Source organism: Subsaxibacter sp. CAU 1640 (genome assembly GCF_023156585.1).
Lineage (GTDB): Bacteria > Bacteroidota > Bacteroidia > Flavobacteriales > Flavobacteriaceae > JBPOFM01.
Genome location: NZ_JALNMI010000004.1, coordinates 1 through 57,671 on the forward strand (window position 1 = coordinate 1; position 57,671 = coordinate 57,671).

At 36.9% G+C, this 57,671-nt stretch carries 49 protein-coding genes and 3 tRNA genes (1 of these 52 running past the window's edge); 35 read left to right on the top strand and 17 right to left on the bottom strand.

Annotated features, from left to right (window positions below; translation table 11 throughout):
* Positions 1-1,417 (top strand): T9SS type A sorting domain-containing protein (locus tag M0G43_RS09850; RefSeq protein WP_248025665.1); only part of this gene is annotated, 1,417 nt, incomplete at its 5' end.
* Between the two features lie 202 nt (positions 1,418-1,619).
* On the opposite strand, the gene M0G43_RS09855 is transcribed toward M0G43_RS09850, so the two are convergent.
* A complete protein-coding gene (locus tag M0G43_RS09855) occupies positions 1,620-1,985 on the bottom strand; it encodes a hypothetical protein (protein WP_248025667.1) in 366 nt (121 codons plus the stop codon).
* 89 nt (positions 1,986-2,074) lie between these two features.
* Positions 2,075-4,621, bottom strand: coding sequence for an ATP-dependent Clp protease ATP-binding subunit (locus tag M0G43_RS09860; RefSeq protein WP_248025669.1), 2,547 nt, complete (start codon positions 4,619-4,621; stop codon positions 2,075-2,077).
* A gap of 258 nt (positions 4,622-4,879) precedes the next feature.
* Between M0G43_RS09860 and gyrA the strand changes: the two genes are divergently transcribed.
* Together gyrA and M0G43_RS09870 are read left to right on the top strand one after the other, a co-directional pair.
* Positions 4,880-7,450 carry a DNA gyrase subunit A gene (gene gyrA, locus M0G43_RS09865; RefSeq protein WP_248025672.1) on the top strand — a complete coding sequence of 857 codons (2,571 nt, stop codon included), beginning with the start codon at positions 4,880-4,882 and terminating at the stop codon, positions 7,448-7,450.
* Between the two features lie 24 nt (positions 7,451-7,474).
* Positions 7,475-8,749, top strand: coding sequence for a tetratricopeptide repeat protein (locus M0G43_RS09870; protein WP_248025677.1), 1,275 nt, complete (start codon positions 7,475-7,477; stop codon positions 8,747-8,749).
* A 51-nt stretch (positions 8,750-8,800) separates the two neighbouring features.
* Here the strand turns inward: M0G43_RS09870 and M0G43_RS09875 are convergent, their stop codons facing one another.
* On the bottom strand, positions 8,801-9,550 hold the full coding sequence (locus M0G43_RS09875) for a C40 family peptidase (RefSeq protein WP_248025679.1): 750 nt from the start codon (positions 9,548-9,550) through the stop codon (positions 8,801-8,803).
* 9 nt (positions 9,551-9,559) lie between these two features.
* On the bottom strand, positions 9,560-10,738 hold the full coding sequence (locus M0G43_RS09880) for an acetyl-CoA C-acyltransferase (protein ID WP_248025682.1): 1,179 nt from the start codon (positions 10,736-10,738) through the stop codon (positions 9,560-9,562).
* Positions 10,739-10,867: 129 nt separating this feature from the next.
* Here M0G43_RS09880 and M0G43_RS09885 point away from each other — a divergent pair, with 129 nt between their 5' ends.
* The 4 genes from M0G43_RS09885 to M0G43_RS09900 all read left to right on the top strand — a co-directional run bounded on the left by M0G43_RS09885 (position 10,868) and on the right by M0G43_RS09900 (position 13,294).
* Positions 10,868-12,910 carry an HD family phosphohydrolase gene (locus M0G43_RS09885; protein ID WP_248025685.1) on the top strand — a complete coding sequence of 681 codons (2,043 nt, stop codon included), beginning with the start codon at positions 10,868-10,870 and terminating at the stop codon, positions 12,908-12,910.
* 101 nt (positions 12,911-13,011) lie between these two features.
* Positions 13,012-13,095: transfer RNA gene (locus M0G43_RS09890), tRNA-Ser, on the top strand.
* Positions 13,096-13,113: 18 nt separating this feature from the next.
* Positions 13,114-13,188: transfer RNA gene (locus M0G43_RS09895), tRNA-Pro, on the top strand.
* Between the two features lie 32 nt (positions 13,189-13,220).
* Positions 13,221-13,294, top strand: a tRNA-Arg gene (locus M0G43_RS09900).
* Positions 13,295-13,338: 44 nt separating this feature from the next.
* On the opposite strand, the gene M0G43_RS09905 is transcribed toward M0G43_RS09900, so the two are convergent.
* On the bottom strand, positions 13,339-13,893 hold the full coding sequence (locus M0G43_RS09905; RefSeq protein ID WP_248025686.1) for a ferritin: 555 nt from the start codon (positions 13,891-13,893) through the stop codon (positions 13,339-13,341).
* 93 nt (positions 13,894-13,986) lie between these two features.
* Positions 13,987-14,892 carry a diacylglycerol/lipid kinase family protein gene (locus M0G43_RS09910; RefSeq protein WP_248025688.1) on the bottom strand — a complete coding sequence of 302 codons (906 nt, stop codon included), beginning with the start codon at positions 14,890-14,892 and terminating at the stop codon, positions 13,987-13,989.
* Positions 14,893-14,927: 35 nt separating this feature from the next.
* On the opposite strand from M0G43_RS09910, the gene M0G43_RS09915 reads away from it, so the two are divergent.
* The 8 genes from M0G43_RS09915 to M0G43_RS09950 all read left to right on the top strand — a co-directional run bounded on the left by M0G43_RS09915 (position 14,928) and on the right by M0G43_RS09950 (position 23,081).
* Complete coding sequence (locus M0G43_RS09915) at positions 14,928-15,893, top strand: App1 family protein (protein ID WP_248025691.1); 966 nt, start codon at positions 14,928-14,930, stop codon at positions 15,891-15,893.
* 91 nt (positions 15,894-15,984) lie between these two features.
* Positions 15,985-16,485: a pyridoxamine 5'-phosphate oxidase family protein gene (locus M0G43_RS09920; RefSeq protein ID WP_248025693.1), complete on the top strand. Its 501-nt coding sequence runs from the start codon at positions 15,985-15,987 to the stop codon at positions 16,483-16,485.
* Positions 16,486-16,555: 70 nt separating this feature from the next.
* Positions 16,556-17,581, top strand: a complete 1,026-nt coding sequence (locus tag M0G43_RS09925) for a ligase-associated DNA damage response exonuclease (RefSeq protein ID WP_248025698.1) — start codon at positions 16,556-16,558, stop codon at positions 17,579-17,581.
* A complete protein-coding gene (locus M0G43_RS09930; RefSeq protein ID WP_248025706.1) occupies positions 17,578-19,170 on the top strand; it encodes an ATP-dependent DNA ligase in 1,593 nt (530 codons plus the stop codon). The genes M0G43_RS09925 and M0G43_RS09930 overlap by 4 nt, the downstream gene beginning before the upstream one ends.
* Positions 19,167-21,629, top strand: coding sequence for a ligase-associated DNA damage response DEXH box helicase (locus M0G43_RS09935; protein ID WP_262917172.1), 2,463 nt, complete (start codon positions 19,167-19,169; stop codon positions 21,627-21,629). Before M0G43_RS09930 ends, M0G43_RS09935 begins: the two co-directional genes overlap by 4 nt.
* Entirely contained in the window at positions 21,629-22,273 is a 645-nt protein-coding gene (gene pdeM, locus M0G43_RS09940; protein WP_248025709.1) for a ligase-associated DNA damage response endonuclease PdeM, read from the top strand. The genes M0G43_RS09935 and pdeM overlap by 1 nt, the downstream gene beginning before the upstream one ends.
* A 66-nt stretch (positions 22,274-22,339) precedes the next feature.
* A complete protein-coding gene (locus M0G43_RS09945; protein ID WP_248025711.1) occupies positions 22,340-22,477 on the top strand; it encodes a hypothetical protein in 138 nt (45 codons plus the stop codon).
* A gap of 187 nt (positions 22,478-22,664) precedes the next feature.
* Complete coding sequence (locus tag M0G43_RS09950; RefSeq protein WP_248025713.1) at positions 22,665-23,081, top strand: hypothetical protein; 417 nt, start codon at positions 22,665-22,667, stop codon at positions 23,079-23,081.
* Here the strand turns inward: M0G43_RS09950 and M0G43_RS09955 are convergent.
* The 7 genes from M0G43_RS09955 to tsaD form a co-directional block, all read right to left on the bottom strand.
* Positions 23,068-24,249: a THUMP-like domain-containing protein gene (locus M0G43_RS09955; protein ID WP_248025715.1), complete on the bottom strand. Its 1,182-nt coding sequence runs from the start codon at positions 24,247-24,249 to the stop codon at positions 23,068-23,070. The genes M0G43_RS09950 and M0G43_RS09955 overlap by 14 nt on opposite strands.
* A gap of 8 nt (positions 24,250-24,257) precedes the next feature.
* Complete coding sequence (locus M0G43_RS09960) at positions 24,258-25,346, bottom strand: AI-2E family transporter (RefSeq protein WP_248025717.1); 1,089 nt, start codon at positions 25,344-25,346, stop codon at positions 24,258-24,260.
* Positions 25,347-25,393: 47 nt separating this feature from the next.
* On the bottom strand, positions 25,394-25,897 hold the full coding sequence (locus M0G43_RS09965) for a TrmH family RNA methyltransferase (protein ID WP_248025721.1): 504 nt from the start codon (positions 25,895-25,897) through the stop codon (positions 25,394-25,396).
* Between the two features lie 5 nt (positions 25,898-25,902).
* Positions 25,903-26,544, bottom strand: a complete 642-nt coding sequence (locus M0G43_RS09970) for a DUF4159 domain-containing protein (protein ID WP_411039864.1) — start codon at positions 26,542-26,544, stop codon at positions 25,903-25,905.
* Between the two features lies 1 nt (position 26,545).
* The gene (locus M0G43_RS09975; protein WP_248025724.1) at positions 26,546-27,250 is read right to left on the bottom strand and encodes a 16S rRNA (uracil(1498)-N(3))-methyltransferase; all 705 of its coding nucleotides are present in this window, start codon (positions 27,248-27,250) and stop codon (positions 26,546-26,548) included.
* The gene (locus M0G43_RS09980) at positions 27,250-27,891 is read right to left on the bottom strand and encodes a peptidylprolyl isomerase (protein ID WP_248025739.1); all 642 of its coding nucleotides are present in this window, start codon (positions 27,889-27,891) and stop codon (positions 27,250-27,252) included. The genes M0G43_RS09975 and M0G43_RS09980 overlap by 1 nt, the downstream gene beginning before the upstream one ends.
* Positions 27,892-28,129: 238 nt before the next feature.
* Entirely contained in the window at positions 28,130-29,152 is a 1,023-nt protein-coding gene (tsaD, locus tag M0G43_RS09985; RefSeq protein WP_248025742.1) for a tRNA (adenosine(37)-N6)-threonylcarbamoyltransferase complex transferase subunit TsaD, read from the bottom strand.
* Between the two features lie 105 nt (positions 29,153-29,257).
* Between tsaD and M0G43_RS09990 the strand changes: the two genes are divergently transcribed.
* Positions 29,258-33,673, top strand: coding sequence for a translocation/assembly module TamB (locus M0G43_RS09990; RefSeq protein ID WP_248025745.1), 4,416 nt, complete (start codon positions 29,258-29,260; stop codon positions 33,671-33,673).
* A gap of 6 nt (positions 33,674-33,679) precedes the next feature.
* On the opposite strand, the gene M0G43_RS09995 is transcribed toward M0G43_RS09990, so the two are convergent.
* A complete protein-coding gene (locus M0G43_RS09995) occupies positions 33,680-35,176 on the bottom strand; it encodes a SulP family inorganic anion transporter (protein WP_248025748.1) in 1,497 nt (498 codons plus the stop codon).
* 169 nt (positions 35,177-35,345) lie between these two features.
* Here M0G43_RS09995 and M0G43_RS10000 point away from each other — a divergent pair, with 169 nt between their 5' ends.
* From M0G43_RS10000 to M0G43_RS10030, 7 genes are all read left to right on the top strand, one after another.
* A complete protein-coding gene (locus M0G43_RS10000; RefSeq protein WP_248025754.1) occupies positions 35,346-36,182 on the top strand; it encodes a hypothetical protein in 837 nt (278 codons plus the stop codon).
* Positions 36,183-36,195: 13 nt separating this feature from the next.
* On the top strand, positions 36,196-36,639 hold the full coding sequence (locus M0G43_RS10005; protein ID WP_248025755.1) for a hypothetical protein: 444 nt from the start codon (positions 36,196-36,198) through the stop codon (positions 36,637-36,639).
* Positions 36,640-36,836: 197 nt separating this feature from the next.
* On the top strand, positions 36,837-37,115 hold the full coding sequence (locus M0G43_RS10010) for a hypothetical protein (protein WP_248025758.1): 279 nt from the start codon (positions 36,837-36,839) through the stop codon (positions 37,113-37,115).
* A gap of 110 nt (positions 37,116-37,225) precedes the next feature.
* Complete coding sequence (gene pfkA, locus M0G43_RS10015; RefSeq protein ID WP_248025763.1) at positions 37,226-38,212, top strand: 6-phosphofructokinase; 987 nt, start codon at positions 37,226-37,228, stop codon at positions 38,210-38,212.
* A 39-nt stretch (positions 38,213-38,251) separates the two neighbouring features.
* Positions 38,252-39,253 carry a type I glyceraldehyde-3-phosphate dehydrogenase gene (gene gap / locus M0G43_RS10020; protein ID WP_248025773.1) on the top strand — a complete coding sequence of 334 codons (1,002 nt, stop codon included), beginning with the start codon at positions 38,252-38,254 and terminating at the stop codon, positions 39,251-39,253.
* Between the two features lie 78 nt (positions 39,254-39,331).
* Complete coding sequence (locus M0G43_RS10025; RefSeq protein WP_248025780.1) at positions 39,332-40,192, top strand: N-acetylglucosamine kinase; 861 nt, start codon at positions 39,332-39,334, stop codon at positions 40,190-40,192.
* Complete coding sequence (locus tag M0G43_RS10030) at positions 40,192-40,554, top strand: methylglyoxal synthase (RefSeq protein WP_248025784.1); 363 nt, start codon at positions 40,192-40,194, stop codon at positions 40,552-40,554. Before M0G43_RS10025 ends, M0G43_RS10030 begins: the two co-directional genes overlap by 1 nt.
* Here M0G43_RS10030 and M0G43_RS10035 read toward each other — a convergent pair whose 3' ends face one another.
* From M0G43_RS10035 to M0G43_RS10045, 3 genes are all read right to left on the bottom strand, one after another.
* On the bottom strand, positions 40,555-41,601 hold the full coding sequence (locus M0G43_RS10035; protein ID WP_248025786.1) for a GMP reductase: 1,047 nt from the start codon (positions 41,599-41,601) through the stop codon (positions 40,555-40,557).
* Positions 41,602-41,688: 87 nt separating this feature from the next.
* On the bottom strand, positions 41,689-42,069 hold the full coding sequence (locus M0G43_RS10040) for a RidA family protein (RefSeq protein WP_248025790.1): 381 nt from the start codon (positions 42,067-42,069) through the stop codon (positions 41,689-41,691).
* A gap of 32 nt (positions 42,070-42,101) precedes the next feature.
* Positions 42,102-44,804, bottom strand: a complete 2,703-nt coding sequence (locus M0G43_RS10045) for a putative LPS assembly protein LptD (RefSeq protein ID WP_248025793.1) — start codon at positions 44,802-44,804, stop codon at positions 42,102-42,104.
* 130 nt (positions 44,805-44,934) lie between these two features.
* On the opposite strand from M0G43_RS10045, the gene M0G43_RS10050 reads away from it, so the two are divergent.
* The 12 genes from M0G43_RS10050 to M0G43_RS10105 form a co-directional block, all read left to right on the top strand.
* Positions 44,935-46,080: an N-acetylmuramoyl-L-alanine amidase gene (locus M0G43_RS10050; protein WP_248025796.1), complete on the top strand. Its 1,146-nt coding sequence runs from the start codon at positions 44,935-44,937 to the stop codon at positions 46,078-46,080.
* A 55-nt stretch (positions 46,081-46,135) separates the two neighbouring features.
* On the top strand, positions 46,136-47,107 hold the full coding sequence (locus M0G43_RS10055) for an MlaD family protein (RefSeq protein WP_248025799.1): 972 nt from the start codon (positions 46,136-46,138) through the stop codon (positions 47,105-47,107).
* A 9-nt stretch (positions 47,108-47,116) separates the two neighbouring features.
* On the top strand, positions 47,117-48,424 hold the full coding sequence (locus M0G43_RS10060; RefSeq protein WP_248025802.1) for a (Fe-S)-binding protein: 1,308 nt from the start codon (positions 47,117-47,119) through the stop codon (positions 48,422-48,424).
* Positions 48,417-48,605 (top strand): hypothetical protein, encoded by a 189-nt coding sequence (locus M0G43_RS10065; RefSeq protein ID WP_248025803.1) that lies wholly within the window; start codon positions 48,417-48,419, stop codon positions 48,603-48,605. Before M0G43_RS10060 ends, M0G43_RS10065 begins: the two co-directional genes overlap by 8 nt.
* Positions 48,606-49,394, top strand: a complete 789-nt coding sequence (locus M0G43_RS10070; RefSeq protein ID WP_248025807.1) for a (Fe-S)-binding protein — start codon at positions 48,606-48,608, stop codon at positions 49,392-49,394. It abuts the gene before it with no gap.
* Positions 49,394-50,617, top strand: coding sequence for a phosphoserine phosphatase SerB (gene serB / locus M0G43_RS10075; protein ID WP_248025810.1), 1,224 nt, complete (start codon positions 49,394-49,396; stop codon positions 50,615-50,617). The genes M0G43_RS10070 and serB overlap by 1 nt, the downstream gene beginning before the upstream one ends.
* 45 nt (positions 50,618-50,662) lie before the next feature.
* A complete protein-coding gene (locus M0G43_RS10080) occupies positions 50,663-51,328 on the top strand; it encodes a hypothetical protein (protein ID WP_248025815.1) in 666 nt (221 codons plus the stop codon).
* Between the two features lie 41 nt (positions 51,329-51,369).
* Complete coding sequence (locus M0G43_RS10085) at positions 51,370-51,888, top strand: PH domain-containing protein (protein WP_248025819.1); 519 nt, start codon at positions 51,370-51,372, stop codon at positions 51,886-51,888.
* Positions 51,875-53,374, top strand: coding sequence for a PH domain-containing protein (locus tag M0G43_RS10090; RefSeq protein WP_248025822.1), 1,500 nt, complete (start codon positions 51,875-51,877; stop codon positions 53,372-53,374). Before M0G43_RS10085 ends, M0G43_RS10090 begins: the two co-directional genes overlap by 14 nt.
* Positions 53,375-53,432: 58 nt before the next feature.
* A complete protein-coding gene (locus M0G43_RS10095; RefSeq protein ID WP_248025825.1) occupies positions 53,433-54,206 on the top strand; it encodes a phosphatase PAP2 family protein in 774 nt (257 codons plus the stop codon).
* Positions 54,207-54,210: 4 nt separating this feature from the next.
* The gene (locus M0G43_RS10100; protein WP_248025829.1) at positions 54,211-54,693 is read left to right on the top strand and encodes an ABC transporter ATPase; all 483 of its coding nucleotides are present in this window, start codon (positions 54,211-54,213) and stop codon (positions 54,691-54,693) included.
* 190 nt (positions 54,694-54,883) lie between these two features.
* Positions 54,884-57,671: the 5' portion of a glycoside hydrolase family 3 N-terminal domain-containing protein gene (locus tag M0G43_RS10105; RefSeq protein ID WP_248025832.1), read on the top strand. 128 nt of this gene lie beyond the right edge of the window; only the first 2,788 of its 2,916 coding nucleotides appear in the window; its start codon is at positions 54,884-54,886; its stop codon lies off the right edge, out of view.

Consider the following 57,671-nt stretch of genomic DNA (forward strand, 5'->3'; position numbering starts at 1 on the left):
CGTCTTGGTGCCTGGAGAATGTGAAGGTTCGTACACGGTTACCAGAACATGGACAGCTACTGATGACTGCGGCAACAGTTCGACTGCCTCACAGGTGATCGAGGTCGAGGACAACACAGCGCCGGTATTAGTAGGTAGTTTACCACAAGGTGAATCTAATGTAAATGCATGTTACGCACAAATACCTGAAGGACCATCAGTAGATGAAATAGCTGCTCTATTTGAGGATAGTTGTAGCGACGTTATCATTGAAAAATCTGAACAGACTTTTGGTGATGATTGTGGTTGGATTAAATTATACGTATATCAAATTCAAGATAGTTGTGGAAACATGGCTGAAGAAGTTAAAGTATACTATAATGGTAGCGACCAAACAGGTCCAGATATTGAATTACCTGAAGTAGATACACTTTGCGGAACGTCATTCCCGAAAAGTTTAACTGCGAATTGGACAGATAATTGTTCTGGTAGTGGAACTGTAACAGCTCAATTTACCGAATCGGTAAGAGATGGCTGTATGGACTATGCTGATTATGTTTTTGAAGCCACAGATGCATGTGGAAATAAAACTATAGAAGTATTGAAAGTGATAAGAGAATTCAATACATATGGAGAATGTGAGACTGCATTCGCAAAAGATCCAAATGATGATATAAGTACATGTTTTATACCTCAATTTAATAGATGGGGTTGGACTAATCATTATGATTCTGAAGGATTATATACGCTGGATCTATATGCCGGAGCAGATCATTGTGATGTTGATGATAGAACACCTGTTGGTAATGTAGTAGTAGATTATTCTAATGGATATGTTACATTAACATATAACATATTTGCGGGATATACTATGACTGAAGCTCAAGTTTATATTGGATGTGGTCCATATCCATTCAATAATAATACTCCAACAGTAGCTCCAGGTCAGTATCCATTCAATCTAGGATCTTTAGATCATGTAACCAACTACACTTTAGGTCCAATTCCTGCAAGTGGAAGTATTGATGTTATAGCTCATGCTGTTACATGTACTGTTGAATGTGAATGTTCTAATAATCCTGTAAGTGGAGGTACTTATACTCCTACAATTAATACACCAGTGGGATGTGGTGAAGTACCTAGCAGAGAAGTTGCGGATAATATTAAATTAGATTTCACAGCTTATCCAGTACCATTTGACAATGAAGTGAATATCAAATACAACTTCAAGTTTGATACTGAAGTTAGTATAGATGTTCATGATACTAAAGGATTACTTATCTTAAGTGAAACGAATCAAAATTACAGAAGAAACAAAGATCATGTCGTTAAACTAGATCTGTCTAGAGGCGGTGATCAAATATTCTATGTAACTGTAACCACGAATAGAGGTGCAGTAACTAAAAAGATTGTGTCTTCTGGAGTGAAGAGATTCTGATAATTTAGAAGTTAATCAATAACAAAAAAGGCAGCTACATAGCTGCCTTTTTTATTTGGAGGTTACATTATAAAATTTCGACGATAGATTGAAATTTAATTAATTTAATCAATCTGAAAACTTTTAAAGAAAATACGAGATCTAGAATTTTGAAATACAATTAAAATACGAGAGCACTGGTAGGTTGTCCTATTTAAGAAAATCAAACTATAATCGTCTTTGCCCAAGTTACGGCCTCTTCCAGAGTATCAAAAACTTCAAATGGTTTGTTTAAGAACAATTTCTCAATTTCGGCATTGCTCTTTGCTTTAAAATCTTTAGAGACAACGGCAAAGCCTTCAAGATTTTCGATTTTTGAAGTTTCAAAATATACAGCTGGATCTACGGAATATGAGTTAATCCGATGTGTAATATAGACAAATCTTTTGTTTTTGAAATAGGTGTCTACAACATTCAGTAGAACTTGGTTGTGTGATGGCATAATAGTCACACCTTCCTTCATGACTACTATCAAATAATTGTCATAAATATACATATTACAAAAATCAAATATTAATTCATCCACCATACTTTAAAGTTACAAAAAAAATAAGAAAATGAAATAATAGAAAAGGCCCCATAAATTAGTATGGAGCCTTTTTTCAATAGTCTAAAATATCAAGATTCAGTATGCTCTTCAGATTTTTCTATTTTTATAGTTAATTCATCATTATTCGAATCAAGATCCATTAGTATTTTGTCTCCTTCGTGGATATTTGCTGTAATTATTTCTTCGGCCAACGCATCTTCAATATACTTCTGAATCGCACGTTTTAAAGGTCTGGCACCATAGTCTTTATCAAATCCCTTTTCAGCAATGTAATCTTTTGCTTTAGGAGTTAACTCCAAAGTATAACCTAGATCTTTTATCCGAACAATTAATTGAGCTAACTCGATATCGATGATCTTATTGATATCTTCTTTCTCAAGAGCATTAAATACCATTACATCATCAATTCTGTTCAGAAATTCTGGTGCAAACGCTTTTTTCAACGCATTTTCAATGACACTTCTAGCATTATCATTGGCTTGAGCTTCTTTTGCAGCTGTACCAAAACCAACACCTTGTCCAAAATCTTTAAGCTTACGAGCTCCAATATTTGAAGTCATAATAATGATTGTATTCCTGAAATCAATTTTACGTCCTAGACTATCTGTCAGATAACCATCATCTAGAACCTGAAGGAGCATATTAAATACATCGGGATGTGCTTTTTCAATTTCATCCAATAATATCACCGCGTAAGGTTTACGTCTTACTTTTTCAGTCAGTTGACCACCTTCTTCATATCCAACATAGCCTGGAGGAGCACCAACCAATCGTGAAATTGAGAATTTCTCCATATACTCGCTCATATCTATTCTGACAAGCGCATCCTCGCTATCGAAAAGTTCTCTTGCCAAAACTTTAGCAAGCTGTGTTTTACCAACACCTGTTTGACCTAAAAAGATAAATGAGCCAATTGGTTTATTTGGATCTTTTAATCCAGCACGATTACGCTGAATAGCCTTAACTACCTTGGCTACGGCATCATCCTGACCAATAACTTTTCCTTTGATGAGCTCTGGTAATTTTGCCAATTTATTGCTCTCTGTTTGAGCTATTCTGTTGACTGGGATACCTGTCATCATGGAAACTACATCGGCAACATTATCTTCAGTCACGATTTCTCGATGCATTTTGTTTTCTTCCTCCCATTTTTCTTGAGCCAGAGCCAACTCTTTTTCTAGACGTTTTTCGTCATCACGTAGTTTAGCCGCTTCTTCATATTTTTGTTTCTTAACTACTGTGTTTTTGGTTTCTTTGACATCTTCTAGCTGTTTTTCAAGTTCTAAAATCTGTTTTGGAACCTCAATATTGGTTATATGAACTCTAGAACCAGCTTCATCCAACGCATCAATGGCTTTGTCCGGTAAAAAACGTTCGGTCATGTACCTATTTGTCAATTTAACACAAGCTTCAATTGCTTCAGGTGTATAATCAACATTATGATGCTCTTCATATTTTTCTTTGATATTATTCAAAATCTGAATTGTTTCCTCAACCGAAGTCGGTTCAACAATTACCTTTTGAAAACGTCGTTCAAGGGCACCATCTTTTTCGATATACTGTCTGTACTCATCTAACGTTGTAGCGCCTATACACTGAATTTCACCTCTCGCTAGAGCCGGTTTGAACATATTTGAAGCATCCAAGCTTCCTGTCGCACCTCCAGCACCAACAATGGTGTGTATTTCGTCAATGAACAAGATGATGTCGTCATTCTTTTCCAATTCATTCATAACGGCCTTCATACGCTCTTCAAACTGTCCACGATATTTAGTGCCAGCTACCAAACTTGCTAAATCTAAAGTGACGACTCTCTTATTAAAAAGAATTCGAGAAACTTTACGTTTTACAATCCGCAGTGCTAGACCTTCAGCAATAGCAGATTTACCAACACCAGGCTCACCAATAAGTAGCGGATTATTTTTCTTGCGACGACTTAAGATTTGAGAAACACGCTGTATTTCTTTTTCTCTACCAACCACTGGGTCTAATTTGCCCTCTTCAGCAAGAATTGTTAAATCTCTACCGAAATTATCCAAAACAGGTGTTTTAGATTTTTTAGTTGATTTTGAAGTAGATTGGCTAAAAGGGTTCTGTTTATCGTCATCATCATTGGTGTCATCGTCAGAAAACGATTCTGCCTTTGGTGATTCTATATAATCGTCATCGTTTGTAATCATAGATTTGAATTGTTCTTTTACATTATCATAATCCACCTTCAACTTGTTCAAAAGCTTTGTGGTAGGATCATTTTCATTTCTTAAAATACATAACAATAAATGAGCAGTGTTGATTGAAGTGCTCTGAAACAATTTTGCTTCCAAAAATGTGGTTTTCAATGCACGTTCCGCCTGTCTGGTTAAGTGTAAGTTCTTTTTTTCGTTAGATGTTGTTAATGTAGTAGGGTTTGCTGGGCTTAAAATTTCAACTTTTCTTCTCAAATGGTTCAAGTCGATCTCTAAGGCGCTCAAAATATCTATTGCTTTGCCGTTGCCATCACGCAACAAACCAAGCATTAAATGTTCTGTGCCTATAAAGTCATGACCCAAACGCAAAGCTTCTTCCTTACTGTACGCTATAACATCTTTGACTCTTGGGGAAAAATTATCATCCATAGTTATATCCTTTCTGTATAAAAATAATAAAAACAAGTGTATAAAGGCAAAAACTGTACCTTAAATGTTTTCATCTGTGCTAATAGACATAAAAACTTTCTCAATTCAAAGTAAATTATGGCTTACTTATTAAACAAATAAATTGAAATATTGTTAATAAAAAAAGCCAAAAAAATACTTTTTAAACTCGCATAAACTCTATATATGACGTATCTTAGCACGGTTTGAAAATATTCAAAAATTTAATTAAATTTATATATGGCAGAAGGAGAAAAACTGATCCCAATTAATATTGAAGATGAAATGAAATCGGCCTACATCGATTACTCGATGTCGGTCATTGTGTCACGTGCATTACCAGATGTAAGAGATGGTTTAAAGCCTGTTCATAGAAGAGTACTCTATGGGATGCATGAATTGGGAGTAAGATCTAATACAGCACATAAAAAATCAGCGAGAATTGTTGGTGAAGTTTTGGGTAAATACCATCCACATGGAGATACATCTGTATATGATGCTATGGTGCGTATGGCTCAAGATTGGAGTTTGAGATACATGCTGGTCGATGGTCAAGGAAACTTTGGTTCTATTGATGGTGATAGTCCTGCAGCGATGCGTTATACAGAAGCACGTATGCGCAAGATTTCTGAAGATATGTTGGCAGATATTGACAAAGAAACTGTAGACCACCAATTGAATTTTGATGATACGCTCCAAGAACCAACAGTATTGCCTACTAGAATTCCTGGGTTGTTGGTGAATGGTGCCTCTGGTATAGCTGTAGGTATGGCGACCAATATGCCTCCTCATAATTTAAGTGAAGTTGTTGACGGAACCGTTGCCTACATTGACAATCCTGACATCGAAGTTGATGAGTTGATCACGCACGTAAAAGCCCCAGATTTCCCAACGGGAGGAGTTGTTTATGGATATGATGGTGTTATTGAAGCCTTTAAGACTGGCCGTGGACGAATTGTTTTAAGGGGAAAAGCTTCATTTGAGGAAGTTCATGGTAGAGAGTCTATCATTGTGACTGAAATCCCTTATCAAGTAAACAAGGCAGATATGATCAAGAAAACTGCCGACTTGATCAATGAGAAAAAGATTGATGGGATTTCGATGATTCGTGACGAATCGGACAGAAATGGAATGCGTATCGTTTATGTATTAAAGCGTGATGCCATTCCTAACATCGTTTTAAACACCTTATATAAATATACTGCGCTTCAATCGTCTTTTAGTGTGAATAATATTGCACTCGTCAATGGAAGACCTCAATTATTGAATCTGAAAGATCTGATTCATTATTTCGTTGAGCACAGGCACGAAGTGGTAGTTCGCAGAACAACTTATGAATTGCGCAAGGCGGAAGAGCGTGCGCATATATTAGAAGGTCTTATCATTGCTTCAGATAATATTGATGAAGTTATCGCTATTATTAGAGCTTCTGCAAATGCAGATGAAGCACGCGAAAAGTTGATGACCCGTTTTGAATTGACTGAAATTCAAGCAAAAGCCATCGTTGAGATGCGTTTGCGTCAATTGACTGGACTGGAGCAAGACAAATTGCGTTCAGAGTATGAAGAATTGATGAAGACCATCGAAGACTTGAAAGATATTCTTGATAAGAAAGAGCGTAGAATGCAGATCATCAAAGATGAATTGCTTACCGTGAAGGATAAATATGGTGACGAGCGTCGTTCTGCCATAGAATATTCTGGAGGTGATTTGAGTATTGAAGATATGATTGCTGACGAGCAAGTTGTCATTACAATTTCTCATGCAGGTTATATCAAACGTACATCGCTTACCGAATACAAGACACAAAATAGAGGTGGAGTAGGGCAAAAAGCTTCAACAACGCGTAACGAAGATTTCTTGGAGCATTTGTTCGTAGGAACAAATCATCAATATATGTTGTTCTTTACTCAAAAAGGTAAATGTTTCTGGATGCGTGTTTATGAAATTCCCGAAGGAAGCAAAACTTCCAAAGGACGGGCGATTCAAAACCTTATCAATATTGAACAAGATGACAAAGTAAAGGCCTTTATCTGTACGCAAGATTTAAAGGATGAAGACTATATTAATAGCCACTATGTCATTATGGCTACTAAAAAAGGTCAAGTCAAGAAGACATCTCTGGAACAGTATTCAAGACCAAGAACCAATGGTATCAACGCCATCACTATTAAGGAGGATGATGAATTGCTAGAGGCAAAACTAACAACTGGTAACAGCCAAGTGATGTTGGCATTAAAATCTGGTAAAGCTATCCGTTTTGAAGAAGCCAAAACCCGCCCGATGGGTCGAAATGCTTCAGGTGTAAGAGGTATCACGCTTGCAAACAGTAAAGATGAAGTCATAGGAATGGTGGCCGTTGAAAATCCGTTGGAAGAATCGGTTTTGGTAGTTTCTGAAAATGGTTACGGAAAACGTAGCTATATTGATGATCCTGAAGATGGTGAAGCGGTTTACAGAATCACCAATCGAGGTGGAAAAGGTGTCAAAACTATTTCAATTACTGAAAAAACAGGTAGTCTGGTAGCAATTAAGACTGTTAGTGATGATGATGATTTGATGATTATCAATAAATCTGGGATTGCCATTCGCATGGAGGTCAAAAACTTAAGGGTTATGGGCAGAGCAACACAAGGTGTGAAACTCATCAATCTAAAAGGTAATGACTCAATTGCTGCAGTTGCCAAGGTTATGAAAGAAGATGAAGAGGAGATTGAAGCCATTGAAAACGAATCTACATCTGCCGAAAATACTGGTGGAACAGAAGATGGCACAACTCTTGATAATTCTGATGCAGAAAACAATAATTAACACTAATAATTAAAATAACTAAAAATGAAAAAACAAATAATTGTTGCTTTGGCGCTTTTGGTTTCATCGTTTTCTTTTTCTCAAAAAGATGAATTAAAAGATGCTGAAAAAGCTATAAAAAGTGGAAACTACGCTGATGCCAAGTCTGCTATAAAGTCAGCTGAAGCATTAATAGGAAGCGCTGACGAAAAAACAAAAGCAAAATTCTATTTTTTAAAAGGACAGGCTTTCTACGCAAACGGAACTGCCACCAATGACGATGTAAATGTTGCTATTGAAAGTTTTGATAAAGTTGTAGAGATTGAAAAGAAAGATGGAAAATCAAAATATACTGATGAAGTAAATGAGACAAAGCAATTAATGTTGAATTCTATCTTGACAAAAGCTAATAAAGCTCTGGAAGACAAAAATTATTCGGCTTCAGCTATAGGCTTTGAAAAGGCCTATCGTATGTCACCTAAAGATACTCTATATCTTTATGTAGCTGCATCGGCTGCTATCAATGCTCAAGATTATAAAACTTCATTGAAACATTATGAAGAGTTGAGAAGTTTAGGTTTCACCGGGCAAGAAATGGAATACGTAGCAACTAACAAAGAAACTAATGAAGTAGATGTTTTTGACAACAAAACGATGAGAGATTTATCCATTAAATCAGGAACTCACGTGGCTCCAAAAGATAAAAAATCTGATTCTAAAGCGGCGGAAATTATAAAGAATATAGCACTGATTTATATTAATAATGGCGAGAATGAGAAGGGACTTTTGGCCATTAAAGAGGCTAGGGAGTCTAATCCTGACGATTTGAGTCTTCTCTTGTCGGAAGCAAATGTTCATTTGCAAATGGGTAATAGGGATGAATTTAAGAAATTAATTGAGGTGGCTACTCTCAAAGATCCAAAAAACCCAGAACTTCAATACAATTTAGGAGTTGTTGCTGCGGAAGCTGGCGACGTAGAATCAGCTAAAAAGTATTATGAAAAAGCTATTGCATTAGATCCTGAATATGCAGATGCATATAACAATATGGCAGTATTGAGTTTGCAAGGAGAACAAGCAATAATAGAGGAAATGAATAAACTTGGAACATCAGCTGCAGACAATAAAAAATACGATGAATTAAGAGAAAAGCGCTCTCAGATTTATAGAGATGCCATACCATATCTTGAAACAACCTTGAAATTCAGGCCCAAAAATATTGAGGCTGCCAAAACACTTATGAATATCTACAGTGCTTTGGGAGAAACAGCTAAATTCAAAGAAATGAAAGCAAAAGTTGATGCTCTTCAAGGTGAATAGAGGTACTTTTACATTTTAAATAAAAAAGCAACTCAATTGAGTTGCTTTTTTTTATATAATCTTTTTTATAACCCTTAACTTGTGGGTATGTTGCCGTTTATCATTGTTATATATTCCTGTATGATCAAGGCGGTCGATACGCACTTTTCCGTGTGCATGTATGATATGATTATCCTCCATAATTATTCCAACATGCACTATTTTTCCCTCATCATTGTCAAAAAAAGCCAAATCTCCAGGCTCGCTTTCCTCAATAAAGCTCAAAGCACTACCTTGAGTTGCTTGTTGTGAAGCATCTCTTAAAAGCTTATATCCATTAAGTTTGTAAACCATTTGTGTTAAACCAGAACAATCAATTCCAAACGGGGTTTTTCCTCCCCATAAATATGGCGCGTTTAAATAGTTGAAGGCAGTTTCTAGTAAGTTGTATTTTGGTTTTGTACCTTCAACAAAATTTCCATCATGTTGGTGTTTCAGAATATCTAAACCGTTCAATGTTGAGCCTAATGGAATTGTGTGCAATCGATCGTTCTCGTCTTGTACAAACTCAACCAAATCTGTAGATAATTTTAAAATTGAATCATCTAGAGTGCAATAATCTTCTTCGGAAATAATAACGTATTGCTTATTGTCAATCCAGCCTTCATATTTATCATATGCAAGTCGAATTTTACTCCAAGATTTGCGTTGCTCCAATACTTTAAAAAATTCACCATACAATACTTGAGAAACCATCTCTGAAGTATCGGCAGGATCTAATCTTAAAGGAACAATGCTTAAGCTACAGATTCCGTATTGCATCAAGAGTGTTTAATTGCGTTCAATGACAATTGCAGATGCACCACCACCACCATTGCATATGGCGGCTGCACCCAGTTTTCCATTGTTTTGTTCTAATACATAGATAAGTGTAATGATGATTCTAACACCAGAACAACCCAGTGGATGGCCTAGAGAAACTGCTCCACCATTAACATTAACGTTTTTATCGGTAAGACCCAACAACTTCATATTGGCGAGTCCAACAACAGAAAATGCCTCATTGAATTCGAAGAAGTCAATATCATCCAAAGAAACACCAGCTTTGGCCAAAGCTTTTGGGAGTGCCTTTGCAGGAGCTGTGGTAAACCATTTTGGTTCTTGCGCTGCATCAGCATAACTTTTTATGGTGACAAGAGGTTTTAATCCTAACTCATCTGCTTTCTCTTTGCTCATTAATACAACTGCACCAGCACCATCGTTGATAGTGGATGCATTTGCAGCAGTAACGGTACCTTCTTTTGTAAAAGCAGGTCGAAGTGATGGAATCTTATCTAAAAATACATTGGTGTACTCTTCATCTTTTGATACAATCTTTGGGTCACCCTTCCTTTGCGGAACTTCAACAGGAACTATTTCGTTATTGAATTTTCCTGAATCCCATGCCTCGGCTGAACGCTTGTAAGACTGAATGGCAAAAGCATCCTGGTCTTCACGAGAAAAATTGTATTCGGTAGCACATGCATCTGCACATACACCCATGGCATTTTGATCATAGGCATCTACCAAGCCATCTTTCTGCATACCATCTTCCAATGTACCTGGACCAAACTTTGTTCCAGTTCTTGCATGAAAATAATGTGGAATCAAACTCATGTTTTCCATTCCTCCAGCCACAATTATATCGGCATCACCAAGAGCAATTGCTTGGGCAGCTTGCATCACAGCTTTCATACCAGATGCACACACTTTGTTCACTGTAGTACAAGGAACAGTATTTGGTATACCAGCATAAAGAGCGGCTTGCCTTGCAGGCGCTTGTCCTTCACCAGCTTGAACAACATTACCCATTAAAACCTCCTGAACCATCTCTGGTTTTAGATTGATTTTTTCCAATGCTCCTTTGATAGCGATTGCTCCTAATCGTGGCGCAGGAATGGTTGATAATGCTCCTAAAAAACTACCTATTGGTGTTCTTGCTGCTGATACAATGACGACCTCTTTACTCATTTTTTTACTGTTTATTTTTAGTGACAGCAAAATTAATCAATTTTTGACAGAATTTGGAATGAAAACAAGATTATAACCTGACAGAAACCGTTATATTTATTACATTTGAAAGCCTATTCAACGTTTTTTATGAAGGAATTAATCAATAAATGGTATAGAAATCATGCACTTGTATATAAGGTGCTATTATTCATATCTACAACATTTTTGATTGTCTACTTATTTCCAAAAAGCGGAAAGTTTAAATACAGTTTTGATAGAGGTAAACCTTGGCAGTCGGAAAATTTATTGGCACCATTTGATTTTGCGATTAAAAAGTCTGATGATGAGCTTAAGAAAGAAAGAGATGAAATTACCAAAAATAGTGCAGTCTATTTTTCTATCAAACCCGAAGTTGCCAATGATGCATTAGACAAGTATGACCAAAAATTTAAGGATGTATTTGAGGAAGTTGATGAAAACAAACTGAAGCTTTACAACGCAGGCAAATCAATTTTAAATTCAATCTATGAATATGGTGTAATTGAAGAAACCTTTAATTATCCACCTAGTAAAAAGGTAATTATACTTGAAGATCAAAAGCAGAAGGAAATAACATCGTACGAAAATTTGGTAAAAATTGAAAACCTTCGGATAGACTTAGAAAAGGCTATTGATAATAAGGGCTTCACACAATATAAAAACATATTTCTTTCTTTGTTTTTTGATGTTATCAATCCTAGTTTGACACTCAATAAATCAATTACCGAAAATGCGCTGCAAGAAGAATTGGGTAACATTTCTCCCACGCGCGGAAGTATTGAAAGTGGTACATTGATTATTTCTAAAGGTGAGTTGGTTGAGGGTAATAAATTTGATATTCTCAAATCTTTAGAATCCGAATACGAATCACAAGTTTGGAGTCAAAAGAACTATATTTGGGTAACAGTGGCTTATGTGATTTTAGTAGCATTATGTCTTTTAATGCTTTTATTATTCTTAAGAAAATATAGAAAGGAGGTATTTCTCGATAATACCAAAGTAACTTTTATATTTTTCAACGTTTTTTTGATGGTTTTACTGACCACTCTAATAATCAGTTATAATTCAAAGTATGTTTATGTTGTTCCTTTGTGCGTTTTACCCTTGGTTTTAAAAGCTTTTTTTGATGCACGTTTGGGACTTTTTACATTGGTATTGACCGTATTGCTACTTGGCTTTATTGTTCCCAATAGTTATGAATACATGTTCTTGCAAATCATAGCTGGTATTGTAACCATTTTGACAGTCTCCGAACTTTATAAACGTGCAAATTTATTTATATCTGTTGGGCAAATCACTTTGGTTTATATCATCGCATATTTTGCCTTTTTCGTAATTCATGAAGGAAATATTTTTGAAATAAAAGTTGAAACATTTGGCTTGTTTATTCTATGTGGTTTGGCAACCTTGTTCGTACAGCCTTTAATATATGTTTATGAGAAATTGTTCGGATTAGTTTCAGATGTTTCTCTATTAGAGCTTTCTGATACCAATACCAAATTGCTCAAGGAGTTGTCCAATAAAGCGCCAGGAACATTTCACCATTCATTAAATGTCGCGAATCTGGCTGAAGCTTCTGCCAATGAAATTGGAGCAAATGCTATGTTGGTTAGGGTAGGAGCGTTATACCACGACATTGGTAAAATGAAGAACCCAACATACTTCACCGAAAATCAATCTACAGGCATAAATCCTCATGAGGAATTATCTGCCAAGGAAAGTGCGGCAATTATTATCAATCACGTCATCGATGGAATCGAAATTGCAAAAAAGAATAATCTTCCTGATAGAGTTATTGATTTTATAAGAACACATCATGGTACAAGTTTAGTTTATTACTTCTATATGAAGGAAAAAGAATTTCATGCTTTAGCTACTGAAGACGATTATCAATATCCAGGACCAAAACCATTCAGTAAAGAAACAGCAATATTGATGATGTGTGATAGTGTAGAAGCTGCTTCGAAAAGTTTAAAAGATCCTTCTTCAACTAAAATTAATCAGTTTGTAGAATCGATTATTAATAAACAAATGGAAACAGGCCAGTTTTTAAATGCCAATATTACTTTCAAAGAAATAGAATCCATTAAAAAAGTATTAAAAAATAAATTGGCTAACATATTCCATTTGAGGATAGAATATCCGGAATGATTATATCTCCATAAAAAATTCGAAAAAATTGTTGTGTTCTTTATAATGATAACTTACATTTGCATCCGCATTTGCGGCAACGTTCTTTATAATAAAATTTAGGAGAGGTGCCAGAGTGGTAATGGAGCAGATTGCTAATCTGTCGACGGGAAACTGTCGCCGGGGTTCGAGTCCCCGTCTCTCCGCAATTTTTTATAATGTTTCGGGGTGTAGCGTAGCCCGGTTATCGCGCCACGTTTGGGACGTGGAGGCCGCAGGTTCGAATCCTGCCACCCCGACAATTATTCAGAGTTGTATACAATTCTTGAAGGGTCGCATAGCTCAGCTGGATAGAGCACCTGCCTTCTAAGCAGGCGGTCGAAGGTTCGAATCCTTCTGCGATCACAAAAAAAGCAAGACAATTAGTCTTGCTTTTTTTTTAATATGTCTTATTCTGGATTGTCTTCAGTTGCTTCCCGAGCAAGAGGTACTTCATCAGGCATTTCTGCCAATTCTTTATCCAAATTAAATAGTGATTCATTTGAAGCTTTAGGCCCACCTGCAATTTTCAGTTTGTCCAGTAAATCCATCACTAATTTTTCTTCTTCGATCTGTTCTTTTACAAACCATTGTGCAAAATTATAAGTTGCCCAGTCTTTTTCTTCATTGGCCAAATTCACAATCTCATAAATTGAGTTTGAGTTGTCAACTTCGTGTTTAAATGTCTTTTCGAAACAATCCTGAAGGTTCTTTGGATTTGATGGAGGTGCTTTAATTGCTTCAATTTTTACAGATCCACCACGATCCATAATATATCTCATAACTTTCATCATATGATTGCGTTCCTCGTTAGCGTGTCGAAACAAAAAGTTCGCAACCCCTCCATATCCTTCACCATCCGCCCAACATCCATAAGACAAATATATCTGTGCAGCTTCAGCCTCCTTGGTAACTTGACGGTTCAATATTGCTTCAATTTTTTTTGATAATCTGTTGGTATCCATATATAAACGTTTAGTCCATCTAAATAAGTTATAATAACTGTTTCTATTAGACTGTTTTCGGTCAAGTTTTAACTCATTCAAAAAGATAATGATTTAAGGAATGGCTACTCTTAATTGATGATCATAAATTGAGGCTTCCACCTTTAGAACTTTGTCCATTGGTTCTCCATCTATCTGTAGGGGAATTGGTGTATGAGACGATATAACCACATTTTCTGTAGAATAGCACTCCGCAAATTCGGGATTTAAATTCGCTTCATCATATAAAGTCTTTAGTATTTCTAATGTGTCAAAAGTTTTAAAAATCAAAACTTCAAACTTTCCATCATCAATTCTACCTTGGGGATTTATGGTGGCTCCTGTACCATATCGCTTTGCATTGGCAATTGCCAGTAAAATTCCAGTTTGCTGAATCGTTTTTCCGCTAATCTCAATTGTAAACTCAAATGGAGAATCACTCTTAATGAGGGTAGGGATGCTTTGAAGTAAATAGCCAAATTTTCCACGAATATTGGAATTTTCGAAATTCTCAATCAATTCAGCATTCAAACCTAAATCTGAAATATGAAGACAGGTATGGCCATTGACTTTTAAATGGTCAATTTTTATGAAATTTGATCCAAGGGCAACATCTACTTGAGCTTCAAGTTCATCAGGAAGTTCTAAATTGTGCGCCAAGCCATTAGCTGATCCTGCTGGAATGATACCAATAGGGATGTCATAATCCTTTAAAATGTGAGCCACGAGATTAATGGTGCCATCTCCACCAGCAACCAAAATTCTGTCAGGAGTGATTGCCTTAATTTGATCTTCAATTTTCCAAGCATCATTCTCTCCAGAAGTTTCAAAAGTATCTAATATCCAATCCTTTTCCTGAATTTTTTGACGAACCATATCAATCAAATCAGATTTATCATTTGATCCAGATTTCGGATTGACCACTAGTAAAATATGTTGCTTTGTATCCACTTGAAAAATATTCTTACTAAATTTAATCATTAATAGCATTTGAATTATTAAAGCATTCACAAATTTTGAAGATTGACTTAAAATTATATCGTGGTTATATGAATGATGAGGAACTCATCGTTTTTGGGCACGTTTTCAAATCTTGGGCTCCAGATAGTTATCGTATTGATAGACGAGGATTTAGGCACGCGGTTTCAGTCTTTAGAATGTTCACGATTTCTCCTTTGAGTAATGCAAATATCACTCTTACTTTCAGAAACACTATTGTAAAAACCAAGACCTTGGATGATGGGTATTTTAGATTTACCATCCCATTTAATGATGAAGTTGAAAGTGGTTGGCACGAATACTCTGTCAGTTGCGAGTTTAATGGCTTCGGAATTATTGAACGTGGCGAATTATTAAAACCTTTTCAAAGTAAATATGGTATCATTTCTGATATTGACGACACATTTTTGATATCGCATAGCAACAATTTTTTTATGAAATTGTATGTGTTGCTTTCCAAAAACATAAACAAGCGGAAAATTTTTAATGACGTCGCCGATCATTATCGTGCATTGAGTACTTATGGACACACCAATAAAGTTGCATCAAATTCATTTTTTTATGTGTCGAGCAGTGAATGGAATCTGTATGGATTTATCGATGAATTTGCACGGCTTCATAATCTACCAAAAGCAGTCATTAAACTAAAGAAAATCAAAACAGGAATTTCAGATTTCCTGTTTACAGGTCGTGGCAGCCACGATCATAAATTTGAGAAAATCAAGGACATAATTTCGTTTTATCCAACACTTACATATGTTTTATTCGGCGATGATACGCAGCAAGACCCATTTCTTTATGAGAGAGTCTGCAAAGTGTTTCCAAAGAATATTCGTGTAGTTTATATTAGGCAAACATCAAAAAATAAAAAATCTGAAGTATCTAAAGTCCTTAATAATATTGAAGAGCTATCTGTTAAGACTCTTTATTATCGCGATAGTGGAGAAGCTATCAAACATTCCAAAGAAATAGGTTTGCTATAACTGCAATGTAAATGCATCATTTATTTTTCTGATAACAGCAATGTCATTTTTTATTGTTGATTAGTTTTATTAAAACAAAAAAGCATAAACTATGAGCAATAAAGATTTATATAACGCAGAGGCCAAAAAGAAAATTAAGGAAATGGCCGAGAATATTGATTTTGCTATGATGGCAACGAACCTTAAAGAGACACCTCTCCATATGATTCCAATGAGCACCAAAAAAGTGGATGAGCAAGGAAATATCTGGTTTTTGAGCAACAAGAATAGCAATCATAATGAAAACCTTTTGAGTAATCCAAATTTGCATTTGATTTACTCAAACAAAGGCGATATGCAATTTTTGAATGTCTATGGAATGGCCACAATCACCACAGATCAAAAAATTATTGATGAGCTTTATGGAAAGGCTGATGATACTTGGTTTGAGGGCAAAGATGATCCAAATATTACTGCAATTTCAGTAAAGCCTACGGAGGCCTATTATTGGGACCCAAAAGACAATAAATTGGTGACATTGGTCAAAATGGGTGTTGGAGCCATCACTGGCAATGAACCAGATTTAATGGATCAAGGCAAAATAAAGCTTTAAGAAAATAAGACTCGAATCTCATTTTCGAGTCTTATTTTTTTCACTTATCTTATTTCAAAAATCATTCTGTTTGAAACTGGTCAAGTTCACAAAAAAGGGTATCTATTGTATTCCAGGGAAATTCTATTTGGACCCTTGGCTACCTGTAGATTATGCGGTCATTTCTCACGGACACGCCGACCACGCACGTTGGGGAATGAAGCATTATTTGTGTCAAACGGATTCAAAAGCCATCTTAAAGCATCGTATAGGGCCTGACATATCGATAGAAAGTTTGCCTTACAATGTTCAGAAGTCCATTAACGGAGTTTCGGTAAGTTTTCATCCTGCCGGTCACGTCATTGGTTCGGCACAAATTCGATTGGAGTATAAAGGTTTTGTTGTGGTTTTTACTGGCGATTATAAGGTGAAAGATGACCATTTAACAATTCCTTTTGAACCCATCAAATGTCACGAATTCATCACAGAAAGCACCTTTGGATTGCCCATTTATAATTGGTTGAGTGAAGCTGAAATCCAACAACAAATGCACGATTGGGTCAAGCTCAATAAGGCTCACAATCGTACAAGCGTCTTTATAGGCTATTCTTTAGGAAAAGCGCAACGCATTATGAAATTGATGGAAGGTGTAGACCAACTGTTCGTTCATAGTGCTATTCATAATTTGAACAATGCCATTGAACGTTCGGGGATTCAACTGCCTGAATCTACATTATTGGAGTACGATTTCAAGAAAGAGGTGCTTCAGAATAAAATCGTGATTTTGCCTCCAGCGCTGTTGGGTTCAAGATTATTGAAAAAAATACCAAACGCAGCCACAGCCATTTGTTCTGGCTGGATGCAAATTCGAGGAAACAGACGGTGGAAAGCTGTGGATGCTGGTTTTGCAGTAAGTGACCACGCTGATTGGAATGGTTTGCTTTCTGCCGTAAAAGCTACGGAAGCTGAAAAAGTCTACGTCACACATGGAAGTCAGGCAACATTTTCCAAATATTTGAACGAAATAGGCATAGAGTCCTACGAAGTCAAAACCGAATACGGCATCGAAGAGGAAGAAAAAGAAGATTCAAAAACCATCAAAACTGAAACAGAATGAAGCATTTTTCAGATTTGATAAGTTCCATAGAAATCACCAATAAAACCAATGCAAAGATTGATGCGTTGGTAGACTATTTCAGTACAGCTTCTGATAAGGATAAACTTTGGGTGATTACGCTTTTTACAGGGAAACGTCCGCCACGACCGGTCAAAACCGCATTGATGCGACAATGGTGTATGGAGATTACTGGTTATCCTGAATGGTTGTTTTTGGAAAGTTATAGCAATGTTGGCGATTTGGCTGAAACGATTGCATTGATGTTGCCAGACCCAACACATCATATAGAGAAATCATTGGATGAGTGGATGAAAGAGCTCAAAAAATTGACTTCAAAAGCGGACGAAGAAAAAAAACAGTATGTCCTGAATGCTTGGTCGGGTTTGCAAATGCAGGAACGCTTTATATTCAATAAATTGATTGGAGGAAGCTTCAGGATTGGAGTTTCAAAGAAAACACTGGTTAATGCTTTGGCTAAATATTCTGGGATTGATGCCAATCAATTGATGCATAGCATTATCGGTAATTGGGATATGGGTTCCATTTCTTTTGATGAGTTGTTGCAGGGCGAACATATCAATTATGACAATTCTAAACCCTATCCATTCTGTTTGGCGTATGCTTTAGAAAAAGAATTGCAGGATTTGGGACATCCGAAGGATTGGCAAGTGGAGTACAAATGGGATGGCATTCGTGGACAAATCGTTAAGCGTAATGATGAAATTTTCATCTGGTCTCGTGGCGAGGAATTGGTGACGTCTCAATTTCCGGAATTGGTGGAGGCAATGGAAGTTTTTGATGATGATTTCGTCATTGATGGCGAAATTTTGGCACTAAAAGACAATGCTGTGCTCCTGTTCAATGATTTGCAAAAACGTTTGAATCGAAAAACCATCAGTAAAAAGCTATTGGAAGAAGTGCCTATCGGATTTTATGTCTATGATTTGATGGAATGGAATGGCGAAGATATTCGGGAAAAACCAATGAGTTTTCGACGTGATTTACTCGAAAGATTATTTTCCTTGGAAAAAAGAGCGCCACACACAGTTTTGTCAGAAATTATAGAATTTGACGAATGGAACGACTTAAACGACATCAGAGAAAAAGCTCGTGAATTCAATAGTGAAGGTTTGATGCTCAAGCAGAAAAATTCACCGTATCACACCGGTAGAAAAAAAGGGGACTGGTGGAAATGGAAAGTCGAACCATTGACGATTGATGCCGTAATGATTTACGCTCAAAAGGGTAGTGGTAGGCGAAGTTCAAAATACACAGATTACACCTTTGCAGTCAAAACAGATGATGGCTTGGTAACAGTTGCAAAAGCTTATTCTGGACTGACCGATAAGGAAATATCGGAAATTACACGTTTTGTCAATAAAAATGCCATTGAAAAATTTGGACCTGTACGAACAGTGAAGCCAGAATTGGTATTCGAAATTGCTTTTGAAGGCATCGCATTCAGCAATCGGCATAAATCTGGTGTAGCATTACGATTTCCACGGATTTCAAGATGGCGAAAAGATAAACCTGTGGATGAAATTGACACGATTGAAGATGTCAAAAAACTAATAACCGACCCAAGTTGAAACAATTTCAAGAATCAGAAGGCTATAAAATTATTGATGCGTGGATGTCCGAAAAAGGACAAAAACCATTCGATTTTCAGATGCAAACTTGGGAATATTATGGAAAAGGTTACAGCGGAATGGTGGTGGCACCTACAGGCTTTGGCAAAACCTTTTCAGTGTTTTTGGCGGTTGTCATAGATTATTTAAATCATCCTGAAACTTACAAAAAGGGCTTGAAATTGCTTTGGATAAGCCCGTTGCGCTCCTTGGCTAAAGACTTGGCAAAAGCGATGAACACTGCTGTTGAAGAGATTGGTTTGGATTGGACAGTCGAAGTGAGAAATGGCGATACACCGCAAAAAGACCGTCGAAGGCAAGAACGCTTGATGCCTGATGTTTTATTGACAACTCCTGAAACGCTCCACATTTTATATTCGCAAAAAAACAATTCCAGATTTTTTAAATCGGTGAGATGTATCGCTGTAGATGAATGGCACGAACTGTTGGGCAGCAAACGAGGTGTACTGACGGAATTAGCGTTGTCGCGCATTTTAGCAATTTCAAAATCATTGCAGATTTTTGGAATTACAGCCACAATTGGCAATCTGGAAGAAGCCTTAAAAGTCTTGATTCCTTATGTTGGTTTCAAAACGAAAATGATAGTTGCCAAAGAGAAAAAAAAATTGAACATTATTTCAGTGTTGCCAGACGAAATTGAAGTCTTGCCATGGGCTGGTCATATGGGCGTCAAAATGACATCAAAAATCGTCCCGATTATCTATGAAAACAACACGACACTCATCTTCACAAATACTCGAAATCAATCAGAAGTTTGGTATCAACACATTCTTAAGCAGGCTCCAGATTTGGCTGGACAAATAGCCATTCATCACGGCTCCATCGATTTTGAATTGCGCAATTGGATAGAAGATTCTATTTCTGACGGCCATTTAAAAGCAGTGGTGTGTACGTCATCCTTGGATTTGGGTGTCGATTTCAAGCCTGTAGATTGTGTTATTCAAATCGGTTCACCTAAAGGTATCGCAAGATTTATGCAGCGTGCTGGACGTAGTGGACATTCGCCTTATGAAACCTCCAAAATCTATTTCGTACCAACACATTCGTTGGAATTGATTGAAGCATCGGCGTTGAAACAAGCGGTAAAAGACCGACGAATTGAAAACAGAGAACCAATGGTTTTAACGTTCGATGTGTTGATTCAATATATGGTGACCTTGGCGGTTGGCGAAGGATTTGACCAAAAAGAATTATTTCACAGTATCAGTAAAGTTCACGCCTTTCATTATATGACGGAAGAAGATTGGCAATGGGCTTTGAAATTCATTACAGAAGGCGGAAACACCCTAAAATCTTACGAAGAATATCATAAAGTAGTTAAGGATGACGATGGTTTATATAAAGTAAAGAGTCGGCGTATCAGTATGTTGCATCGAATGAATATTGGTGCCATCGTCGGTGATGCCATGCTAAAAGTGAAATTTTTTTCTGGAGGTTATGTGGGAATGGTGGAAGAATATTTCGTTTCAAAATTAAATCCGGGAGACCATTTTATTTTGGCTGGACGTGTGTTGGAAATCGTGACGATTAAGGATATGACAGTTCTTGTAAAACGCAGCAAGAGAAAATCTGCCATTACACCCAGTTGGATGGGAGGAAGGCTGCCATTGTCTTCGTATTTGAGCCAATATCTTCGGGAAAAATTATCAGAATCTCTGCATCCTAAAACCACTGAAAAAGAGTTACGTTTTTTGCATCCTTTGGTGAGTCGTCAAGAAGCACATTCACATATTCCAAAAAAAGATGAGTTTTTGGTCGAAATGATTGAAACCAAAGATGGTCACCATTTGTTTATGTATCCATTTGAGGGCAGGTTGATTCACGAAGTGATGGCTGCACTCATCGCGTATCGCTTGAGTTTGTTGAAACCGCTCACGTTTACCATTGCTATGAATGATTACGGATTTGAACTATTGAGTGACCAGGAAATTCCGTTAAATGAGAAAAGTATTGAAGCTATTTTGTCAAAAGACAATTTGATGGATGATGTCATCGGAAGTATCAATGCTTCGGAAATGGCTTCGAGAAAATTCCGGGATATTGCCGTAATTTCTGGATTGGTGGTGCAAAGTCAGCCAGGAAATCGAAAGAACAATAAAAGTCTTCAGTCATCATCTGGACTCATTTTTCGTGTTTTGGAAGATTATGAACCTCAAAATTTATTGTTACGACAAGCTTACACCGAAGTTTTTAATCAGCAGTTGGAAGAAGTTCGATTGAAGGAGGCTTTCGAGCGCATTTCAAAAAGTAAAATAATCATTAAATTCGCAAAATCATTCACACCTTTAAGCTTTCCGATAAAAGTTGATAGTTTGCGCGAATCCGTGACCAGCGAAGATTTGGACCAACGTATCAAACGCATTCGAGATGAAGTTTTGAGACAGACCCAAATTGATTAATGGTTACCAAAGAGATTCTTTGCCGCGACGAGATTTTGACTTTGACCAATCAACGTGCCTTATTCTGGAAACGTGAAAATATGTTGGTTTTATCAGATTTGCATATTGGTAAGACGGCTCATTTCAGAAAAGCTGGCATTGCTATTCCTTCGCAAATTCTTCAGAACGATTTAAAACGATTGGAATCATTGATTGGAAATTTTGATGTAGAAACGGTGTTGTTCGTCGGCGATTTGTTTCACGCAGAAATCAACAAGGATATGGATGAATTCATCAATTGGAAACAAAAATTCAGCAACATTAAATTCGAATTGATTAAAGGCAATCACGACCGATTAAAAGATTCCTTCTATCAAAATTTGGAAATTTCAACCTTCAAAACCCATAAAGATGTGTTGCCTTTCCGTTTCGTACATGATGCAAACCATTGCAATGACGACACATTTTGCATTTCTGGGCATACTCATCCCGGAGTAGTTATTTATGGTCGTGGGAAAACGCGAATTAAGTTGCCATGTTTTGAACTATCAGAAAATCAATTGGTTTTGCCCGCCTTTAGTGAATTTACAGGATTGAATACCATACGGTCCTTTGAAACTTCTGTATGTTATGGTTTCACGGAATCTTCATTATTTGAGTTATAAAAACTTCGGATAGAAGCAACTATAATCTATGATAAGGAAGTATCTTTAAAGTCTAAATTTTAAATTATGAAAAATCTATTGAGAGCTATTTTGGCTGGTTGGGGTGCAAAAAAAATAGGTGGAGGTGGATGCGGATGTATCGGTACAATCGTTGTTTTCTTAATCCTATATTGGCTTCTTGGTTATGTATTCAATGTGCTTTAATCTAATATAGATCAATTCGTTTGATAACTGGTTGATATTATGTGGTCTGCAAACAAAATGTAGTGTATTTCATCGATGATTATGTATTTTATCGAAATTATTTTACATTTTATCGAATTTTTTAGTTGTCAATAATTGATTTTGACATATATTTGCTCCATAATAATTTCATTTAACCCCAAATCGAATGAAAACCAACCTACTTAAAGCTGTTGCTTTTGCAATGGTTATGACTCCACTTTACAACTGTTCTGTAGAACCAGTTGAACAAGAACTACAACTTGCAGAAATTGCAAATGAGCAAACACTTGACGATACACCATGTAGTGGTGAAGATCCAAAAGCAAGGGTAACCAACGACAGCGATAACGTCGTGAATTTTGAAATTTTTGACGGCAATGGTGCACTGGTCAACTATGTTTATGGATTAAATCCTGGTGAAACGTCTGATTGGAGAACGTTCCCTGTTGGAATAACCACATTTTCCATTAGTACATCAGAATCATCCAAACCTGTAAGAATTGATATGGGACTTTGCATGGCATATGATGTGACTATCAATGAGAACAATCAACTAGATACTGACGTTCCTATTCAACTTTAGTACATACAATTACAATCTTTTCATTTTTTAAGTTAGTTGTGAAAAACAAATAGGTATCACCTCCATCCTTAATTTTAGTGGTGTTCCTGATTTTTTGAACGCTTTCAGGAAAGTTACGTGTGGTAATATTAGCTTTTTTAATCGCCATGCTTTTGATTTCTTTTTTGTTGTAAGGGATTAAGGTGACTATGATAAAGCTTCTTCCTGGAAAAGACATAAATTCATTGCTCGTATAGAGATGCGAATGTTTATGAAGTTTATGAATTCCTAATTGTGAAGCTAGCGACTTAAAGCCTCCAGCCTTTAGAATAGATGCGTTAGGTTCGTATAGGTAGGATAGAGGCTCATGGTAGTTAATTGCTAATTGCAATTCATCTTCAAAATTGAATTGAAATTGTTGAGTTTCCGAGGTTTTAATATTTGCAGTATGAACAGTAATATTGCCAATGAATTCTTTTTCAAGAATCCAAAGTAGCTCTTTCACTTCATTGTCAACAGCCACGACATGAACGTACTTAACAAACTTAAGTTCTATGATTCCTGCAGATATATCAAGTAAAGGAGACGTTTTTATTAAGATATTATTAGAAAACTCAAATAAGGAATCAAGTTCAGAAGGAACATCAGGCAAACAGTCATTCAAGAAGAATACTTTGCCTTTATTTTCATGCCTTCTCGATGGATCTATGTAAATCCAATCATAAAAGTCATCAGATTTTTTAAGATATTCTATTCCGTCAACTGCATGTGTAAAAACATTGGTAATTCCTAGTTCTTGATAATTGTGTTTGACAATTTCGGATAATTCTTCATTTATTTCACAATGATATACAGCGTCAAATTTTTTTGAAAAATAAAAACTATCGATTCCAAAACCTCCAGTAATATCAATTATGGATTTTCCATCTATAATTGAAGCCTTGTATTGAGCAGTGACCTCCGAAGATGTCTGTTCAATATTTAATTTGTTGGGATAATATACGTTTTCACTTTGAAACCATGTTGGAAGCTTCTTTTCAGATTTTTTTTTAGATTCAATCTGTTCTATCAATTCTTTGGTATCAACATTCTGAAAAGAAGTACCTTTGAAAGCAAGTGTTGAAATATCAGAGTTTAAATTATTATTTATAAAGACCTGTATTTCATTATTTAATATAGATTTATTCAAACTAAAACTTAAAGATCTTTAGTCAAGTGTTTAACAATTTTGTATTCGGATAAAAACTCTTTTGAAATGACCTTTAGAGTCGTATAAACAGGAACAGCAAGTATCATTCCTCCAATGTTGAACAGTAGTCCTCCTATGACAATAGCAATGAAAATCTCTAAAGGATGAGAGCGTACACTTCTTCCGAATATGATAGGTTGAGAAAGCAAATTATCAATTAATTGAACAATAGCGACACCAATCAAAACTTTTACTAAAAGGGGCAATAATTCACTTGAAAAGTCTGCACCAAGGTTATTGGAAACAACCACAAGCATGATAAGAGCAGCTCCTATGAGTGGACCTAAATAAGGAACGATGTTGAGAAAAGCACAAATAATTGCAATAGCTAATGCATTTTTCACGTCCAAGTATAGTAAAAGAAAAAGGTAAAGAACAACTGCTATCATTGTTTGCAACATAAGTCCTAGAAAGTAGCGCGACAGCAATAACTTTATTTTCGTAAAGACTACAACTGACCGACGTTCATTACCTCTATCGGCAAATGATGTAACGGCAGTAGTAATTAACCTATCATCTTTGAGTAAAAAGAAAGATATAAAAAGTACCGAAAACAGTCCGGCCACAATATCTCCAACATTTTGAAAGAAAACCTGAATAACACTTGAGACGAACTCAGAATTAAAATTTTTGGCAAATTCAGTTCTTTTTAATGTTTCAACAATATTAATTTTATCCACTCCCAAATATTCACTGGCCTGAATGTTTAATTCATTCAAATCTGTTTTGACCACATCAAAATTAATCTCCGAAATGTTCTTGCTTTGTTCCAACACGATTGGCAGGAATATGCGGAAAATCATGAAGAAAAATACTCCAATAAAGATCAATGTTGTAAATGAAGCCAATGTATTTCCAAATTTTAACTTAACCTTTAAAAAAGTTACCAAAGGCCTGCAGATCAAAGAAATAACACCAGCGATAAATATAAAAAGAACTAACGATTTTATCTTGTAAAGAATAAAAAGTAGAAGCGCAACACCTGCCACAACAGCCAGGGTTTTCAAGTTTCCTTTTGCAATCGTTCTTGAATTCATTTCGTAAATATAGTGTAATTTACAGTTCGAAAATAACCCAATTGCAACTATTCGTTGTTCAATTGTTTGGTGATTTCATATAAAGCTATAGTTGCAGCTTGCACCACATTCATACTGCTATTGTATCCAAACATATCAATGTGAAGTATATCATCACTTTGTATCAAAACATCTGCAGAAATACCATGATTTTCGTCACCAATGATCAACGCCAAAGGTGCTTGATGAAAATTATAAGCGTGAATTGGTTTGCTGTCTGTGGTGATTTCTAAAGATACAATTTTATAGCCTTCAGATTTCAATTTGGTAACTAATGGCACGATATCGTCGTGAGTTTCATAGTTCACGAATTTTTCTGTGGACCTTGAAGTCTTGGTCATTCGTCTTCCTATTGGAATGTATTGTCCACAAAAAATTAATTTCTCGACACCGAAAGCATCTGCCGTTCGAAATAAACTACCGATGTTTGGAGCCTTGGTGATGTTGTCGCAAACAAGAATTATTGGGAATTGTTTTGATGAAAATGAAGTGCTGTAATGGTCTTTTTGCATTGGTATCAATGTTCAAAAACGTACTTTACGATATTAGCACCCATTTTTAATGCTTTTTCTCGCAACTCGATAGGGTCGTTGTGCACTTCGGCATCTTCCCAACCATTGCCAAGATCGCTTTCATAGGTAAACAATACCAATAATCGTCCTTCGTGAAAAAGACCAAAGGCTTGCGGACGCTTATTATCGTGCTCGTGAATTTTCGGTAAACCTTCAGGAAATTTATAAACAGCGCTGAAAATCTCGTGCGTCTTTGGAAGCTCAATAAGTTCTTTGTCCGGAAATACTTTTTTGAGTTCTTTGGTGATGTAAGGCTGCAATCCATAGTTATCATCAATATGCAGAAAACCTCCTGAAATCAAGTAATTCCTCAAATTTTCAGCATCTTCATCACTGAAAAACACATTTCCGTGACCTGTCATATGAAGCATTGGATATTGAAAGATATCAATGCTACCAGCTTCGACCACTTCTGGTTTTGAATTGATTTTGGTATTGATATTGGCGTTGCAATACGTTATCAAATTGGGCAACGAAGTAGGATTGCTATACCAATCGCCACCACCTTTGTACTTTAAAACCGCGATCTGCTGCGCCGATAAGTTCATCGAAACAATCAAAAAAGCTATGGCAATTACTATTCTCATTTTATTCATTCACAAATGCAACACTATGGCAGGCCACAATGGCAGCAGTTTCAGTGCGTAATCTGGTTTCTCCCAAAGTTACTGGAATAAACTTATGTTTTAAGGCAATTTCAATTTCTTTAACACTAAAATCTCCTTCCGGACCAATCAAAATCGTAATGTCTTGAGTCGCTTTTAACTCGTTTTTTAAGGATTTTCGCTGGGTTTCTTCACAATGCCCAATGAAAAGTGCTCCCTCAAAATCCTGTTTGATGAAATCCTTAAACGAAACGGCATCATTCAATGTTGGTAGATAAAGCTGATTGGATTGCTTCATTGCAGACTGTATAATCTTCTCAAAACGGTCTGGCTTGATGACTTTTCGTTCGCTATGGTCACAAATGATAGGAGTAATGGTATCAATGCCTATTTCAGTGGCTTTTTCCAAAAACCATTCGTATCGATCGTTCATTTTGGTTGGAGCAACAGCCAAATGCAATCGATAATTTCGCCTATCCTGAAAAGTTTTAGAACTAATGGTCGCAATGCAATTCCTGATGTCGGCAAGTGTTATTTGTGCCTTAAATAGCCACCCTTTCCCGTTGGTAATGTCTAATTCATCACCAACCGACTTTCGCAACACCTTCACAATATGCTTGCTTTCTTCATTGGAAAACGTCAATTGCGGCGTGTGCTCATCAATATCAGGATTAAAGAAAAGTTGCATTAATTCAGGGTTTCAGTCACTTCAAGCACCTTGATTTCCTCTATCAATTTGGTCGGATGTGTTTTAACAGCAACGTAAAACGAATTTTTCTCTGGCAAATCAAAAGCAAAAATCTCTTCAACATTATGATTGTCATTGGCAAGTATGGCTTCCAACTCTGAAGACTCATTTCCTGTTGTAATCCAGCCCAAATCGCCACCTCTATTGGCATTGGCATCCATAGAATACATTTTTGCCAAGTCTCCAAACCGAAATCCTTGTTGGTATTTGGAAATTATTCTGTTCTGTAAATCCTTGATTTCTTCCTTGCTTTTTTTGGAGCCATCGAAGTAAACGTAACTGTATCTGTAATAAGGGATTTCGTATTTATCGATGATTTTATAATGCGTTTTTTGAATATCAGAAGCAATGACTTTACTGCTACCTTTTCCCATTTTAAAGAGGTCTTTAGCAAGTTGGGTTTTGTGTTTTTCTTTGTTGAAAACGTACAATTTCCCTTTATTGGACTTGTTTGTTTCAATAAATTTAGTGGCTTGTGTTTCATTTTGTATGGAATCCAATTGCGATTGGATACCCTTTTTTTGAGCAGTTGCAGAAACAGTAAACACTAGGAAAGCGGTGTAGAGTAGGTGTCTAAACATAGTTGGTTTTTTTAGATTTTGATTCAAATTTAAAATGAAAGGCTTTACCTCGAACAGATTTGTCCGTAAGTTTTTAAGAATCGATTGTTTATAACCTTAATTTTCAATTCAAGGTGCAGGGTTCAAGATTCAAAGTTCAGGATTTAGGATTCAAGAATTAAGAACCAAATTCCAAAATAAAGTCCAGTGAACTGTCATCCGTCATCGGTCATCTATCCTTCAAGTTAAAAAGCCATCATTAAATCTTCAATCGAGAGGAAGCCACAACATCATTCTTCGAAAAATCGCCTTCCAAATATTTCAAATACCCAACAATCGCAATCATCGCAGCATTATCTGTAGTAAATTCAAATTTAGGCACATAAGTGGTCCATCCAAACTTCTTCTCACCATCTTTCAAGGCTTGACGAATACCCGAATTTGCCGAAACACCACCACCTATGGCAATATGCTTAATGCAAGTTTGTTTGCTTGCCAGTTTAAGTTTGTCTATCAAAATTCCAATAATTGTATACTGAATAGAGGCACAAATGTCGTTCAGGTGTTCTTCGATAAACTTCGGATTATTTTCTGTTTCTTTTTGAATGAAATATAAAATGGCTGTTTTCAAACCTGAAAAACTGAAGTTGAGACCATCCACTTTTGGCTTTGTAAATTTGAAAGCTTTCGGGTTGCCCAGTTTGGCTCTTTTGTCTATTTCTGGTCCAGCAGGATAGCCTAAACCAAGCAACTTTCCACTTTTATCAAAGGCTTCACCTACAGCATCATCAATGGTTTCACCTATCACTTTCATATCAAAATAATTGTTGACTTTAACTATCTGTGTGTGGCCACCAGAAATGGTCATTGCCAAAAAAGGAAAAGGTGGTTTGTTGAAGCCTTCTTCATCAATAAAATGTGCCAAAATATGTGCCGACATATGATTGACATCTATCAAAGGAATGTCTAATCCGTAGGCCAAGGATTTTGCAAAGGATGTACCTACCAATAATGAACCCATCAATCCTGGTCCTCTGGTGAACGCGATGGCGCTCAATTGCGATTTGTCCACATTGGCCCTTTTCAACGCTTCGTGCACAACCGGAACGATGTTTTGTTGATGTGCCCGAGAGGCCAATTCTGGCACCACACCTCCATAAGCTTCGTGAATCGATTGGTTGGCGACAATATTGCTCAATATTTTTCCGTTGAGCATCACAGAAGCTGCTGTGTCATCGCAAGAGGATTCAATCCCTAATATATAAACATTTAGTGGCGACATTAGTGAAATTTAGGCACAATAATTGTTAATTTTGGTGCAAAGTTATAACTTTAAAAACGTATCAAAAAATTCTTCAAAATACTATCAAAATTAGCAGCAATCTTTTTGCTGCTTTTCATCATTTTGATGTTGGTGGTATCTATTCCCGCTGTTCAAACTTATCTTGGAAAAAAGGCCACACAGCGCATCAACAGCGACTTCGGAACAAATATCAATATTGAAAGAATCGGGTTAAAGTTTAACGGTGATGTTGAGTTGAAAAGTGTTTATATTGAGGATTATAGAAAGGATACACTCATCAATATCAACGAACTCAACACGTCAATTTTAAGTTTCAGAAACATTTATAACGGCAAACTCACGTTTGGCGATATCAATATCAATGGCTTAACGTTCAACATCAAAACGTATAAAGATGAGCCTCAAACCAATTTGGATGTTTTTATTCAAAAGTTTGAAGAAGACAATCCTCAAGAAGAAGTAAAAACGTTCCTGTTGTCTTCGAGTGATATCTCGATTTATGACGGAACGCTTCGGATGATCAACGAAAACAAAGAAAATCCGAAGATGCTAGAGTTCAAAAAATTGTATCTCAACGCCACCAACTTCGTCATTCACGATAGCGACATCAGCGCAAGGATCAACACTTTTGCGTTTTATGACACGCGCGGTTTGGTTATCAAAAATATGGTCGCCGATTTTGAATACACACCAGAGCATCTGTATTTTGATGATTTAAGTATCAACACCACACATTCCATTTTAAAAGGGGATGTCAGGTTTACTTATGGTCCGGGCGATATGCAGGATTTCACCAATAAAGTTCAGGTAAAGGCAAACTTCAAGGATTCAGAAGTGCTTTTAGACGAACTGAACACGTTTTATAACGAATTCGGAATCGACCAAAAAGCAACATTGAACGTCAATCTTTCGGGTACTTTGAATGATTTGGATGCAGAAAATTTAAGATTGACCACCAATTCCAGAACACGAATTTTTGGTGACATTAACTTTAAAAATCTCTTCAACACCAAGGAAAATAATTTCGAATTAGATGGCAGGTTTGATAATCTATCCTCAAATTACTATGATTTAAGAGCCCTTCTGCCAAATCTTCTAGGTGAATCCATTCCTTCGGTGTTTTCTAAAGTGGGCAATTTCTACATCACAGGAACGACGAAGATCACACCAAGTTACATCGATTCCAATCTCGACATCCGCACAGACATTGGTCACATAGACACCAATATGTTGCTATCGGAAATTGAAAACATTGATAACGCTAGTTATAAAGGGAAGGTAGTTTTTGACCAATTTGACATCGGCAAACTCCTGAACGACCCGAAGGTAAAGGAAACATCCTTTGATTTGGATGTAGATGGCAAAGGTTTCACAATTGATAATCTAAAAACAGACGTCGTTGGAAAAGTATATTCCTTGAATTACAATGGTTACACTTATATGGACGTAGATGTCAGTGGGCAAATAGGAAATAACATTTTTAATGGTGAATTGATTTCTGAAGATGAAAACTTTAAGTTTCAATTTGATGGTTTGGCCGATTTGTCAAAAAATATCAAAACGATGGACTTTACGGCCAACGTCGAATATGCCAACTTAAATGCGCTCAACTTTGTAAAAAAAGATAGCATTTCTGTGTTCAAAGGCAAAGTCATTATGTCTATGAAAGGTACCAATATCAATGATGCTTATGGTACGCTCAACTTTAGAAACACCACTTACATCAATCAAAATGAAGAGTACTTTTTTGAGGATTTTGACATTACTTCAAAGTTTAACGATCAGGTTCGCACCATTGATATCAATTCTACAGATATCATCAAAGGAAAAGTAAGCGGTATTTTTAAGTTTGAAGACATTAGTAAATTGGTAGAAAATTCTGTAGGGAGTATTTATACCAATTATAGACCTCACACAATCAAAGATGAACAATATCTGGATTTTGATTTCACTATTTACAACAAAATTATTGAGGTATTTGTGCACGATTTGGAACTTGGACCGAACACATCCATTAAAGGTAGGATTGAAAGTAACGAACGTGGTTTTAAGCTGGCATTCAAGTCACCACAGATTAAGTTGAATGAGTATTTTGCAAACAATGTCGATCTGAAAATTGACAATTCAAACCCATTGTTCAACACTTTTGTTGAGATAGATTCGGTGAACACTAATTTCTACAATGTCTCAAAATTCAATCTCATCAACGTTACACAACGTGATACCTTGTTCATCAAATCAGAGTTTCAAGGTGGTAAGTTCAATAAGGATAATTTTGATTTAAGCTTGTTTTACACCATTGACAAAGACAATAAATCGGTGGTCGGTTTCAAAAGGTCAGGCGTAAGATTTAAGGAAAATGATTGGGTCATCAATGAAAACAGAGACCGATTGAACAAAATTACCTTTGATAGGCAGTTTAAGCAATTCAATATTGCCGAAATCATTATGAGCCACGACGATGAGGAAATTGAATTGGCGGGAGAAATTCGGGATTCTACGTATAAAGACATCAAACTTAACTTTAAGGATGTAGACCTTAATAAAATAACACCACGTCTCGATAGCATCCAGTTTGCAGGTAATGTTAATGGAGAGTTGCAAGTACTGCAACAAAATGGTACATACCTCCCAAGTTCTAATGTGACCATCGACCGCTTAAAATTTAATAATTACGAATTGGGCAACTTGCAGGCAGACATCATCGGTAATGAATCTTTGACCAATTATGAAGTTGATTTACTCTTGCAGAACGACAATCTCAAATCATTAATTGCAAAAGGATATATCGACGTCAGTCCACAAGTGTCCCGATTGAATGTAGATATCGATTTTGATGAATTTCAATTGGCGCCACTCAATGCTTTTGGGGCTGGTGTCATTACCAATATTCGAGGTTTGGCGTCGGGTACGGCTCGAGTGACCGGTAGCCTTGACAAACCTGACATCAATGGTAATTTGGTTCTCAATAACGCTGGTTTGACCATTGCTGAACTGAATGTCGATTACGGTTTTGATTTCGATTCAGAGGTGCTTCTCGAAGAACAAAAATTCATCTTTCAAGATGTGGTGATGACTGATACAGAGTACTTCTCAAGGGCAACGCTCAACGGTTATATGAGCCATAATAATTTCTCTGATTGGCGACTTGGGTTAGACATTGATACCAATCGTTTGCTCGTGCTCAATACCGAAGATTCTGAAGATGCCTTGTATTATGGTACGGCTTTCGTGAGGGGACAGGCAAGTATCGACGGACCTACTGAACAATTAGTCATTAGTGTAGATGGTAGCACAGCAGAAGGCACAGTCTTTAAAATACCGTTGAATGATACGCAAAGTTTTGGGGACAATTCCTATATTCATTTCTTAAGCCCTGAAGAAAAGGCTGCGAAATTGAGAGGAGAAGTGGTCACGGAAACAGAAGTGAAAGGTCTTGAATTGGATTTTGATTTGGATGTCAACCAAAATGCCGATATCGAAATTGTGATTGACAGAAAATCAGGAAGCACGATTCAAGGTAGTGGTGAAGGAAACTTACTCATCGAAATCAATACCAATGGTAAATTTAATATGTATGGCGACTTCGTTATTTATCGAGGAACCTACAATTTTGCCTATGGAGGTTTGGTACAGAAAAAGTTGGAAGTGGAGCGAGGCGGAAACCTTCAATGGAATGGCGACCCAATGAAGGCGCAGGTCAATTTGAGAGCCATTTATAAAACCAATGCAAACCCATCGGTATTGTTAGATAATCCTATAAATCGAAGTATTCCTGTGAACGTGGAATTGAATCTTTCTGGTCAACTCGAACAACCAGATTTAGATTTTACATTCGGTTTTCCTAATGTCAGTTCTACCATAAAGTCAGAGTTAGATTATCGTTTAGAAACTAAAGAAAGTCGAGATTATCAAGGTGTATTCTTATTGGCAACAGGCTCTTTTGCCAGCGAATTAAGTCTTGGTCAGCAAGCGTATGGTACGGTAGAAGATAGGGTAAACAATCTTTTCAACAGTTTGTTTTCTGATGAAAATGATAAGGTACAAGTGGGTGTGAATTTTGAATCAGGTGAGGTCACGCCAGAATACCAAACAGATGATAGATTAGGGTTGACCTTAAGTACTAAAATTAGTGACCGCGTATTGTTCAACGGTAAAGTGGGTGTACCTGTGGGTGGTGTTAATCAAACCGTAATTGCTGGTGATGCCGAAATAGAATTGTTGTTAAATGACGATGGCACGCTGTCTGCAAAATTCTTCAACCGAGAAAATAACATTCGTAATTTTGGTGAAGAAATAGGCTATGCACAAGGCCTTGGATTGTCTTATAATGTAGAATTTGACACCTTTAAAGAGTTGCTGCAAATTATCTTTTCTGGTAAAAACAAAAAGGAAAAGGAACAAGAAAAAATTGACCAAGAGGCCACTAGAAAAGAGGAGGAGCGTATGACGCCAGATTACATTACCGTAAAGCCGAGCTCCGAAAAGAAAGACAATTGATCTTCCTTATTCCACCACATTTACATTAATCATCTTATCTGCCTTAATCAATAGTTTATGACTGCTGCTCGATAGATTGGTAATGTACACCTTCTTGCCTGCGGTATGATAACGTTCGGTCAGTTTGTTTACCGCTTCAATGGCCGACATATCAACAATACGACTTTCCTTAAAGTCAATCATCACTTCTTCAGGGTCATCGGCAACGTCAAATTTATCATTGAACATTTTAATCGACCCAAAAAACAAAGGTCCGTAGATTTCATAATGTTTCACGCCCTTATCATCAATATGTTTTCTGGCCCTGATGCGTTTGGCGCTATCCCAAGCAAATACCAGCGCAGCAATAATCACACCTACCAATACCGCCAAAGCAAGATTATGCAACAACACAGTAATCAACGCTACCACCATTCCTACCAAGATGTCTGACTTCGGATATTTATTAATGATTTTAAAGCTCACCCATTCAAACGTTCCGATAGAAACCATAATCATCAGCCCAGTCAAGGCAGCCATCGGCAATTGTTCTACCAATGATGAGCCAAACATAATAAACAGTAACAACACCACAGATGCCACAATGCCAGACAATCGAGCACGCGCACCATTGGAAATGTTGATAAGACTTTGACCTATCATCGCACAGCCACCCATACCGGAAAAGAAACCAGATGTAATGTTCGCCACACCTTGCGCCATAGCTTCTTTGTTGGTGCGTCCTCGGGTCTCGGTAATTTCATCAATCAATTCCAACGTCAACAAGCTTTCAATCAATCCTACACCAGCCACAATACCAGCATAAGGCAAAATCAACAAGAATGTATCAAGATTATAAGCAATATCAGGAATATTAAAAGGAGGGAAGCCACCATCTATAGAGGCCATATCACCGACGGTTTTGGTATCAATGCCAAACAAGGTCACCACACCAAATACAATTAAAATCGCCGCCAAGGATGCTGGGAAAGCCTTTGTAAGTTTAGGAAGTCCCCAAATAATCAACATCGTCAGCAACACCAGTCCTAACAAGATCAATAACGTATTACCAGTTAACCAATTACCCGAAGCATCCTTGAATTGGTCCAATTGCGACATAAAGATGATGATGGCAAGACCATTCACAAAACCATACACCACTGGCAGTGGTACCAGTCGCATCAGTTTGCCAAGTTTCAAAGCACCTGCCAATACCTGTATAATTCCTGCCAACACTACGGTAGCAAACACATATTCCACACCGCGACTTTTAGCAAGGGCCACAATCACCACAGCCACAGCACCTGTAGCACCCGAAATCATACCAGGACGTCCACCAAAAACCGAAGTCACCAAACCCATCACAAAGGCAGCATACAAACCTACCAACGGCGACAAGCCAGCAATAAAGGCAAAAGCCACCGCTTCGGGTACCAATGCAATAGCAACCGTAAGCCCAGAAAGAATCTCGGTTTTATAATCTACTTTTTGAGAAAAATCGAATAAACGCAAATAAGGTTTCATATGTTTTGGTTTAGCAACAGATGTCTTTATTTTTTTGAAGCCGCAAAAGTAAGCATTGCATTGGGTTTTAACAGCATAAATTGCTTTTATATTCTGAATTCTGAAGGGATAAAGGTTATATTTGTTTGAATAGATATAATCGTTAAACCCCTTTGTAAAAATACATTCAATGAAATTTGTCCTTACCGCTTTGTGTCTTTTTTCACTTCAAATAGGGTATTCTCAACAGTATGATTCTGTAATAACGGAAAATGAGAATGTCGATTTGAATAATGACATTTATAAACCTGGAAATGTTTTTATTTATGATTATGAGATTATTTACGGTGGAAAAAAGCATAAGCTGAAAAAGAACGGCAGTAAGTTTGACGAATCAAAACAAGAAAGGGTCATTGATTTTGAGTTCGCTTCATCTGACTTTGATAGTTTAGCGGTTGAAAAGATTCATCTTTTGGTAAAGCCTGTTGCTGATGCAGACAGAACCAATGAAAACCAAACCCAAATTTCATACCTGCAAGGGCCTGTGTTTTCTTCACTTTCATCAACCGGAGCCGTCGAAAATAATGATAATGTATGGATTCATCCCATCAGAGACGGATTCTTTAGTGCTTTGGAAACAGCGCCTTTTCCGTTTATTAAGAAACCAATTAAAATTGGAATGGAATGGAATGACCAAATGAGCATTGGAGATGGTTGGGGAAATGAGTTATGGGGTGCTTGGGAAGGCGAATTACTTTTGACATACAACTATAAAATAATTCGTAAAGAGACTATTGCAACTCAAATAGGAGAGATGGATTGTTTTGTAATTGTAAGTACCGCCACATCAGATATTGGGACATCAAAATTGACAAGTTATTTTTCCGAGACGTATGGTTTTGTAAAACTGGAATATGAGTTATTAAACGATTTGAAAGTAAATATGTGGTTGATTGACTTTCATACTGGAAAGGAATTTAATGACACAAGAACCTTTTTTAAGACTAAAAAGTACATTAAAGAATAAAATTGTAAACATCTTGGAGAAAAAATCAATCATTCAAAAAACCTCAAAAACCGTTACGGACAGTTCTGAACAACTATTGGCGCAACTCAAAAACGGACTGTTTAAAATAGGAGATATCGGTACCGGCACAAAAAACAAATTTGTCAACTATGTCAAAGAAGTGTTCGACGTATTGCCACTCATAGAAAAGGCAGGTTTCAGAACCAACAGACTCATCGTAAGCGTATCAGTGCCGCCATCTATCGAAATACATTTCAGCAGATTTAAAGAATTGAGCCCCAAGGAAACAGAACAAATACTGACACAGTATTCAGACCGAAAAATGTTTAAATTGATATTCAAAGCAAACTGTCCTCCGAAGATTTGGTCTTTAGCGAAACCTGTATCGAAATCTCAATCCCGCCGAAAGTTAGCATTAAATACCTCAACAAAGACATCGCAAAACTCACCAAAATAGAAGCGGAGTTTGATTAATAATAGAATTGGACTTTTTTAGAATATGGATTTAAAAGACATTAGAGAAAATTACAGAAGGTTTGACGATTATAAAATTGAAAAAATTACGACTCAAGAATCAACGTTTTAAAGACCAAGAGTGCTGTGTATACAAAGCTGAGGCATTCAGTAAACTGCTGTATCAAATCTAATTCCATTTTGTCAAAAGGTTCCGTCAACCTTTCAAAAGGTAACTCCAACTTGTCAAAAGGTTCCGTCAACCTTTCAAAAGCTAACTCCAACTTGTCAAAAGGCTGCGCCAAAAAACGTCTCAAAACCCCAGTAAAACCTAAAAAACAGCCTAACAATGCCACCAAAAAGTCATCCTTCAAGCTTCACGCGTCACGTTCAAACTTTTCAAAAAACATTCCTGAACTCGTGACAATACATTACCACTCTAAAATCTCCAAAATCCGCAACTTTTTCGCTAATTTATAGATAGTTATTAACGAAAACGTTTGAGATTTTAAGGTACTGTTAAATAATCTGCAATAGCTTTAAAAATCTAGTTTTTGTTTAGTAGTTTTACTTTTATTAACTAAACATACATGTCAAAAACGATTAAAAGAATAGGTGTCATGACCTCTGGTGGCGACTCGCCAGGAATGAATGCCGCCATACGTTCTGTAGTTCGTACTTGTGCCTACCATAATATAGAATGTGTAGGTATCTACAGAGGTTATGAAGGAATGATAGAAGGAGATTTTAAAGCCATGGACGCACGTAGTGTCAAGGGCATCATCAATAAAGGCGGAACCGTCTTAAAATCTGCTCGCTCCAAAGAATTTAGAACAGAAGAAGGTCGCAAAACTGCACACCAAAAACTCACAGAAGCAAACATAGATGCATTGGTGCTCATCGGTGGTGACGGTACCTTTACCGGTGGACTTATTTTCAATAAAGAATACGATTTTCCTATTATAGGCATTCCAGGTACTATTGATAACGATATTTATGGTACGTCCCATACCTTGGGCTTCGATACCGCATTAAATACAGTAGTAGAGTGTATCGATAAAATCAGAGATACAGCCAGTTCACACAACAGATTATTCTTTGTGGAAGTGATGGGCCGAGATGTAGGTCACATCGCTTTAAATGCAGGTGTTGGAGCAGGAGCAGAGGAAATCCTCATCCCTGAAGAAGATTTAGGTTTGGATCGTCTGTTGGAATCCTTACAGCGTAGTAAACAATCCGGTAAATCATCAAGTATTGTCGTGGTTGCTGAAGGTGACAAAATAGGAAAGAATGTCTTCGAATTGAAAGATTATGTAGAAGAAAATATGATTGAATATGATGTCAGGGTTTCTGTTCTTGGTCATATGCAGCGTGGTGGTTCGCCATCGTGTTTCGATAGAGTGCTTGCAAGCCGTATGGGAGTAAAAGCTGTAGAAAGTCTTCTCGAAGGAAAAACCAACTATATGGTGGGCCTTCTCAATGATGTGATGGCGTTGACGCCGTTAGAGCAAGCCGTAAAAGGAAAATCAAAAATCAATAAAGAATTATTGCGCGTGTCTGATATTATGACGACGTAACAGTATAAAATCAATAGCATTAAATAAAAACAACTAAAAATGTCAAATTTAAAATTAGGAATCAACGGATTCGGTAGAATAGGAAGAATAGTATTTAGAGCAACCCTTAATAAACCAGGTGTAGATGTTGTAGCCATCAATGATTTGTTGGAAGTAGACCATCTTGCTTATTTATTGGAGTATGATTCAGTACACGGTCGCTTTAATGGAAAGATAGAAGTAAAGGATGGTCACTTGGTAGTTGATGGAAAAACCATCAGAGTTACTGCTGAAAGAGATCCAAAGAATTTAAAGTGGGATGAGGCTAGTGTAGATGTTGTGGCAGACTGCACAGGTATTTTCACAACGATGGATACTGCACAATACCATTTGGACGCAGGAGCCAAAAAAGTGGTGATTTCTGCTCCAAGTAAAGATGCGCCAATGTTCGTTATGGGTGTAAATCATAATGAGGTAAAAGCTTCTGATAAAATTGTATCAAACGCGTCTTGTACTACAAACTGCTTGGCTCCAATGGCTAAAATTCTTGATGATAACTTCGGAATTGAAGAAGGTTTGATGACCACTGTTCACGCTACTACTGCAACACAATTAACAGTAGACGGACCATCTAAAAAAGATTTCAGAGGCGGACGTAGTGCTTTATTGAACATCATTCCAGCATCTACAGGAGCTGCAAAAGCTGTTGGAAAAGTAATTCCAAAATTGGATGGTGTCTTAACAGGAATGGCATTTAGAGTACCTACTGCTGATGTTTCAGTAGTAGATTTAACCTTCAGAAGTAAAAAAGAAACCTCTTTGGAAGAAATCAAAAAAGCATTTAAAGATGCGTCAGAAGGAGCTTTCAAAGGTATTGTAGGCTATACAGATGAATTGGTGGTTTCTCAAGATTTCGTGGGAGAAACTCGCACATGTGTATTCGATGCTGATGCGTCCATAGAATTGAATTCTAAATTCTTCAAAGTGGTAGGTTGGTATGACAACGAGTTTGCATATTCCACTAAATTAGTTGAATTGGCTCAGCACATACATTCCTTATAATATTTAGTAAGATTCCGTATAAGTTCACTATATTTATATAGTTCCAACTCGTACGGAATCTTTATTTAAAACACACACATGATTTTAATAGCTGATAGTGGTTCAACCAAATGTGATTGGATTGTTGTAGATAATAATGGAAAACAACTCCAAGAAAAAATCCGCACCAGCGGATTGAATCCCGAAATTCTTAAAGAGAAAAAACTCTATAAAACCATACGCAAAAGCGAAGAACTCGCTGCCATCAAGAGAAATGTCACGCATGTTTTCTTTTACGGCGCAGGTTGTGGTACTGAAAATCCGAGATTGATGTTAAAAGGTATTTTGGAAGATGTTTTTCAGAATGCTGAGGTGGAAGTTACTGAAGATACCATGGCAGCCGTAAGAGCGACACTAAATAGTGATGATGAAGCTGCAGTGGTTTGTATACTTGGAACAGGTTCTAATTGCAGTTATTATGATGGTACACGACTACATCAGAAAATAGTGTCTTTAGGATATACCTTGATGGATGACGCTTCCGGAAATTACTACGGAAAGCAATTAATTCGCGATTATTACTTCCATCATATGCCAGAAGCCATCCGCGTATCATTTGGAGACAAATACAACATGGATGCGGATTATATTAAATACAATCTTTACAAACAACCTAGCCCAAATGCCTATTTAGCCAACTTTGCAGAATTCATGTTCCTTAACAAAGACTCGGAATATATCCAAAATATGATTAAAGAAGGTGTGAGAGTTTTTGCTCGAAATATGATTCTTCAATTTAAGAATGAAATAGAGAAAGTTCCTGTGCATTTTGCTGGCTCTATTGCGTTCTTTTCTCAAGAAGAAATACGAGCAGTAGGAGAGGAATTAGGATTTAAGGTAGGAAACTTTGTAAGGAGACCCATTGAAGGGCTTGTAGCATACCATACAAAACGGTTGTGATGGAAATAGCAATCATTGCACATGATGGAAAGAAAACTGAAATGGTGCAATTTTTAAACGAGCATCGTTCTATTCTTGAACAAAAACAAATTACATTGGTTTCTACGGGAACTACAGGTAAAAAAGTAAGAAAAGCGGGGTTTGAAGTCACCCGTCTACTGTCTGGTCCTTTAGGTGGGGACGCTCAAATCGCTGCTAGAGTTGCTGAAGGAAAATGTCAAATGGTATTGTTTTTTAGAGACCCTCTTGAAAAACATCCACACGAGCCAGATGTTTTGATGTTGATGCGTCTTTGTGACGTGCATGATGTACCACTAGCTACCAATCCAGCAACAGCAAATTTATTAATGAAAGGATTATAGTTAGTCCTTGCCAGTATAAACTCTATTTTCCTGCTCTTCCACTCGAATAAAAGTGGTACGTTTGGTCAACTCCTTTAAGCGTTGTGCACCAACATAGGTACAAGTGCTTCTCACTCCTCCCAAAATGTCTTTAATAGTATCTTCCACTTTACCACGATAAGGTACTTCAACGGTTTTGCCTTCACTGGCTCTATAATCAGCAACACCGCCTGCATGTTTGTCCATGGCAGTGGCTGAACTCATACCATAAAATTGTTTGTAGGTTTTCTTTTTTCTGATAATGGTTTCTCCACCACTTTCGTCGTGACCGGCAAACATGCCTCCAAGCATCACAAAATCGGCTCCAGCTCCAAATGCTTTTGCAACATCTCCAGGTGTTGTACAACCACCATCGCTGATGATTTGGCCACCTAAACCGTGTGCGGCATCAGCACATTCAATAATTGCGGATAATTGAGGATACCCAACGCCAGTCTTAATACGCGTTGTACAAACAGAACCAGGACCAATACCTACTTTGATGATGTCTGCTCCAGCTAGCAGTAATTCTTCTACCATTTCACCTGTAACGACATTTCCTGCGATGATTACTTTATCTGGGTATTGTGAGCGCGTTTCCTTCACAAAATTCACAAAATGTTCAGAGTAACCATTAGCAACATCAATGCAGATAAACTTCAAATCCTTATTCAATTCAGTAATAGCTTTCAGCTTTTCAGCATCTTGCTCACTGGTACCTGTACTGATGGCAATAAAATTGGTAATATATTTTGGTGCTTTACTTAAAAACGTCTTCCATTTTTCAACTGAATAATGTTTATGAATGGCAGTAAAAAGTTGTTGCTTGCCCAATTCCAAAGCCATTTCAAATGTTCCAACAGTATCCATATTGGCAGCCATAACAGGTATGCCTGTCCAGTTGGAAGCACTATGCATAAATTTGAATTGACGTTTTAAATTTACTTGAGAGCGACTATTTAAAGTAGAGCGTTTAGGACGTATCATAACATCCTTGAAGCCTAATTTGATATCGTATTCTATACGCATGTTTTGGTTGGATTAATGAATCTCTAAGTTAGGCATTTAGATTGATTGTGTTCAAATCAAATCTATGTTTTTTCTACAAGTAATCGTTTATTTTACAGCAATCATGCTGATTTCAACATTCACAAACTTTGGCAAGTTAGCCACTTCAACCGTTTCTCGAGCTGGAGCAGTTGCATTATCAAAATATGTTGTATAAACTTCATTTATCTGCCCAAAATTGTTCATGTCGCTAATGAAGATAGAGGTTTTGACAACGTTTCCAAAGGTCATATCAGCAGCCTCAAGCACAGCTTTCATATTTTCCATGACTTGTTTGGTCTCGGTTTTAATGTCAGACATCACCAATTCACCAGTTTCTGGATGGATGGCAATTTGACCAGAAGTAAAAAGTATGTTTCCTGATAAAACAGCTTGGTTGTAAGGACCAATAGGTGCTGGTGCTTTTGGTGTATTGATGATTTTTTTCATTTAAATTTCTTTATTGATTTATTAGATGAAAATTATAACTGTCTGTCAGGACGTTTACGTTGATCGTATTTGAGATCTTTCAACAAGTTGGATTTGATTCCGATGAAAAAACTCCAAGAAGTTCTGGTGCTAAAAGGAATCCAACTGAAATTCATTCGCCAACTCAACAAATCACGTTCAAAACGCAATTGTGTATAGGTGAACCCTTGATTTTTGAAGTCATAACCAGATGATGCCCCAAGTGTCCAACGCGGAGAAATTTCAACATCTCCAGAAAACATCAAGGAGTTTGATGATATTTCATTTTCTCGTGCATTGTTTGAATAGTTGACTGCATAAGCTAACCGAAGACTCCATGGAATTTGATAATTATACAGTTCGCTTGGTGTCTTTTCTTCATCATCTTTATCGCTGTCCCTCAAACGTTGGTCTGCAAAATCCTGTGGTTTTCCAAACAAATCATCTGCGCGACCACCGCTTTGCAGCGATTCTTGCTCTTCCCGTCCATCGAGACCATCATTATCTTTATCTCCCGAGAAAGTGGAATTTGACAATGAATAGCTGATATTTAAATTAGCATTTGTCATACGGAAAAGACTTCCTCCATTATTGATATTAAATCTGTCAATTTTTCGGTTATTGTTGTCCAAAGCGTAAGGATCTAACACCATTCCGAAGTTAATATTCATTTTATTGTTAAGAATAGTTGTCCCTCCAGATACTCTTACGGGACTCCATTGCAAAGAATCTCCAGCTAAATTATAAGAAGTAGAAAAATTCAAATTATCCAGCAATTTAATCTTTTTTGCTTCGGTTTCTGTGGAATCTTTCGGTCTAACTTTCATCTCAAAATTATTGGCTAATGAAAGCCCAATGGAACTTGAGAAGTTTTTATTAGGACTACCAAAAATAGAATTTTGAAAACGGGTATATTCCTCAACCGTTGTGCCCTCGGCGTTAATGACTTCAAAGGTGTCGTAATACTGGTCAAAAGCAGGATTGATATTATAGCTAATAGCAGGTCTCATCACATGTCGAATCGCCTGTATTTTTGCGTCTTTTTTAAACGGAAACATTCCATAAATGGTGGTACCTACACTTGTACTAAAATTATAGGTTCTAAAGCTGTCAAAACCTCTGACATCTTCATATAAAACTCTATCGGTTTCTTCATCATAATATGGTCTCACCGTATTAAAAGTCCAGTTCTCATCGAAATTGGTACTCGCGCTCACACTAAAGTACTTAAACATTTTAAAGTTTGTGGAAATTGGAATCGAATGTTTGACACCCATTAAAGCATCATCGAACATTTCTTTCTTAAAAAACAAGCTGTCTGTTGTTTGGATACGATTTTCTGCCCTTACGTTATATTGAAAATTGATATTTTGAAGAACACCTTTTTTGGTTCCGACAGAGGGTTCAAAAGGAAAAATACGACTAATGCTTCCTTGAAAAGTCGGCAATGTCATATTGATTTGCTGTGTTTGCGTATTCTGGGAATGTGTTGCTGTAATGCTATAATTGATGCTCGGTTCAGTATCATAGGTTTTTGAATAGGATACAGAAGATGATAAAGTATTATTCAAAAAGTTGGATTGATTGATTTGGTTGACGGATTCCTGATAGTAGCGACTGCTACCAAGGTTGACTGAAGCTGAAAAACGAGAACTGGGATTGGCTTTAGCATCTTGTGAATGAGTCCAACGTATATTATATATTGAACTCTTTGAATAATCTGGAAACCCGCGTTCGCTACTGATATTATTCTCATATCTAAACCCAACATTTCCATTAAAACGGTATCGTAGTGCATATTGAGACTCTAATCGTAGCCCATAGCTGCCATTTGTCCAATAATCACCCAAAACTGCCAAATCAACATAATCGCTTATGGCAAAATAATATCCACCGTTCTGGAGTCCATATCCTCGTTGACTCTCTTGACCGAATGTTGGGAAAATGATTCCGGAAGTTTGTTTATTGGTTAAAGGAAAATAGGCAAATGGTAGACCTATAGGTGTAGGTACATTATAGATATACATATTTGTTAAACCAACGACTACTTTTTTTCCAGGAACTACTTTTGCTCTTCTCATCCTGAAATAGTATTCGGGATCTTCACGACTTTCAGAAGTCGTAAATTTTCCTTCTTTCAAAAAGTAAACGGAGTCATTTTCCTTTTTGGTAAGTTTAGCATCAATATAGCCATCCATTTGCTCTGTTCTTGAATTGAATATGAGTGCCTTTTTTGTTTTAGTATTAAAGATGATCGAATCTGGTTCAACTACATTTTCTCCTTGCTTAAAAACGGGCGCTTGAGAATAAGTGCCCAAAGAATCCTTTAAACGGCCTGCATACACTAAATCTTTACTATAATCAATAACAATAATACCAGATTTGATTTCCATATCCTGGTATTTAACCTCGGCTTCATTATATAAATAAATTTTCTGCTGACGTTGGTTTATTGAAACATAATCTGTGGCTTTATACTTAACAATGCCATCTAAAAAATCTTTCTTTTTTGGCAGAATGGTGTCTGAAACTATCGAATCAGTCTCTTTTACAGCTAGTGGAAGAGTTTTCAAAGAATCTACCACCAAAACTACACTATCTCTTTCCGTTGATTTTATCGGTTCGTTCGATTTTGGTAAATCTTGACCGAATCCAAATGTGTTAATAAGCACTGTAAAACTTAAGGCAAAAAGTATGTCGAAGATGTTTGTACGCAATGCTTTTAGTGTATTTTTGTAAAAGTATGGCTCGGTTTTTGAAACCCCAAAATTACATATATTTTTTTGTGATTATCAATTTATAATCACAAATTAAAATAAAGCAAGATTAATAGCCGTTAAAATCTTTATGAGAACGAACACACTTTATACAATCGTATTAATAGCAATCATTTTTACATGTTTTTTAACATCTGCCCATGCATTTCAAAAACACACTGATAAATTTGTTGTAGTCCTTGATGCTGGACATGGAGGCCATGATCCCGGCAATATGGGAAATGGTTTTAAGGAAAAAGACATTGCTCTAAACATTGTTTTGTCTGTTGGGAAACAGTTGGAGAAAAATCCGAACATAGAAGTAGTTTATACCAGAAAAACCGATGTATTTGTTGATTTGTTTGTAAGAGGTAAAATTGCCAATAAGGCAGATGCTGATTTATTTGTATCTGTGCATTGTAATTCTCATAATAGTGCAGCCAACGGTACTGAAACATTTGTTTTGGGATTGCACGCCAATCAACGCAACTTTGAAGTAGCAAAAAAAGAAAATGAGGTAATTTTTCTAGAAAAAGATTATCAGAAACATTACGACGGTTTCGACCCAACCTCACCTGAATCTGTTATTGGCTTAACGCTCATGCAAGAGGATTATCTTGATCAAAGTATTCTTTTGGCAGATATGATCGAAGGCAATTTCACTAATGATTTAAAAAGGAAAAGTAGAGGTGTTAAACAAGCAGGATTTATAGTGCTGCATCAAACATATATGCCAAGTGTTTTGGTTGAAACCGGTTTCTTGACTTACAAGCCAGAAGGAACTTATTTAAATTCTTCGTCGGGTCAATCAGAAATGTCAAGCGCCATTTACAAAGCTATCATGAGTTACAAGTCTATTCTAGACCAGAATGTAGGTGAAAATATTTATTCAGAAAGTACAACACCCATGGTTGTCAAAGAAAATGTACCAATAGAGGAAGTTGAAGTTGAAAAGACTGAAGTTGTTTATAACAACATCGTATTTAAGGTTCAGCTTGCCGCTAGTTCAAATAAGCTTGAACCGAAACCATTCAATTTTAATGGACTTTCTGAAATTTCAAGAGAAAAAGAAGGTAGGCTTTACAAATATTTCTATGGTTATACTTCTGATTATAACAAAGTAAAGGAATTACAAACCACTGCACAGAAGAAAGGTTATCCAGAATGTTTCATCGTGGCATTTAAGGATGGAAAACGGATAGAGCTAAACGATGCGCTGAAAACGACAGCAAATTAAAATCATTCTTACTATATTTATTGCTAATTTTGTGAGCAACTAAATCGTCTGAGCATTGAAAATTTCAAGAGAAGTCAAAACCGCAATATTAGTAATATCAGGAATCGTATTAATGATTTTCCTGTTCAATTACCTCAAAGGCATCAATCTTTTAGATAGCAATGCCGAATATCATACCACTTTCGATTATAATGCATTGGACAGCTCTGCTCCTGTGACAATTAAAGGTAATAAAATAGGAAAAATTGCCAGTATCGAATACGATACAAAAACCGGTAAAACAAAAGTCACCATTTCCGTAAGAGATGATATTAAGTTTTCTAAAAACAGTAAAATCAAACTTTACGAAACGGGTTTAATGGGAGGGAATGGTCTTGCCATTGTTCCCGAACCAGGTACAGAATTGGCTGAAAGTGGCGACTATCTGGAATCCACTGTAGAAGCTGGGCTCATCAGAAGTTTGACTGAAAATTTTTCGGGCATTAGTAGCAATCTAGGCAACACTATGCAATCTGCAGATACATTGCTTATTAATTTGAATAAGTTGGTGATCGATGATTCTGAAGAAGGATTGAAAAGAACGATTGCTGAATTGAATGCTACAATTATTTCCTTTAATAAATTATCTGGAAGTATAAACTCACTTGTTTCTAAAAATGATGAGCAATTGACTTCGGCCATTAAGAATTTCAATACTGTTACATCGGATCTAGCCGTCTTAAGCAATGATCTAAAAGATGTTAAATTATCAGAATCTATAGCAAAATTGGAGAACACTCTTGAAAGTGTTAATACGTTAATGGCCGATGTAAAGAATGGCAATGGTACACTTGGAAAATTGATGACTGATGATAAACTTTACGATAATCTCGAAGGTGCTTCAAAACAGTTGGAACAATTACTTCAAGACTTTAAACTGAACCCTAAACGATATGTTCATTTTTCGGTATTCGGAAAGAAACCAGGAAAGTTTGATGCTGAAGAAAACATTATCGAAGACGAAAAGACACAACCAGAAAACAACTAATCCAATCAGATGGAATACCTTCCAAACATTTTATTCGCAATTGCGCTAATTGCTGGAATCGGATATTTTGTAATGAATGTCAAAAAGCTCGTTCGCAATATCAAACTAGGTAAGGATGTAGATGTAAGCGACCATAAATCAAAACGATGGAACAATATGGCGATGATTGCTCTTGGGCAATCTAAAATGGTAAGACGTCCTATTTCAGGCATTCTTCACGTCATAGTTTACGTTGGTTTTGTTATCATCAATATTGAAGTTTTAGAGATCATTCTCGATGGTCTTTTTGGGACGCATCGTATGTTTTCTGATGTATTGCCAACTTCAGTTTATGGTTTTTTGATTGGAAGTTTTGAACTATTGGCAGCACTTGTTTTTGTGTCTGTAATTGTGTTCTGGTTTCGCCGAAATGTCATTAAAATCAAGCGTTTTTGGGCGAATGAAATGACCAGTTGGCCAAAGAATGATGCCAATTTCATTCTTTACTTTGAAATGGTGTTGATGACATTATTTTTGATAATGAATGCTTCGGATGTTCAATTTCAAGCAATGGATAGTGGCAACATCATAAGTCAGCATATTGCATCTTGGTTTGGAAATACTTCAACGGAAACCTTACATATTACTGAAAGAACGGCCTGGTGGCTGCATATTTTGGGAATTTTGGTGTTCCTGAACTATCTCTATTTTTCAAAACATTTACATATCCTTCTAGCATTTCCTAATACGTACTTTGGAAAAGTTCGTCCTAAAGGCCAATTTGATAATAACGAGGCTGTGACCAAGGAAGTGAAAATGATGATGGATCCAAACGTTGATCCTTTTGCAGCAGCTCCTGAAGGCGCAGAAACACCAGCAAAGTTTGGTGCCAGTGATGTGCAAGATTTGAGTTGGGTTCAGCTCCTCAACGCTTACACCTGTACGGAATGTGGTCGTTGCACGAGTGAATGTCCAGCCAATCAAACAGGGAAAAAATTATCGCCTCGTAAAATTATGATGGACACTCGTGACCGTCTCGAAGAGGTTGGAAAAAATATCGATGCCAATAAAGGTGAATTTAAAGATGACGGCAAGCAATTGTTGGATGATTACATTACACGCGAAGAATTATGGGCTTGCACGACTTGCAATGCTTGTGTTGAAGCCTGTCCTGTAAGTATTGATCCATTATCTATAATTATGGATATGAGACGTTATCTTGTGATGGAGCAAAGTGCAGCACCTATGGAGCTGAATAATATGATGACGAATGTTGAAAACAATGGTGCGCCTTGGCCTTATAACCAAATGGACCGATTGAATTGGAAGAATGAATAATAAACATTCCCTTTACGACAATCCAAAAAAACTAATCACTTATGGTGTGATATTTATGTTGATTGGGATTGTGCTACCTTTTGTTTGGAGCGGTAGACTGGATTTTGCTTTTGGAATATGTTTCGGTTCTGGAGTGGCGCATTTTGGAATGGGAATGCATAAAAGATATAACAACAAGTAGATGGAAAATTTGAAAGTGCCTACAATGGCAGAATTTATGGCAGAAGGCAAACAACCTGAAGTGTTGTTTTGGGTAGGCTGTGCCGGAAGTTTTGACGATAGGGCAAAAAAAATAACCAAAGCCTTTGTAAAATTGCTTAACAAAGCCAATGTTGAGTTTGCAGTTCTTGGTACAGAAGAAAGTTGTACTGGTGACCCAGCGAAGCGATCTGGCAATGAATTCCTGTTTCAAATGCAGGCTGTCACTAATATCGAAGTGCTGAATGCTTACGAAGTTAAAAAGATCGTGACTGCTTGTCCGCATTGTTTCAATACTATTAAAAATGAATATCCAGGATTGGGCGGCAACTATGAGGTGATGCATCATACCCAATTTTTAAAAACACTTTTAGATGAAGGTCGATTGACAGTTGAAGGTGGCCAATTTAAAGGAAAACGTATTACATTTCACGACCCTTGCTATTTGGGACGAGCCAATAATGTATATGAAGCGCCAAGAGATTTGATTCTGAAACTCGAAGCAGAATTGGTAGAAATGAAAAAGTGTCGACGCAACGGACTATGTTGTGGAGCAGGAGGTGCGCAAATGTTCAAAGAGCCCGAAAAAGGGAATAAAGATGTGAACGTGGAGCGTACCGAGCAGGCGATCGAAGTAAAACCTGAAATCATTGCTGCTGGATGTCCATTTTGCAATACTATGATGACTGATGGTGTGAAAGCAACCAACAAAGAAGCAGAGATTGCTGTGATGGATGTTGCCGAGTTGATTGCAAATGCTCAAGACCTATAATGGCCACTGAAATATTTCTACTTAACATTTCTGGACAAGATAAACCTGGCTTAACGTCTGGCTTGACCAATGTCTTGGCACACTACGACGCCAAAGTATTGGATATCGGTCAGGCAAATATTCACGATACATTGTCACTTGGCTTTCTATTTGAAATTGAATCTGGCGTAAAATCGGCGGCAGTTTTAAAGGATTTGCTTTTTAAAGCTTACGAACTTGGTGTGAAGGCTAAATTCACACCTATTTCTTCTGAAGATTATGAAAAATGGGTGAGCAACCAAGGAAAAGACCGTTATATTGTTACAATTCTTGGCGAAAAATTGACCGCTGAACAAATCTCGAAAGTCACCAGGGTCATTTCAGAAAAAAACCTGAACATCGACGCCATCAAGCGCTTGACAGGTCGATTGTCTTTGGTAAAGAAAGATGAGTATCCACGAGCGTCCATCCAATTATCCATAAGAGGTAAAATCGATAATAAAGCGGAATTCACGGAGAAGTTTCTTCAAATTTCGCACGATTTGGATGTCGATATTGCGTTTCAAGAAGATAATATTTACAGACGTAACAGACGTTTGGTTTGTTTCGATATGGATTCTACCTTGATTCAAGCAGAAGTCATTGATAAGTTGGCAGAATTGGCTGGTGTGGGTGATGAAGTGAAAGCCATCACCGAATCTGCGATGAATGGAGAAATTGATTTCAAGGAAAGTTTTAAGCAGCGAATGGCACTTTTAAAAGGCTTGAGCGAAGAAGTTTTGCAGGATGTGGCTGTCAATCTTCCCATTACCAAAGGAGCCAAGCGTCTCATTGATGCCTTGAAGAAATATGGTTTTAAAACCGCTATTCTTTCAGGAGGCTTCACCTATTTCGGTCATTATTTACAGAAAGAACTTGGTATCGACTATGTCTATGCCAACGAACTTGAAATTAAAGAAGGTTTACTCACGGGAAATTACGTCGGCGAAATTGTTGATGGCGATAAAAAGGCCGAATATTTAAAAGAAATAGCTCAAAAAGAAGGCATCGATATTGCGCAAACAATTGCAGTAGGCGATGGTGCCAATGATTTGCCAATGCTCAACCTGGCAGGTCTTGGAATTGCTTTCCACGCAAAACCGACTGTTAAAAACAATGCGCAAAGCGCCATTTCAAGTATCGGATTGGATGGTATTTTGTATCTTTTGGGATATCATGACCGTCATATCGATTTGTTTGAATAAATTGTCGATTACAAACCTTTTTTTAACTACAGCAATTGAAACATTATGAAGAAACTTATACTCTTTGCATTATTTTGTTCCTCTTTACAGCTCTTTTCTCAAGACAAAACGATGGACGAGGCCATAAACATGATGGCTGAAGATACGTGTGAGTGTATTAAAAATGACCCAGAGTCCTTCAAGCCTGAAATATCTATGGACAAGAAAAAAATGTCTTTAGGCTTATGTCTATTGAAAAGTTATAATGTTCGGAAAAATGAATCAACAGCATTGGCTAAAAATGGTTTAAATAATTTTGAGCAAATCGGGGAACAAGTAGGGTTGAAACTGGTTGAGATTTGCATGGAAAATTTCATGGGACTTTTTTCATCAAATGATTTGGAAGAATTTGTGAATGATGATGACGATGATTCTTATGGTACAATGCCACCACCTCCGCCACCGCCTGCTCTTAAAAATGAGAACGACTTACAGATGGAGGGAGATTTAATTTCATTAAATAATGACGCCATTTCTTACATTCAAATTAAAGATGCTTATAATAAAACGCACCTGTTTTTGATTTGTGAACAGTTTGAAGGCTTCGAGCTTCTAAAGAAATCAAATTATCAGAAATCCTTTAAGGTTTATTACAAAGAGTCTTATTATTTTGATTTGAGTGAACGTAAGTATGTCAAAAAGAAAGTGGTCAAACACATCGAATTTCTTTAATAAATAAGCCTCTCAATTCGATATCAAAAATCTGAATTCATATGAACTTTACAAATTCACAAATTGAAGATTTTACGATACCTTCTTTGGAAGAAGTACATCTGAAACCAATCTCAAAAAACTATTTCAAAATTATTGTCATCAATAAGATAGTGGTTTATGGTATTTTCTTTTTGATTCTTTTGATGTTGAATCGATTTGTTGATGATGTCGCTTTTCAGGATAATTTTTGGGTATTGTTCGGTGTACTTTGCATCTTTTGTTTTATTGATTTTACAACGTCTTATATTGCCTTCAAGAATAGAAAATATGCCATTCGTGAGCACGATGTTATTTATGCCAAAGGTTTTTTAACGCGTTCCATCACAACGGTTCCGATTTCTAGAATTCAGCATATTGAAGAATCCAGAAGTTGGCTGGCAAGACAATTACATCTATCGACATTGAACATTTTTACTGCTGGAGAGTCTGGAAGTGACTTAACTATCAAAGGCTTGCCTAAAGACGAAGCAAAGCAAATCAATGATTTCTTAAGTTCAAAGGTCAATGGAAGAATTTGACTTTTCACAACCGAGCAGGCAATCATCAAAAGGTATCATTGTCATTTTTGCGGTCAATGCGGTAAAGTGGTTAAGGGCGTTATTTCCCGCTTTGGTGGCACTGGGTTTTGGATTGTTCCGAAAGAATTCTTTTTTGACGTGGTCGCCTTGGATGATTGCACTTATCATTTTCGTTCTTCTTCTGCTTATGCTAGGTGTTGCCGTTCTAAAATATCTGAACTTTAAGTTTCACGTAGCTGATGACGATTTTCATTTGGATACAGGGATCATTGAAAAAGACAAAACCATCATTCCGAAATCAAAGATTCAGAATGTTTATATCCAACAGAATTTCCTTCAGCAAATTATAAACGTGGTCTCCTTAAAGGTTGAATCGGCAGGTGATAAAAAATCGGAAATTGAAATCAATGCCTTGAGCAGACCGATGGCGCTTCAATTGAAAAAAGCGCTGTTTGACCGCAAATCTGCGACTGTTGAAACAAATGACATTTTTCAGGACGAAGTGGAGGCCAATGTGTTCTTTAAAATATCAATCAAACGCTTGTTTCTTGAAGGCTTGTTACATAATCATCTCAAGAGTTTTGCAATCATCACATCGTTTGCTTTCGGTATTTATTACGAATTTAAAAGCATTATCGAGGACTTGCAGATCAATGACAATTTAGACCAATTGACCACTTATGAAGATGGCTTGGCGCAAGTGTTATACTTGAACTTGCTTTTAGGGTTTATCGTACTGATAATTTCAATTGTGTATTCTGTGGTACGGATTGTGATTGGTAATTTCAACTTGGAAGTCATTGAGAACAACAAAACCATCGAAATCAGCAAAGGCTTGCTTAACAAGGTATCGTTGACTTTGACTCCTGATAAAATCCAGAATGTGATTGTAAAAACCAATGCGCTCAAAAGAAGATTGAATCTACACTCGCTATACGTGAAGCAGGCAATGACCAACGAAAAACAAAGCAAGAATTTCGGGATTATTGCTTTGGAAGATGTGCATATTCAGCATTTGTTGGATAAACTTCTTCAAAACTATCACACATCTGATGAAAAACGAAAGCCATCTAGTTATTACAAACGCATTATGGCGTTTTATTCTCTATTGTTTCTAGTGCTGATTAACCTCATTGCTGTAGTATTGTTTGATTATAATGCCTTGTTTGTGAATCTGTTTCTCGTACCATTTATGGCACTGTCCGTTCATTATCGCTATAAAAAGGCTTATTATAACATTACAGAGCCGTTCTTGACGGTTGGCAGTGGCTTTATTGATACCAAAAAAGAAATCATCAATATTCATAAACTTCAGGCAGTGAAATTGGTGCAAAACATTTTTCAAAAGAGAAGAGGCGTGGCGTCAGTGATTGTTTATACGGCTTCAAAATCTGTGACCATTCCTTATGTAAACGAGAAACAGGCCAAATCTATCTATGATTTTTTATTGTTCAAGGTGGAATCTGAAGGTAAAAATTGGATGTAAAGATGTACTTTTGAAGTTCAAAACTTAATCTTATATTTTCATTTATAGTATAAGTTCAATGCAATTAAGAGCGGTCGTAATACTTTTTATATCTATTTTACTTGGAAACACCATACAAGCACAAATAGTTAAAGACACATTGCTCTCTGACCCAACCGAGTTTCACCTTAAACAAATCATTATTCCAACTTCATTAATAACAATAGGTGTTATAGGCTTGGAAAGTCATACTTTAAAGGATATCAGTGAAAGTATCAATAATGAAAGGGATGAGCACATAGATGACAAGTTTACCATTGATGATTTTTCTCAATATTCTCCTATTGCGGCTGTCTATGCACTTAATGCCTTTGGTGTGCAAGGAAAAAGAAATTTCGGAGATAGAACTTTAGTAATTGCTACTGCACATTTGATAATGACGTCTTCCGTGCACATTATAAAAACCACATCAAACCTACAACGACCGGACGGAAGTGCTTTTAATTCCTTTCCATCAGGACATACCGCAACAGCTTTTATGGGTGCAGAATTTTTATGGCAAGAATACAAACATCAATCCGTTTGGTATGGGATTTCGGGGTATGCGGTGGCAACCCTAACAGGAGCTTTTAGGATGTATAATGACCGTCATTGGTTCAATGATGTGGTCACTGGCGCAGGTATAGGGATTATAAGCACTAAAATCGCTTATTGGCTATTACCAACTTTTCAATCAATTTTTAAGAAAAAAAACACTAAAAATTTTAATAATGAAGTATCCAATTTCAAACCAATTGTTTTACCTTGTATAGGAAATGATTTCGTAGGAATTGGATTATCAGCAACATTTTGATATTATGCTAGTCGATTTTAATATATTACCAGAAGAGTCCAGAGTTTGGATTTACCAAGCTAACCGATCTTTTACTGATGAAGAACTCTCTGAACTTCAAACCAAATTAGATACTTTCATTGAAAACTGGACAGCCCACGGAAGTGATTTGAAAGCTGGCTATACCATTAAATACAAACGTTTTATAGTTATAGGCTTGAATCAGAACTTAAACAAAGCTACTGGCTGTTCTATAGATGCATCCGTACATTTTATTCAACAACTTGAGAACGATTACAACGTCGATTTAATGGACAAAATGAACGTGTCTTACAAGCAAGGTGAGTTCATTGCTTACAAATCTTTATTGGACTTTAAGAAGATGGCAAAGGACAAAGCCGTCTCAAAAAATACGATTGTCTTCAATAATTTGGTGACCAACGTTGCCGAATTCAATGAAAATTGGGAAGTGCCTGCAAGTGAGAGTTGGCATAGTCGCTTTTTGTAAATTCAGTGTTCAGTGATCAGTATTCAGTATTCGGTCCTATATAATCTGTCAACTGCTACTGGCCACTGCCAACTTTCTTAATAACCTTCTTGATAAAACTATCTTAAAATACTATACTCTTCTTGCCAAATATACTATTTTGGCATAGTTTTTAGTTTTATTCGAAAGTATATAGAAAGCCCGAGATTTTATGCGATTGATTTTCCCCCTCATCACTATTCTTTTAGTCACTTTAAACTCTTTTTCACAAGGGAATGATAACCCTTTAGCCACAAATGATGCTGCCAAACAAACCAAATGGGTCGATAGCATCTACAACAGTATGAGCCTTGAGGAAAAGGTGGGCCAACTGTTTATGGTACAGGTGTATTCTCAAAAGAAAAACCTCGATAAAAATAAGATAGTCAATCAGATACTCAACCAAAAAATTGGGGGCATCATTTACACGGTTGGCGACCCCGAAAGTCAAGCATTGTTGAACAATGAGTTGCAAGCCGCATCAAAAATTCCCTTACTGATTGGTATGGATGCCGAATGGGGTTTGAGTATGCGTTTAGAATCGACTTATGCGTTTCCTTGGAATATGACGCTCGGTGCCATTAGCGACAATAAATTGGTTGAAGAAACAGGGCGTTACATTGGCGAGCACTGCAAAAGGTTAGGAGTGCATTTTAACTTTGCGCCAGATGTGGATATCAATACCAATCCGAAAAATCCTATCATTGGTAATCGATCGTTTGGGGAAGATAGAGATAACGTCACTGAAAAAGCTTCGGCTTTTATGAAAGGTATGCAGTCTGCTGGAGTGTTGGCAAGTGCAAAGCATTTTCCTGGTCACGGCGATACGGATAGTGATTCTCACAAATCCTTGCCGACAATTAATTTCAATGAAAAACGTATTGACTCCATTGAGTTATATCCTTACAAACGTCTCATTAAAGAAGGACTTTCCAGTGTGATGGTAGCGCATCTCAATGTACCAAGTTTAGAGCCGCGTAATGGTGTGCCTTCATCGTTGTCAAAAACCATCATTCAAGATATTTTGAAACAACGTCTTCAATTTAAAGGCTTGATTTTTACTGATGCTTTGGGAATGAAAGGTGTTTCTACTTATAGCAGTTCGGCAGATGTTGATTTGGCTGCGTTTTTGGCTGGTAATGACGTGTTGCTGATGTCTGAAGATCCAGAAAAAGGTGTTGCAAAGTTAATTGAGGCTTACAATGCCAAAGAAATTACTGAAGAGCGTCTGGCACATTCTGTCAAAAAAATATTGATGGCGAAGTATAAAGTTGGCCTGAATAAGTACAGTCCAATTGGTACTGCCAACTTGGTTAAAGATTTGAATCGTTTAAAAGATGATTTGCTGTACGAAGAATTGATGGAAAACGCCATCACTGTGACACGCAACAAAAAAGAAATTCTACCATTGCGTCATTTGGAAACAAAAAAGATAGCATACGTAAAGTTTGGAGACGATACTGGTTCGGCGTTTTATGACGAGTTAAAAAAATATACAAAAGTTCACGAGATTTCTGGTAGTTCATTGGAAGAACTTCTTTCAAAGCTAGAAAACTATAATACGGTTATCATTGGCTTGCACAAATCGAATGCAAATCCTTGGAAAGACTATAAGTTTACAGATCAAGAATTGGTTTGGTTGTATGAAATTGCAAGAACCAACACAGTCATTCTAGATGTCTTTGCAAGACCTTATGCGTTGAACGATTTAAAAAGCATCGAAAATATTGAAGGTATCGTGATGAGCTATCAAAACAGTGAGATTGCGCAACGCAAGTCGGCACAATTGATTTTTGGTGCCATTGCAGCCAAAGGTCATTTGCCTGTTTCAACCGGAGAGAATTTTAAGGTGAAAGATGGTATCACTTATAATGCCATTCAATCGTTGAGTTATGGGTTGCCAGAGCGCGTGGGTATGAGTTCTGAAAAACTGAAGAAACTCGATTCAATGGCATTGTTGGCTATCGACCATAAAACCACGCCAGGATTGCAATTGTTGGTCGCTCGTAAGGGTAAAGTAGTTTACAATAAAACCTTCGGAAAACACACTTATGATGACAAAGAACCTGTAAAGCCTGAAGATATTTATGACGTCGCATCACTGACCAAAATCTTGGCAACCTTACCATTATTGATGGAATTGGAAGAGAAAAATGCTGTGACACTCGACACTAAATTGTCCAAGATGCTTCCGGAGTACGCTACTTCAAACAAAAAGAATATCACCATAAAAGAGATGTTATCTCATTATGCGCGACTACGTCCTTGGGAGCCTTTTTATGTAAAAACTTTAGATTCAGCAAAAAAGCCAAGTGCTAAATATTATCGACGCAAGTCAAGCCCAATGTACAGTGTTAAAGTGGCTGATGAAATTTACTTAAGACACGATTATCCCGACACCATTCAAAAAATCATTAGGGATAGCGATCTCCTTCCGACGCTTCGTTATAAATACAGTGATTTCCCTTATTTCATTTTGAAGAAATATATTGAGGAGTATTATGACAAAACCTTGGACGAATTGGTGCAAGACCGTTTTTATCAATCGCTTGGCGCCAATCATACAATGTACAATCCTGCGCCGACCTTTAGTGATGAAAACATTGTTCCTACTGAAGTGGACAATTATTACCGTTATCAAACCATCAGAGGGTATGTGCACGATATGGGTGCAGCGATGCAAAATGGTGTAGGAGGGCACGCTGGTATTTTCAGTAATGCCAATGATGTCGCGAAGATTATGCAAATGTATCTACAAAAAGGCTATTATGGTGGCAAACGCTATCTAAAGACGGAAACAATTGATAAGTTCAATACGTGCTACTATTGTAGTAAAGGAGTAAGGCGAGGCATTGGTTTTGATAAGCCCCAACCTAGTGGCGATGGCCCAACTTGTGGCTGTGTTTCGATGGACAGCTTTGGTCATACGGGCTTTACAGGAACGATGGCTTGGGCTGATC

Bases quoted from the DNA above. Each gene is read 5' to 3' on its own strand.
- M0G43_RS09855 (WP_248025667.1), bottom strand. From the start codon at position 1,985: ATGGTGGATGAATTAATATTTGATTTTTGTAATATGTATATTTATGAC.
- M0G43_RS09860 (WP_248025669.1), bottom strand. From the start codon at position 4,621: ATGGATGATAATTTTTCCCCAAGAGTCAAAGATGTTATAGCGTACAGT.
- gyrA (WP_248025672.1), top strand. From the start codon at position 4,880: ATGGCAGAAGGAGAAAAACTGATCCCAATTAATATTGAAGATGAAATG.
- M0G43_RS09870 (WP_248025677.1), top strand. From the start codon at position 7,475: ATGAAAAAACAAATAATTGTTGCTTTGGCGCTTTTGGTTTCATCGTTT.
- M0G43_RS09875 (WP_248025679.1), bottom strand. From the start codon at position 9,550: ATGCAATACGGAATCTGTAGCTTAAGCATTGTTCCTTTAAGATTAGAT.
- M0G43_RS09880 (WP_248025682.1), bottom strand. From the start codon at position 10,738: ATGAGTAAAGAGGTCGTCATTGTATCAGCAGCAAGAACACCAATAGGT.
- M0G43_RS09885 (WP_248025685.1), top strand. From the start codon at position 10,868: ATGAAGGAATTAATCAATAAATGGTATAGAAATCATGCACTTGTATAT.
- M0G43_RS09905 (WP_248025686.1), bottom strand. From the start codon at position 13,893: ATGGATACCAACAGATTATCAAAAAAAATTGAAGCAATATTGAACCGT.
- M0G43_RS09910 (WP_248025688.1), bottom strand. From the start codon at position 14,892: ATGATTAAATTTAGTAAGAATATTTTTCAAGTGGATACAAAGCAACAT.
- M0G43_RS09920 (WP_248025693.1), top strand. From the start codon at position 15,985: ATGAGCAATAAAGATTTATATAACGCAGAGGCCAAAAAGAAAATTAAG.
- M0G43_RS09930 (WP_248025706.1), top strand. From the start codon at position 17,578: ATGAAGCATTTTTCAGATTTGATAAGTTCCATAGAAATCACCAATAAA.
- pdeM (WP_248025709.1), top strand. From the start codon at position 21,629: ATGGTTACCAAAGAGATTCTTTGCCGCGACGAGATTTTGACTTTGACC.
- M0G43_RS09945 (WP_248025711.1), top strand. From the start codon at position 22,340: ATGAAAAATCTATTGAGAGCTATTTTGGCTGGTTGGGGTGCAAAAAAA.
- M0G43_RS09950 (WP_248025713.1), top strand. From the start codon at position 22,665: ATGAAAACCAACCTACTTAAAGCTGTTGCTTTTGCAATGGTTATGACT.
- M0G43_RS09960 (WP_248025717.1), bottom strand. From the start codon at position 25,346: ATGAATTCAAGAACGATTGCAAAAGGAAACTTGAAAACCCTGGCTGTT.
- M0G43_RS09965 (WP_248025721.1), bottom strand. From the start codon at position 25,897: ATGCAAAAAGACCATTACAGCACTTCATTTTCATCAAAACAATTCCCA.
- M0G43_RS09970 (WP_411039864.1), bottom strand. From the start codon at position 26,544: ATGAGAATAGTAATTGCCATAGCTTTTTTGATTGTTTCGATGAACTTA.
- M0G43_RS09975 (WP_248025724.1), bottom strand. From the start codon at position 27,250: ATGCAACTTTTCTTTAATCCTGATATTGATGAGCACACGCCGCAATTG.
- M0G43_RS09980 (WP_248025739.1), bottom strand. From the start codon at position 27,891: ATGTTTAGACACCTACTCTACACCGCTTTCCTAGTGTTTACTGTTTCT.
- tsaD (WP_248025742.1), bottom strand. From the start codon at position 29,152: ATGTCGCCACTAAATGTTTATATATTAGGGATTGAATCCTCTTGCGAT.
- M0G43_RS09995 (WP_248025748.1), bottom strand. From the start codon at position 35,176: ATGAAACCTTATTTGCGTTTATTCGATTTTTCTCAAAAAGTAGATTAT.
- M0G43_RS10000 (WP_248025754.1), top strand. From the start codon at position 35,346: ATGAAATTTGTCCTTACCGCTTTGTGTCTTTTTTCACTTCAAATAGGG.
- pfkA (WP_248025763.1), top strand. From the start codon at position 37,226: ATGTCAAAAACGATTAAAAGAATAGGTGTCATGACCTCTGGTGGCGAC.
- gap (WP_248025773.1), top strand. From the start codon at position 38,252: ATGTCAAATTTAAAATTAGGAATCAACGGATTCGGTAGAATAGGAAGA.
- M0G43_RS10025 (WP_248025780.1), top strand. From the start codon at position 39,332: ATGATTTTAATAGCTGATAGTGGTTCAACCAAATGTGATTGGATTGTT.
- M0G43_RS10030 (WP_248025784.1), top strand. From the start codon at position 40,192: ATGGAAATAGCAATCATTGCACATGATGGAAAGAAAACTGAAATGGTG.
- M0G43_RS10035 (WP_248025786.1), bottom strand. From the start codon at position 41,601: ATGCGTATAGAATACGATATCAAATTAGGCTTCAAGGATGTTATGATA.
- M0G43_RS10040 (WP_248025790.1), bottom strand. From the start codon at position 42,069: ATGAAAAAAATCATCAATACACCAAAAGCACCAGCACCTATTGGTCCT.
- M0G43_RS10050 (WP_248025796.1), top strand. From the start codon at position 44,935: ATGAGAACGAACACACTTTATACAATCGTATTAATAGCAATCATTTTT.
- M0G43_RS10060 (WP_248025802.1), top strand. From the start codon at position 47,117: ATGGAATACCTTCCAAACATTTTATTCGCAATTGCGCTAATTGCTGGA.
- M0G43_RS10065 (WP_248025803.1), top strand. From the start codon at position 48,417: ATGAATAATAAACATTCCCTTTACGACAATCCAAAAAAACTAATCACT.
- M0G43_RS10070 (WP_248025807.1), top strand. From the start codon at position 48,606: ATGGAAAATTTGAAAGTGCCTACAATGGCAGAATTTATGGCAGAAGGC.
- serB (WP_248025810.1), top strand. From the start codon at position 49,394: ATGGCCACTGAAATATTTCTACTTAACATTTCTGGACAAGATAAACCT.
- M0G43_RS10080 (WP_248025815.1), top strand. From the start codon at position 50,663: ATGAAGAAACTTATACTCTTTGCATTATTTTGTTCCTCTTTACAGCTC.
- M0G43_RS10085 (WP_248025819.1), top strand. From the start codon at position 51,370: ATGAACTTTACAAATTCACAAATTGAAGATTTTACGATACCTTCTTTG.
- M0G43_RS10090 (WP_248025822.1), top strand. From the start codon at position 51,875: ATGGAAGAATTTGACTTTTCACAACCGAGCAGGCAATCATCAAAAGGT.
- M0G43_RS10095 (WP_248025825.1), top strand. From the start codon at position 53,433: ATGCAATTAAGAGCGGTCGTAATACTTTTTATATCTATTTTACTTGGA.
- M0G43_RS10100 (WP_248025829.1), top strand. From the start codon at position 54,211: ATGCTAGTCGATTTTAATATATTACCAGAAGAGTCCAGAGTTTGGATT.